Here is a 56,028-nt window from a genome sequence, read left to right as displayed (position 1 = left end):
AACCCGCCATGGAGGAGGTCAAGCAAGAGCTCGTGATCGTCCGCCGGCGCAGTGCCTTCGCCGAGGAGGCCCATCACGGTGGCGTATGGAAGATCGCCTATGCGGACTTCATGACCGCGATGATGGCGTTCTTCCTGGTCATGTGGCTGCTCAACGCGCTCAACCAGGACCAGAAGCAGGTGGTCGCGAGCTATTTCAACCCGATCAAGCTCGCGGAGAACGCACCCGCCCCGAAGGGCCTCAAGGATCTCTCCAAGAAGGAGCCGACGACGTTCGAGGGCCAGGACGGCAGGCGTCAGCCGGCTGGGCCGAGCGAGGAGCGGCGCGGTGACTCCCCGACGGCCGAGAAACCGCCCTTCTACGAAGAGAAGGTTCTGTTCCGCGATCCCTATGCGACGCTTGCCGAGATCGCCAATAGCGCGAACCAGGCTTCGGGCCAGCGCCGCGCCGGCGCCCTGACGTCCGCGGAAGAGGACGGCCTCAAGGGCGGCGACGCCTACCGCGATCCCTTCGATCCCGGCTATTGGAAGCTGGCGCCGCAGGCGTCCAAGGATTCGGATCGCATCATCGAGAGCGAGCCCAAGCCGAATGCACCCGTGCGCGACAACGCGACCGGGACCGGCCAGGGCGAGCCGCAGGCGCGCCGTGCCAAGACGGACGACGCCGGCGGAAGCGTGGCGCCGAACGCCGATGCCTCGTCCGCAAGCCTGTCGCCGCTGCTGCCGCCGGGGCCGGCGCCGTCGCAGTCTTCGCGCGAAGGCAGCGCGCAGGCGAACGCGCAATCGGGTGCTCAGGCCAGTGCCGCTGCGCAAGGGCGTCCCGGCGATACGCCGAAGGATTCCGAACCGCGCGACGCCGCGCAAACGCAGCAGCCGACCGTCAAGCAGCTCCAGTCCGCGATCGCGGAAGCGCTGTCGGACATCAAGGCGGGCGCCGGACCGGCGGCCGAGGTGCGTCAGGTCGAGGAAGGTCTGCTGGTCAGCCTGACCGACGATGCGAGCTTCGGCATGTTCGCGGTCGGCTCGGCCGAGCCGAGGCCCGAGCTCATCCGCGTGATCGACAAGATCGGGCCGCTGCTGATGAAACGACAGGGCACGATCATCGTCCGCGGCCATACCGACAATCGGCCGTACAAGTCGGAGACCTACGACAATTGGCGGCTGTCGACCGCCCGTGCGCAGATGGCCTATTACATGCTGGTCCGCTCCGGCGTCGACGCGCAGCGGATCGAGCATGTCGAGGGCTACGCCGACCGGCGGCCGAAACTTCAGAACGACCCGGCGGCCGCGCAAAATCGCCGGATCGAGATCTTGATCCGGGAGAAGCGCCCTTGATCAGGCCGCTCCTCCGTGCCGCCCTGCTGGTGCTGCTGCCGTTCGCGGCGGCACGCGCGTTGGCCGATCCGGCGCCGGCTCCGGCGTCGACATCGGGCGAGCCCTATGAGCTCGTGCGCGCATTGCAGGCCGTGCAGGACGGTATCGCCAACGGCGACACCGCGGCGCATGGCAGCCACATCGCGCTGATCCGGCAGATCGGCGAGAAATTTCTCGCCGCCGATGCGAGCGTGTGGAGCAACGCGCAGAACGGCCAGGCCGTCGTCATCTACCTGCTCAGCGGCGGCGCCCCGCAACTGGTCCGCAAGCTGCCGCGCGACAAGATGAATGTCGACGGACGGCTGTTCGATGGCGCGGTCGCCTATGTCGAGGGCCGACAGGACGAAGCGCGCGAGCTGCTCAAGGACGTCAAGCCCAGGACGATTCCGTCGGGCCTGGGCGGACAGGTCGCGCTGGTCCAGGGCGCGCTGTTCGCTCGCACCGAGGCCTCGCTCGCGATCGAGCGTCTGGACGATGCGCGCCTGCTCCTGCCCGGCACGCTGGTGGAGGAGGCGGCGCTGCGGCGCGAGATCCTGCTGGTCGGGCAGGCCGAGGATTTCGACAAGTTCGAGTTCCTGACGCTGGCCTATATCCGCCATTACCGCAACTCGATCTATGCCGGCGATTTCTGGCAGCGCTTCTCCACCGGCCTGACGCAATCGAGCCTCGCTCTCGACGAGCGCCGCTTTGCGCGGATCGTCACCATGCTGGAGCAGATCGATCGCGGAAGCCGCCTCAAGCTCTATCTCGTGATCGCGCGCTCCGCGATGGTGCGTGGACGGATGGCCGTGACCCGGCTTGCCGGCGAGCGGGCGCTGACGCTCAGCGCCGATGCCTCGGCAGAGCGCGAGCGTGCGCATTTTTTCCGTGGCGCCTCGCGGGTACTCACCGACGAATATGACGGCGGCCTCGCCGAGCTGAAGGCGCTCGACCGGTCGAAGCTGCCCGAGCGCGATCTTCCTCTCTTGAATGCAACGGTCCAGCTTGCGCTTGATGTGCGCAAACCGTTCGCGAGCGGATCTGCCGCCACCGCCGACAAGCCTCCGGCCACGCCGGCGCGTCTCGATCTCGCATCGTCGACCGCGACCCTCGCGCGTGCGCGGAAGGAGCTCGGCGAACTCGAACTTCTCACCAGGGATCGCCGCCCATGACCAAGCTCAACGGAACCGCCGGACAGGCTTTTTCGGGGCTCGCCGAGAGTCTCAATATGCGCGGGACGTCGCGCTCGGCGAAGAGCGCCGGGACGAAATCGCAGGCTGATTCGTCGTTCAACGATCTGCTCCACACCGTCTCGAACCTGGCCAAACGGGCGCTCAAAGACGAGGGCAGCGATACGGCCGTGAAGGCGGGAACGCTGCGCACGCGCCTTTCGCATCCGGCCGAGAAGGACGAGACGGTGCATGATCGCACCGAGGCGGCCGACGAGACCAAGTCCAGTCACAAATCGTCCGACGAGTCGGAGACGCAAGATCCGCTCGACCAGGCCGCGAAGGCTGACGTTTCGAGCCGGCCGGGCATTGCCGCGATCGTCGGACAGGAGCTCGCCGCCGTGCCGGCCGTGAAGCTGCAATCGCCCGCGGGGGACAGGAAGGATGCGTCGGCGCGCGACGGGCGTTCCTCCACGAAGGGCGAGGTTCAGGCGACGGGCATGGCGAAGGCCGCCGCCGCCGATTCCGCGCCGCTCTCGGCAGGTCCGACAGGCGCGCGCTCACAGGCCGCGGCCTCGCAGGCGGCAGCCGCGCAGCAGGGCAACGAGAGTTCGTCAAAGGCAATGCCCGCGACATCGGGCTTCGAGGCCGTCACGGCCAATGTCGAACGCGCCGTCAAGGCCTCGGCCCGGGACGCATTGCCGGAGGCGACCAAGGTCACCGTGGTCCAGCAGGAGACCCATCTGCCCCCGGCGCAGTTCAACGCTCCGCAACAGGTCGCCAATGCGGTGGTCGCCGAGCTGAAGGAATCCTCGGCGCCGACGGCGTCCGCAGCCCCCGATCTCGCCGGGTCCCAGACCAATGCGCCGGACCAGCCGCTCAAGATCCTGACCGTCAACCTCGAGCCGCCGTCGCTCGGCAATGTCACCGTGCGCCTCCGCCTCGTCGGCTCGGAGGTCTCCGTCCACCTCGCGGCCGAGCGCAAGGACACGAGCCAGATGCTGGACCAGCAGCGCGACTCGATCCGCGAGCTGATGCAGTCGGCCGGCTACGTCGCCGACGTCGCCCCCGTCCAGCACGGCTCGCTGGACGGATTCCAGAGCGGGTCCGGCCAGTCGCAGCCGCAGCCCTCGGGCCAGCAACAGCCCTCGTCACAGTCGCAAGGCACGTTCGACGGCGCCGGCACGTCGTCGGGACAATCGGACGGCGATGCGAGACAGGCCCGGCAGGAGCGCCAGTCCAACCAGGAGACGCGTCATGACCAGGACGTGGCGCCGCAGATTCGTCGCGGCCCTGTTTATCTGTAACGCCGGCGCCGCCGAGGCGGCCGCCGACAGCGCGCGCCCCTGCGAGCGCGAGATGGCGCATGCGGCCCAGCAGCACGGCATCCCGCTCGGCATTCTCTACGCCGTCGGCCTCACCGAGACCGGACGGCGCGGGGCGCTCTATCCTTATGCGCTCGGCGCCGACGGTCAGACCGTGTTCGCCAAGGACATGGAGGACGCGATCGCGAATTTCGAGGCGATGCGAGCCAAGGGCATCAAGCTAATCGACCTCGGCTGCATGCAGATCAACCACTACTACCACGGCGACAAGTTCACCTCGGTGCGGGCGATGTTCGATCCCGCCCGGAATGTCGACTACGCCGCGCGCTTCCTGAAAGAGCTGAAACAGCGCGAGGGAAGCTGGACCATGGCGGTCGCCCGCTACAATGCGGGCCCCAACAACCAGCCGGCGCAGAAGCGCTATGTCTGTCACATCGTCGCTCATCTCGTCTCGAGCGGTTTCGGCGCGTGGACAGACAAGGCGCGCTCGTTCTGTCAGCCGAAAACGACCTGACAACATGAAGTTGTGCACGGTTCCCAATCATCAGCCCCGCGCAAGCAAGAACCCTCATTGTAGCTGCAACCTACCAAAGGAGCCCAATCCATGAGCCTGTATGGTGTTATGCGCACCGGCGTTTCCGGCATGTCCGCGCAATCCAACAAGCTGTCGACGGTCTCGGACAACATCGCGAACGTCAACACCACCGGTTACAAGCGGGCTTCGACGGAATTCTCGTCACTGATCCTGAAGAGCGGTTCGGGCAATTACGATTCCGGCGCCGTCGAGACGACTGTCCGCTACGCCATCAGCGACGCAGGACACACGCAGTTCACCACGTCGACCACGGACCTCGCGGTCCAGGGCAACGGCTTCTTCGTAGTGTCGAACGCCAACAACACGCAGCAATATCTGACGCGTGCCGGCTCGTTCGTGCCTGACGCCCAGGGTAATCTGGTCAACGCGGCTGGCTATTACCTTCTGGGGCAGCCCGGTAAAGTGACCAATTTCTCGCAGAACAGCCTGTCCGGCATGCAGATCGTCAACATTGCCCAGGTTTCGCAAGTGCCCGTGCCGTCGACGGCGGGGACGCTCACGACCGGCAATCTGGATCCGAAAGCGGCTGTGATCGCCGGTCCGCCCGGCCCGGCGTCGTACTCATCGAAGAGCTCGATCGTGGCCTACAACAATATCGGCCAGGCCGTTACGCTCGACGTCTACATGTCCCACACTGCGACGGCCGCCGGCTCGGACACCTGGCAGATCCAGGCTTATAACTCCGCGACGGGTACGTCGGTCGGCGCCGCCACCACCTTCACCTTCGATACCACGGCAACCGGCAAAGGCGCGCTGGCCGCGGCGAGCCCGACGACTCTTTCCTTCACCGTTCCCGGCGGTGCGGCGGTAACCATGGACCTGTCGAACATGACGCAGACCGGAACCGACTTCAGCTTCAAGGCAACCGTCAACGGCAGCGCCCCCGCCGCGATCGACAAGGTCGACGTCGACGACGCCGGCCACGTGACGGCCATCCTCAAGAACGGGCAGCAGCTGACGCTCTACACGATCATGCTCGCCGACGTCCCGAGCCCCGACAATCTGACGCCGGAGCCTGGCAACGTCTATTCGACCAATATGAACTCCGGCAACGCGCAGGCCGGGAATGCCGGCACCGGCGGACTCGGGACGATCCAGTCCGGCGCCCTGGAAGACTCCAACGTCGATCTCGCGGATGAGCTCACCGGGATGATCGAGGCCCAGCGCGGCTTCACCGCGAACTCGAAGTCGTTCCAGACCGGCGCGGATCTGCTCGACGTCGTCGTCAACCTGAAGCGCTGAATTCCTCAGCGCCCATTTCGGGCAAGCGCAAATCATGTCCCTTACCGCTGCTCTCGACTCCGCTCGCGCTTCGCTCATGGCGTCGGGCATCCAGTCCTCGACGATCTCGCGCAATATCGCCGGTGCCAGCGCCGCCGGCTATTCGCGCAAGATCGCCGTGCTGGACAATCTGCCCGGGGCCGGCGTCTATGTGGCGTCGATCCAGCGCGCCGCCAGCTCAGGTCTCTACAACAACGTCCTGACCGCGACCTCGTCGTCGGCCAAGCAGGGCGCGATCTATGACGGTCTCCAGAAGATCGCATCTGCCACGGTGGACGATACGGAGCTCGACCAGTCGCCGACGGCGCAGCTCAATGCGCTGAAGAAGGCGCTGCAGCAATATGCCAACGCCCCCGACAACACCACGCTGGCGCAGGCGGCGATCACGTCCGCCAAGGACATGGCGACGGCGCTCAACCAGGCGACCAATACCGTGCAATCGGTCCGTGAGGGCGCGGACGCCGACATGGCGACCTCGGTCGCCAACATCAACCAGCTCCTTACGCAGTTCGACCAGGTCAACAACGCGGTCGTGAGGGGGACGATTGCCGGTGACGACGTCACCGACTACCTCGACCAGCGGGACAGCATCGTTTCGAAACTGTCGCAGGAGGTCGGCGTCTCGATGTCGATCCGCGCTAACGGCGACGCTGCGCTTTACACCGATAGCGGTGTCGTGCTGTTCGACAAGACGGCGCGAACGGTCAGCTTCACGGCGACCAACATCTATACGGCGGGCACCACCGGCAATGCGGTCTATATCGACGGTGTGCCGGTAACCGGCGCCAATTCGGTGATGCCGCTGAAGTCGGGTAAGCTCGCCGGCCTCGCTCAGCTGCGTGACCAGGACTCCGTCACCTATCAGAGTCAGCTCGACGAAATCGCGCGCGGCCTGATCAACACATTCAGGGAGAGCGATCAGACCGCGGCGGCGCTGCCCGACGTTCCCGGTCTCTTCACCTATCCCGGCGCGCCGGCGATACCGGCGAGCGCCACCGTCTCGGTCGGCCTTGCCGGCCTGATCAGTGTCGCGGCGTCGGTCGATCCGGCGCAGGGCGGCAATCCAAATCTGCTGCGCGACGGTGCGATCAGCGGTAACGTTGCCTACCGATACAACACCGCCGGCAACGCCGGCTACTCGGCCCGGCTACAGCAGCTCATCGGGGGCATGGATGCGTCGCAGCCGTTCGATGTGACCACGCAAGGCAAGCCGAGTGGCAGCTTGATCGACTTCGCGTCGTCGTCGACGAGCTGGATCGAAAACCAGCGCAAGACCGCGGACTCCAACGTCACCTACCAGAAGACTCTGCTCGACCGCAGCACCGCGGCGCTGTCCAACGTCAGCGGCGTCAACATGGACGACGAGATGTCCTTGATGCTTCAGGTCGAACGCACCTATTCGGCCTCGTCGAAGATCATCTCGACCGTCGACCAAATGTTGCAGAGCCTGCTGGCCGCCGTGGGGAATTAAGCCATGATGAGCGCGAACTACATCTCGACCTTGATGCTGTCTTCGTCGTTGAGGACCTCGATCACGAACAACCAGGCTGCGCTGAGCAAGGCGTCGAAGGAGGCGACCACCGGCCGTTTCGCCGATGTTGGCCTCGAGCTTGGTGCCACGACGGGAAGCGACGTCACCCTGCGGGCGGACTGGAGCTTCGCCGATCAGCTCGTCGATACCAACGAGCTCGTCTCGGGACGCCTCGACGTGACGCAAACCCGGATCACCCAGCTCGGCACGACCGCAACGGACTTCCTCAAGGACTTGATCGCGGCCCGCAGTACCGACAACGGCGGGCGGATCGTCCTGCCGCCTGCGTCCGCCAACCTCCAGGATCTGATCGGCGCGCTGAACGTCTCGTATAATGGCTCGTATCTCTTCTCGGGCATCAACACGCAGAACACGCCGATCACCGCCTACGCCACGGGCTCCGCCAGCAAGAACCAGGTCGACGCCGATTTCCTTGCGGCCTTCGGCTTCTCGCAATCTTCAGCGGGCGTCAGCGGCATTACCCCGGCCCAAATGCAGACCTTTCTCAACACCACCTTCGATGCCGAGTTCGCGAGCCCGGCCTGGAATACCAACTGGTCATCGGCCACTGACCAGGTCATGCAAAGCCGTATCTCCACGACCGAGGTCGCCGATACGTCCGTCAGCGCCAACCAGACCGGCTTCCGCAAGCTCGCCGAGGCCTACACCATGATGGCGGATCTCGGGAATGCAAAACTCAGCCAGGAGACGTTCCAGGTCGTCGTGGACAAGGCCATCGGCCTCATTGGCGGTGCGATCACGGACCTCGCCACGCTCGGCGGCGGCGTCGGCACGGTCCAGCAGCGGATCACCTCAGCAACGAACAAGCTCAAGACGCAGCAGGACATTCTGAACAATCAGATCGTCGGTATGGAGAAGGTCGATCCAACCGAGGCATCGGTCCGGGTCAACACCTTGCAGACCCAGATCCAGACGGCGCTGGCGCTGACCTCGCAGCTCCAGAAGATCAGCCTCATCAACTATCTCTGAGCCAAGGCTCATTGCAAGGTTCGCTCCTTTTGTCTTGCTATTCGGTTTCCCCGCAGAGTGGTCCTGATGACGTTTGAAGCCTATGAAGCTGTCGTTGAAGAGAGCGGCTATCAGGAGAGAGGCCGCGAGCGACAGGCGCTCAGCCTCGGCATCGACCGGCTCGAGCGGATCGAGAAGGGGCCCTTTAGTTTCGAGGATCTGGTCCAGAGCCTGCTCTATGTGCGCCGGCTGTGGACGATCTTCATCGAGGATCTCTCGCACCCGGAGAACGGCCTCCCGGACAAGCTGCGCGCCGACATCATCTCGATCGGCTTGTGGGTCATCAAGGAGGCGGATCGCCTTCGCGAAGAGAAGTCGGGCGACGTGATGCAGCTCATCGAAATCAACCGCCTGATCCGAGACGCACTTTAATGAAGATCTCCTTGCGGGCGGGCGAACGGATCTACATCAACGGTGCGGTGCTGCGCGTGGACCGCAAGGTCTCCGTCGAGCTCGTCAACGACGTGATGTTTCTGCTCGAGGGGCAGATCATGCAGGCCTCCGACGCCACCACGGCGATGCGGCAGCTGTATTTCATCGTCCAGCTCATGCTGATGAACCCCACCGATGTCCGCGATGCCTCGGCGCTCTACGGCCAGCATCACGCGGCCCTGGTTGCGGTGTGCGAAAGCCGCGAGATGCTGGACGGGCTTGTCGCGATCGACGAGCTGGTCGGGGCAACCCGTTACTTCGAGGCGCTGAAGCGGATCCGGGCGCTGTTCCCGGTGGAGCAGGCTATCCTGGCCGGCGTCGCCACCGACATCCCATTCGAGGCTGCCTGACAGCGGAGAGGCTACATGAACGTCACCAGCGCGACCGACAGCACCAGCAAGTCGTCCAGTTCGACCAGCTCCACGACGTCCACGTCGAGCAATAGCGTCGACTACAATACCTTTCTTCAACTTCTCGTCGCCGAGATGAAGAACCAGGATCCGACCAATCCGATGGATACCTCGCAATATATGAGCCAGTTCGCCCAACTCTCGACGGTCGAGCAGGCCATGCAGACCAACACCAAGCTGGATGCGCTGCTGTCTTCGCAGTCGTTGTCGCAGGCCGACGGGCTGATCGGAAAGACCGTCAGCTTCACCGACGCGACCGGAGCGACCTTCTCAGGCAAGGTCAAGTCGATCTCCATCAACAGCGACGGCTCCGTCGCGACCCTCGAGAACGGCACGAAAGTCGCGGTCGGGCCTGGCCTCACGATCAGCCAGTCATGAACGAGAGAGACGCCCTCGACATCGTCCAGGCGGCGATCTGGACCATTATCGTCGCCTCGGGGCCTGCCGTCGGCGCGGCGATGCTGGTCGGCACCATCATTGCACTGATCCAGGCCCTGACCCAGATCCAGGAGGTCACGCTGACCTTCGTTCCGAAGATCATCGTCATCCTGGTGGTCGTCGCGATCTCCGGCTCCTTCATCGGCGCGCATCTCTCCACCTTTACCGAGATGGTCTATTCGCATATCGAGCGCGGCTTCTGATCCCGCGGGCCGACCGGCCACCACCCTCGCGTAAGCTTTGCACGGCAGATTACCGGGCGGACCCTCTGCCGGTGACCCATGGCCGATACGTTAGCTGCTAGCCTGCCAAACCCGCGACGACTCGGGGCGGATGCCTTTTTTGCGGGCGGCATCGTGGCCATGCTCACGATCCTGTTCCTGCCGATACCGCCGATCCTGATCGATCTCGGCCTGGCGTTCTCGATCGCGCTGTCGGCGCTGATCCTGATGGTCGCGCTGTGGATCCAGCGGCCGCTCGACTTCTCCGCATTCCCGACCGTGCTGCTGATCGCAACGATCCTGCGGCTGGCGCTCAACGTCGCGACCACCCGCCTGATCCTGTCGCGCGGCGGGGAGGGCGAACAGGCCGCGGGCCATGTCGTCGCCGGCTTCTCGAAATTCGTCATGGGCGGCGACTTCGTCATCGGCCTGATCATCTTCGCGATCCTGGTCACGGTGAATTTCGTCGTGATCACCAAGGGTGCTACGCGTATCGCGGAAGTCGGCGCCCGTTTCACCCTGGACGCCATCCCCGGCAAGCAGATGGCGATCGACGCGGACCTGTCCGCGGGCCTGATCGACGACAAGGAGGCCCAGCGCCGGCGCCGCGAGCTCGAAGAGGAGAGCGCGTTCTTCGGCGCCATGGACGGTGCTTCGAAATTCGTCCGCGGCGATGCCATCGCCGGCCTGATCATCACCGCGATCAACATCTTCGGCGGCATCATCATCGGCGTCACCCATCACGGCCTGACGCTGTCGCGCGCCGCCGACGTCTATACGAAGCTCTCTGTCGGCGATGGCCTGGTGTCGCAGATGCCGGCGCTGATCGTGTCGCTGTCGGCGGGCCTGCTTGTTTCCAAGGGCGGCACCAGGGGCTCGGCGGAGCAGGCCGTGCTGCGGCAGCTCAGCGGCTATCCGCGCGCGGTGTCGGCCGCCGCATTGATGATGTTCGTGCTCGCCATCATGCCGGGGCTGCCGATGGCGCCGTTCGTGCTGCTCGGCGGCGTCATGGCCTTCGTCGGCTACACGCTGCCCAGGCGTCAGGCGGCGCGGGATCGGAAAGAGGATGCGCGCAAGGCCGACGAGCGCGCCCAGACCGCGGCCAAGGAATCGGTCAAGGAATCGCTCAAGACCGCCGAGATCGAGCTGGCGCTCGGCGGTCATCTTTCGGTCCATCTGCTGGGATCGCGCACCGAGCTCGGCCATCGCGTGGCCAAGATCCGCAAGAAGTTCGCCAAGCAGTACGGCTTCGTCATTCCCGAGATCAAGCTCACCGACAATCTGTCGATCGATCCCAAGGGATACCAGATCCGGATCCACGACACCCGCGTCGCGCATGGCGAGCTCAGGCTCGGCGAGGTGCTGGTGCTGGTCGACAAGGACGGCAAGCCCGACGTGCCCGGCGAGGAGGTGATCGAACCCGCCTTCGGCATGAAGGCGCTGTGGGTGACGGAGGCTTTCACCGACGAAGTCAAGCGACAGGGCTGCAAACCGGTCGACAATCTGTCGGTTCTGCTCACGCATCTGAGCGAGGTGATCAGGGCGAATCTCGCCCAGCTCCTGTCCTACAAGGACATGCGCGGGCTGCTCGACCGGCTCGATCCCGAATACAAGCGCCTGATCGAGGATCTCTGCCCGTCACAGATCTCCTATTCGGGCCTGCTGGCGATCCTGAAGATCCTGCTGGCCGAGCGCGTGTCGATCCGCAATCTCCATCTGATCCTCGAGGCGATCGCGGAGATCGCGCCCCATGTGCGGCGCTCCGAACAGGTGGCGGAGCATGTCCGCACGCGGCTTGCCCAGCAGATCTGCGGCGACCTCTCCGACAACGGCGTGCTCAACGTGGTCCGCCTCGGCAATCGCTGGGATCTCGCCTTCCACCAGAGCCTGAAGCGCGACCCCAAGGGGGACGTCGTCGAATTCGACGCCGATCCGCGCCTGATCGAGCAGTTCGCGACGGAAGCCAGCGCGGCGATCCGCAAGTTCACCGAGAACGGCACCAGCGTGGTGCTGGCGGTGACCCCGGAGGCCCGTCCCTATGTCCGGATGATCCTGGAACGGGTGTTCCCGACACTGCCGGTCCTGTCGCATGTGGAGGTCGCGCGCAGCGCCGAGATCAGAGCGCTCGGAGCCATATCGTGATCAGCAGCCTCGCCGACAGCGTGCTGGTGACCTTCATCGTGTTCTGCAGGATCGGCGCCTGCCTGATGTTCGTGCCCGGCTATTCCAGCGTCAACGTTCCGGCCCAGGTCCGCCTGTTCATCGCGCTCGTCACGACGTTTGCACTGACGCCAATCCTGATCGCGGTCCTGAAACCTCTGACGGACCAAGCGGCGCCGCTGACGCTGGCACTCCTGATCGGCTCCGAGGTCCTGGTCGGAAGCGTCATCGGCCTCGGCGGGCGCGTGTTCTTCCTGGCGCTTCAGACCATGGCGACCGTGATGGCAAGCGCGATCGGGCTCAGCAATATCCCGGGCACGCCGATCGGCGACACCGATCCGGCGCCGGCCCTGGTGCCGCTGATCATGGCGTCCGTCACCACGCTGTTCTTCATGACCGACCAGCACTGGCAGGTGCTGCGCGGGCTGATGAACTCCTACGACGTCTGGCATCCCGGTGCGAGGCTCGGCGGCAGCATGGCGCTCGACCAGCTGGTCAGCCGCCTGTCGGAGGCGTTCGTGCTGACGCTGCGGATCGCCAGCCCGTTCATCGTCTATTCGGTCATCGTCAACCTCGCGGTCGGCCTGATCAACAAGCTGACGCCGGCGATTCCCGTCTACTTCATCTCCGTGCCGTTCGTGCTGTTCGGCGGCTTCCTGCTGCTCTATCTCACCAGCGACGAGCTCCTGACGCAATTCATGCTCGGCGTCTCGTCCTGGTTGGCGGAATGACCGTCATGAAGTCGCGCGCAGACAAGCTCGGTCGGATGGTCTCGCTCGTGAAGCTCCAGCTCCGGCTGTCCGAATGGCAGCTCGCGCACTTGCGGCAGCAGGAGCGCAGCCTGCAGGACGAACAGGAATGGCTGGTCGGGGCGCTGAACGAGGGCAAGCCGCCGGCGGGGTCGTCGAGCGCGTCGATCGCGCGGCGCCTCAACAGGACGAGCGTCGGCGCGCGCGCCGTGAATGAGCAGGCTTCGCGGCAGCTCGACCAGGTTCGTGCGGAGAGCCGGCGCGTGAAACAGCTCGAGGAAGTCGCCAAGGCGGCGCTCGCGGACAAGCTTCGCGAGGCGGAGAAGCGCTCGCTCGAGGAGATGACGGGAACAAGCCTCACCGTGCGCGAGTGGACGCCACGGCCAGCCAGCCGGAACAAGACATGATCGTGACAGCGACACCCGACCTTGTTCTCGACGTTATCGAGGCCGCCGATCCCGTGACGCAACGCGCGGCGACCGCGAAGCTCGATGCGCTGAAATCATCCGCCGCCGATTTCGCCGCGACGATGGACGCGGAGGCCGGCAAGGCCGCGGCGGCTGGTGCCGATCAATCCGCGGCGAAGGTTTCCGAAGCGCAGTCGGGTGCGGTGAACGGGGCGCCGGTGCAGGTGATCAAGGCGCCAGCGTCCGGCGAGGTCTATCGGAAGTTCGAGGCGTTCATCCTCCAGACCTTCGTCGAGACGATGCTGCCGAAGGAATCCGAGGAACTCTTCGGCAAGGGGACCGCCGGCAGCGTCTGGAAGTCGATGCTGGCGGAGCAACTCGGCAACCAGCTCGCGAAGGGCAAGGGCATCGGCATTGCGAGGCAGCTTGCCGGCGCGCATCCGGCGGGGCCGGACGTGACGGGGAAGGCCGGATGATGATCCGAGGAATGGGTGACAGAAGTTGAGGGGTGAATTTCCAATGCAGGCACAAGAAGGCGCGGCGGTCCTGGTGATGGAGCAGCCGGTCGTGGACGCCGAGGCGATGACGGTTGAAGCGGCATCGAGCAATGCGCTGTTGCCCGTGCTGCTGCCGAATGTCGGCGGCGAGGCGGTGGTCGACAGGGCCGAGGCGGCGAGAGCGGACGAAGTGCGCGGCCTGCTGGCGGCGATCCGCAGGCTCGAGAGTATCGTCGAGGAGGAGACGGTTGCGCTCGCGACGGGCAAGAAGATCGATTTCGACGATTTCAGCGCCCGCAAGAGCCGGAGCATGCTCGAGTTCGTCCGCCTGATGCGGGCGCGGATGCATCTCGGCAGCGAGGTCGAGATCACCGAGGAGGTCCAGCGGCTGCGCGAGAAGCTGGAGCGGAATCGTTCCATCCTCGAAATGCATTACGACGCGGTGCGCGAGGTCGCGACCATCATCGTCAAGGCAATCAAGGATGCCGATTCGGACGGCACCTATACCGGTCGCGCAACGCAGGACGGAAAATGATCAGACTCGTGCTTGCCGGGCTCTGGGTCTGCATCCTCACGGCAGGCACGAGCTACGCCGTGGCCTATTGGAAGGAAAACGGCAGCCTGCTGCCGGCAAAGGACGCATATCTCGACGGGCTCCAATACCAGAAGACGCGGGCGCTGAGCGTGCCCATGGTCGAGAACGGCAATGTGCAGGGTTACATCGTCGCGCGCTTCGTCTACACCGTGGAGGCGCGGACCATGCATCAGCTCAACGTTCCGCCGGAGCCGTTCGTCGTCGACGAGGCCTTCCGCAGGATCTATGCCGACGACCGCCTCGATTTCAGGAAGCTCGCGCGCTACGACCTCTCCATCCTCACGACGGGCATCAAGCAGCGCGTCAACGAGCGGATGCAGGCCGACGTGGTCCAGGACGTCCTGGTCGAGGACTTCAACTACGTCTCGAAGGAAGAATTCCAGCAGAAACCCTAGCGCACGGTCCGGACAGGCGCGAAGCGGCTTTCCGGAAGGATGCTCGACCAGGAAACCAAAGCGCGCCCCCGATCTCGCAGCGCTTTGGTATGGCGGCGCCTCGCGCCTCGGGGCCTTGCGTTCTGCCGTCTCAGCCGCCGAAAGTACAACGGCCTCTGCGAAGGTGCTCCGCAGAGGCCGTTGTCGTTTTTCGCGGCAGCGCTCAGCCGCGTCAGTTACCGGCCGGATAGGCCGCCGGGGCGATGTGCGCCCGGTTGAGGAGGATGCCGACCTCGTCGAGCTCCTGCATCGGCACGTCGACGGTCTCGCCGGCGGGAATGTTGAGGCGGTATCCGACATAACGCCGGGCCACGATCGCGTCGAAGCCGAGGCGGTCGCGGAGCTTCTTGCGCAGTTTGCTGACGTGGCTCTCGATCACACTCTCGTCGAAGGTCGACTCGAAGATGCCGTAGACCGCGTTGAAGATCTGCGTCTTGGTGATCCACTTGCCGTGGTTGCTGACCATATATTCGAGAATACGCAATTCACGGCGGGGCAGGGTGAGGGCGTGGCCCGCGATCTCGGGGTCGCGCCCGTTGAAGAAGACCTGGATCCTGGTCTCGCAGGGTCTCGGCAACTCGCCCACCCGGCGGCGCGCGATCGCGGCCGTTCGGGCGAGGATCTCGCGCAGGTGAATCGGCACGTACACGACGTCGTCAACGCCCGATTCGAACAGCTCCAGCGTGTTCTTGAGCATCTTCTGGCCGCTCATGGCGATGATGGGAGCCGAGGAGCGCTTGCGCATCGCCCGCGGCAGGCTTCCGCGGGCGTCGCAATCCCCGAGGAGGAAGGCGTCGACCGCTGCCAGGTCCGATTCACTCGCAGATTGCAGCCAGTCCCAGAATTCTCCGGAGGAGAAGCCGATCGACGATACGCCTTCGCGAACGAGCCCTCCAACGTAGCTGTTCGTGACGCTCTCACGATCATCAACGATAATATACATCAGTCTTTCGCCCCTGTTTCGCACTTATCGCGGCCGGTTGGTTGTTGTGATGCCCGGCTCGGCGACCATGCTGTTTGACGATATTTCCATCCCGCGAACCGTTGTTATGGTTTCGATATTCGCGGGCAGCCCTACGCATTCAGTGCCTGCGTTTTCCGCGGGCCTGTTACTTCGACTCGATACTGAACGCTTACTGCGTGAGGCTCGGCGGGTGTCTTACGGATCACCTCGCGGAGCGGATTGAGACAGCGACCTAGAACAGTTGCGCCAAGTTGCTTATCGCGTCCGAACGCTACTGAACCTTGCCGATCTCCTCGCCAACTGGCGAGAATCACTTGGATAGGACCGTAACAATTGCCGATTTCCGATCAAGCGCGCGCATCAAAGCGATTGCTATGTGTGTTTGATGCTGTTGGTTTGTTTCGAGTTGTTTCTTGATATATTCAATCGCATCAGTTGATTTGGATTTTGAACTAGTTTTGCACCGTGACGGATCTATAGTTCCGCATCCCTGTATAATCACAGCTATTTCGGGTGGTGCTGCGGGGTAGGCGTATGGAGGGGTTTTCAACCCCGGATTGACTCTCTCCACCGGTTTTCCACATGCGACAATTCGACTCATGTGTGGCGAGGCGACTCCAGCTTGGCGAAATCTTGGCGAGGGTGTGTCTTTCGAGTCGCACTCTCGCCACGTGCGTGACGCGTTTGACTCATGCGACGTCGCATCGTGCGTCATGAAAAGTTTTCGATGCGCACGTTTCGGGCAAGCTTCGACAAATAAATTCGTCGTTCGATAGATCTAACCGAACGGAGCATTCTCGCATGTTGTCCGATGGAAAAGCTCGTCCCAACGAGACCGCTGACGTTTCCTCGGCGGCGAAGCCGGCTCCGGAGCCACGCAATACAAGGGACAGCGCGACGCAAACAGCCAAGCCTGCCGCGAGCGCAAAGCGTGCGTCGGCTGCGGCGAGCGACGAAGCGCTGGCGAAAGAGGCGCTCGAGGGGCTGAAGCGCATTCGCGCCAAGGCGCGCCTCGACAAGATGGCGATACCCAAGCCCGCGCCGGTCGTGATGAAGCCGGCCGTGATCGTGGCCAAGCCGCCGCCGCCCCGTCCGACCTGGGTCGCGCCGCTCGCAACGTTGGCGGTCGCCGCCATCCTGGTGGTCTGCGCCTGCACCGGTGTGATCGCCTATCTCACCACGCAGCCCGCCCAGAACAATGTCGCAGCCAATACGGAGATCAGGAATCTGCGCGAGACGGTCGCCCAGCTGCGCAAGCAGGTGTCGGGCGTGTCCGAAAATCTCGACGGCCTGCGCACCGCGGTCGATCAATCGAGCAAGGCGACCAACGATCGCTTCGGCAGGTTTGCCGAGAATCTGGACCGCATCGAGCGGGTGAGCTCGTCCTCGACGGTCAAGCTCGACAAGCTCGCCCAGGCGCAAGCCCAGGCTCCGGCGCCGACAGTGGCGCAATCGCAGCCGTCGTCGCAGGCCGCGCCGATGATGGCTTCGCTCGCAGCGCCCGATGTCACGGGCTCGGTGTCTCCCTCCGAGCGCGCATCAATGCCGCGGAAGGTGGTCAAGGGCTGGTCGGTGCGCCAGGCCTATGAGGGGATTGCGATCCTGCAAAGCCCGAACGGCGTCATCGAGGCCGTGCTGGGGCAGCAGGTGCCCGGCCTTGGCCGCATCGAGGAGATCCGGAACGAGAACGGGCGCCTTGTGGTCGAATCCAGCGGGGGCGTGATCTACTCGTCGCGCAAGGCAACGCCGTGATCGAGCGCCGCCTCTATTGGCGGTGATGCTCGAAGCTGGTGCATAGCAGATCGACCTCCGGCTCCGCGATTGGCGCGCGAAACAGGCGGCAGCTGAACTCGACCGTCGTCTTGCCGTCCGCCGCGGTGCGATCTTCCCGGAGGAAGATGCAGCGCTTGCAGACGTCGGTATGGTGCCGCTGCTCGGCCGCGTCCGACTGGTCCAGCACGTGGCGGAGCGCGTCGCGGAAGCGGATCTTGGCCTCGTCGTCGAGCACGGCAATCGCCTCGACGAGAACGTTAACGGGATCGCGCGCCAGGAACTTCTTGCCCGGCTGCGTAACGCTCAGCATCACCGACCGCTTGTCCTTGGCCGAGCGCTTTCGCTCGAGATAGCCGAGCCGTTCCAGCTCACCGATGATGAACGAGGCGGTGCCGCGCGTGGTGCCGACGTAACTCGCGAGCGCCGAGGGCGTGCGGGAAAACCGGTTGGCGCGGGAGAGGAAGCGCAGCGCCATCCACTCGCGATCGCGCAAGCCGTGCTTGGTGCCTTCGAACCAGAGGATTCGTGCGACCTGCTCCAACAGTTCAATCGATTCGCGAGCCAAATTCATTTCACTTCCAAGTCGGATAAAGCCTTATTCAACTGAGCCTTCGGGGGAGCGCAATCGGGGTGGACGAGAATGAAACCCGCGGGCGATCCTTGGTCGGACGGCGCGCCCACTGGGAAGACGTCCTCCGTTTCCGGAGATGGAACTTCCGGCCGTGGAACTAGAGCGTCACAAAGAAAGTTCGAGTAAACCGCGCGGCTCAACTCTTCTGAAAATTTCAGTCAAATGACGGCGGCTCGCGTGCGGGATTCCGACAGCGCGCAACATCCCGGCAACATGATGTGTCGTTGCGGCCACCATGCAGCCCATTTGTTGCGGCGATTCGTTTCGAATTGCGCGAGGGGGCGGAGTGTCTGCAGCTTCTGACCGCGTGAGGCGCGGCGGAAGAACCCCTATTTTCGGTTAATGGATGTTGCGCCGCAGCGCAGCCACGCGGTTAAATCGGGCACACGATCAAATCCGGAAAGCTTGCGCGTGGCCTTGCGCGGACGATCGCCGGCCAGTCTCGATTCAGCTCAGGCAGGACATGGGGGAGCGGCGTCAGGGACACGCCTGAAGACCGCATGCTCGCAGGCTGGTGATTTGCGTTTCCTCGGCAACTATTGGCGAATGCGTCGCCCCCGGGGGTACCAGGCAGCAGGAAGGAATAGACTGATGAGTTTCGAAACGATCATGACATCCGACGTCGTCGGGCTGACGAAAGTTGCCCCAGTCTCGCGCCGCGGATTCATGAGCGCGACCGCGGCCGTCGCCGCTGGCTACACGCTTGCGGCAGGTCCCGTCCGTGCCGAGGTGATCGCGACGGATACCAAGGGCCTCCAGGCCGGCGACGCCAGGATCAAGGTCGGCTCCGAGGAGATGCCTGCCTATTTCGCCCGCCCCGCCGGCAACACCAAGGCGCCGGTGATCATCGTGGCGATGGAGATTTTCGGCCTGCACGAATACATCAAGGACGTGACGCGGCGCCTGGCCAAGCTCGGCGCATTCGCAATCGCGCCCGACTATTACTTCCGCAAGGGCGTCGACCTGACCAAGGTGACCGACATCAAGGATCTGTTGGCGGTCGTGAATGCCAAGCCGGACGCCGAGCTACTGTCCGATCTCGACGCGACGGTGGCGTGGGCGGGATCGCAGGGCGGCGATACCGCCAAGCTCGGTATCATCGGCTTCTGCCGCGGCGGGCGCACCGTCTGGGAATATGCCGCTCACGGCGGTACTCTCAAGGCTGGTGTCGCCTTCTATGGGACGGTGGTCGACCCCGCCAATCCACTGTGGCCGAAGAGCCCGCTCCAGCTCGCACCCGAGATGAAGACGCCGGTGCTCGGCCTCTATGGCGGCGCCGATACCGGCATTCCCGTTGCGCAGGTCGAGCAGCTCAAGGCGGCGCTCGAGCAGAACAAGAAGACGGCCGAATTCAAGATCTACCCCGAAGCGCCGCACGGCTTCCATGCCGACTACCGCGGCAGCTACCGCAAGGACGCCGCGGAAGATGCCTGGAAGCAGGCCGAGGCCTGGTTCAAGAAATATGGCGTCCTGAGCTGACGCCGGAGCATGATCCGGAAAAGTGTGCAGCGGTTTTCCGACAAGATCATGCTCAAGCAATTCAAGAGGGCGGCCCGCACGGCCGCCCTTTCTGTTTCAGCGTGCCGATCTCACTTCACCATCGCGCCATAGACGATGTCCTGGACCTGCTCGCGATAGTATTTCCTGAGCTCACCGGGCGCCGCCGTTCCCACCACGACGACGAGACGCTCCCTGGGATCGCAGAAGAACTGCGTTCCGAACGCGCCGTTCCAGGTGAACTCGCCGGGGTTGCCGGGGACCGACGACACCCCTTCGCCGGTGCGGACCGCAACCGCGAGGCCAAAGCCGAAACCGGCGCGATGCGGCTCGATGACCGCCACGTTGTTCTTGATCTCGGGGCCGAGATGGTTGGTCGTCATGTGATGCACGGTCTTCGGGCCGAGGATGCGCTGGCCGTCGAGCTCGCCGCCGTTGAGCAGCATCTGCCCGAAGCGGATGTAGTCGCCGACCGTCGCGAACGAACAGGCGCCGCCGCAGTCGAACCTGGTCGGCGTGTCCAGCAGCTTGATGGCTTGCGGCTTCCCCGTCAGCGGATCGTTGGCGAACGGGCGGGCGAGGCGAGGGCGCTGCGCGTCGGTCGGGTGGAAGGTCGCGTCCTTCATGCCGAGCGGCAGCCACACATTGGCGGCGAGATAGTCGCCGAGCCGCTGTTCGCTCACCTTCTCGACGACGGCGCCGAGCACATCGATCGAAAAGCCGTATTCGAACTCGGTCGAGGGCTGATGCGCCAGCGGCAGCTTTGTGATGCGGTCGACGAAGGCCTGCGTGTCGCCTTCGATCGCCGGCGCGACGCCATCAGGGTATTGCCGCGCCACCGGGCTCGAACTGTCCGGGCGACCGCCATACATCAATCCGGACGTATGCCGGTAGAGATCGTGGATGAAGATCGGCGAGGCCTGCGGCTCGAGCTTGAGCGAGCCGTCGGCCTGCTGAACGCCGACCTTCATGTCGGCAAAGCCGGGATAGTAGTCGGACAGCCTGGCCTGGAGCGGCAACTGGCCCTTCTCCATCAGCGTCAGGCCTGCGACTGCGGCCATCGGCTTGGTCATCGAGGCCAGCGCGAAGATCGCGTCGACCGGCATCGGCGTGCCCTTGTCCGGATCGAGCAGGCCATAGGCCTTGTAGTGCACGAGCTTGCCGTCACGCGCCACTGCGACGACGGCGCCGGGCACGCGCTTTGCGGCGATTTCGCGGGCGAAGAAACTGTCGAGCCGTGCAAGACCCTGCTTCGAGAAACCGGCGTCGTCAGGATTGGCTTCGGGCAGCGGTGCGGCGCGCGCTGCACCGAATGCGATGACGGCAGCCGCCGCCGCGATCATGGCGATCGTCTTCTTCATTGTATCCTCCCAAGGCGAGCTCGTTTCGTTGTGGCTCGCGCGGCACCTAGATCACGATCGCACTGGGGCGAAGTCAAGCGCAGGCAGGGCATGTCTGGGAGGCGTCGGAGGTGGATCCTATCGTCCTTCGCCCGCGCGCCACAGTGCATCCAGGGCGTGGCGGTAGGTCGGATAGGCCAGCGTGACGCCGAGCTCGCGCTTCAATTTCGCGTTGGAGACGCGGGCGCTGCTGGCATAGAAGCTGCGCGCCATCGCCGACATCTCGGCGGTCTCGAACGCCTCTTCGGGCGGCGGCGCGACGCCCATGAGCTGGGCGGCATAGGCGATCACGTCCTGCGGCGGCGCGGGCTCGTCGTCGCAGACGTTCCAGGTGCCGCTGCCCTGGTGACGAATCGCGGCCATGATCGCGCTTGCGATGTCGTCGGCGTGGATGCGGTTGAAGACCTGTCCGGGCTTGATGATGCGCCGGGCCGTTCCGGCGCGCAGCGTCACCAGCGCATTGCGGCCGGGACCGTAGATGCCTGCAAGCCGCAGGATCGCGACATCGCCGCGCCCGATATCCGTCCAGGCCTGCTCCGCTGCGAGCCGCATGCGTGTGCGGTCGAGCGCGGCCTGCGGCGGCGTGCTTTCGTCCACCCAGCTTCCTGCGTGATCGCCATAGACGCCGATCGTGGACAGGTAGATGATCTTGCGCTGACGGCCCGCCGCCAGCACGTCCGCGCAGGCCGCGATTGCGGGATCGCCGGCGCTGCCGGGCGGGATCGAGATGAGAAGGACATCGGCGTCGTTGATACGTTCAGCCGTCTCGCGGGCCGGAAGGCTGCCGGAAAACGGATGCACCTCGATGCCTGCAAGGTCATCCCGTTTCGCGGGATCGCGCACCGTGCCGGCGATGTGCGAGAACGTGCCGCCGAATCTGCGGACGAAATGCCTGGCGCTGTAGCCGAAGCCTAGAATGAAGAGCCGCATGCCTCTCCCGTGCAGGTCGGAGTTCCCGTCGCGCCAGCTGCGCGCCTCCGCTCATAAGGGATTTTTGGGTCCGGCAAAAGATATTGCAATTTTACGCGCCCGCCAGTGCAAGCGATGATCGCTCGTCACTGAGACGTCATGAGGAAGCGTCGATCATGCAGGCAGAAGCGACCGCCATAGCGCCATTGGACGCCGCGGAGCTGATCCGGCGCGCGGCCGCGCTGATCTTCGATGTCGACGGCACCCTGGCCGAGACGGAGGAACTGCATCGGCAGGCCTTCAACCATGCCTTTGTCCGCCACGGTCTCGACTGGCATTGGGACCGCGCCGTCTACAAGGACCTGCTGCGGGTGACAGGCGGCAAGGAGCGAATTCGCGCTCACCACGCTCGGCTGCGGATTGCCCGGCCATTGTCAGACGAAGACATCGCCGAGCTCCACCGCGTCAAGACCGCGCATTACGCCGAGCTGATCGAGACCGGCTGTTGCCCGCTGCGGCCGGGCGTGACGGACCTTCTGACCGCGGCGAAGGCGCGTGGCCAGCGGCTTGCGATCGCGACCACCACCTCGCACGGCAACATCGATGCGCTGCTGTCGCGGGCGCTGGGGATGCGCTGGGCCGCGGACTTCGATGCGATCGTTGCCGGCGACGACGTCCGCTACAAGAAGCCTGCGCCGGATGTCTATCTCGAAGTCCTGGCGCGGCTGACGCTGGAGGCCTCCGACTGCGTCGCAATCGAGGATTCCGCCAACGGCCTGATTGCGGCATCGCGGGCGAACATCCCGGTTCTGATCACCCGCAGCATGTTCTTCCGGGACGATGATTTCGGCGCGGCGCGGTTCGTGCTGGACGATCTGTCGGGGCTTCGATGAGGTCGCCAACTAAAAAACTGAAAAACAACCCCATGCACAGTAGAACGGGCCGGCGGGCCTGCCGCCTTCAGTGGACGCGGTGACTCGCTCTATCGTCTTCAGCCTGCTCGACAATCTGCGCAATCGGGCTCGACTGATGGTGAACCAGGCGCCAGTCGTCGCCGACGCGGCGAAAATGGTTGGCCGCGGCCAAGGCGGTGCCGTCGACGATCTCGATGCAGAGCACGCGCGCGCAGTCGCCGTCGACGATGGCCTGCGGCTCGGCGCAGACGATCTGCGGCCGCTCCGGATTTTGCAGGATGTCGCGCCAGCTCCCGATCACGGTCGCCCGCCCGATGATCGCAGGCCAGCCGGGATGGATGCAGGAGATGGCGTCGTCATCCGCCCACATCTGTTCCATTCCGGCGAAGTCGCCCGTTGAAAAGGCGGCGTAGAAGGCCGCGTTCGCGGCGATGACCTTGCTGTCCTTTGCCATGGCTCTCGGGTGAGGCAATGACAGGCAAAAATCAAGCGCGACTTCCGTCGACTTTGCGTTCGATTTGGACCGCAGTGCAGCATTACTGCCCAGTTTGTGGTCACGCAGAAACGTGCGTCTCCACTGCCCGCCGCGCGCCGTCCGTATAGAGACGGCCGAGCGCCGCGATCACGGCCTCGCGCAGGCGCGGCTCGGCACCCAGCGGCCCGAACACTTGTCCGACCCCGAGCAGTGCGGGCGCGAGCCGTTCGGCGACAGGGCCCGCCTCGCGCGCCAAGCCTGCGAACTCGCCGGCGAGGGGATCGCGCACGTCGATGGCGCGGCCGTGCTCGTCGCGCGCGGTGACGTAGCGCATCCAGCCGGCCACCGCGAGCGCATGCGTCGCGATCGGCAGGTTCTTGGCGAGGCGATCCCGCATCGCGCCGAGCAGGCGTTGCGGCAGCTTTTGCGAGCCGTCCATCGCGATCTGCCAGGTGCGGTGATGCAGCGCCGGATTGGCGAAGCGCTTGAGCAGCGAGGCGCGATAGGCGGCAAGGTCGGTGCTCGCCGGCATCGTCAGCGTCACCGCGGCCTCTTCCATCACCTGCGCGGCGAGACGCGCGAAGTGCGGATCCTGCATGGTGTCGGCGATGGTCTCGTAGCCGGCGAGATAGCCGAGATAGGCGAGCGCGGAATGGCTGGCGTTGAGCAGCCGAAGCTTCATCAGCTCGAACGGCTTGACGTCGGTGACGAGCTCGACGCCCGCGACGGCAAGATCGGGCCGGCCCGCCGCGAAGCAGTCCTCGACCACCCATTGCGTGAAGGGCTCGGTCATCACGGGCCAGGCGTCGCGGAAGCCCAGCGCGGATGACACCGCATCGCGGTCGGCATCCGTCGTCTCCGGCACGATGCGGTCGACCATGGTCGAGGGAAAGGCTGCGGTATCCGCGATCCACTTGCCGAGATCCTTCGAGCGCAGCGCCGCGAACTGCGTCACGATCCGTTGCACGGTGTGGCCGTTGGCGGCGAGGTTGTCGCAGCACAGCACGGTGAAGGGCGCAAGCCCCTGCGCCCGGCGGCGCGCCAGCGCGGCCACGATGAAGCCGGGGGCCGAGCGCGGCGCGTCAAAATTGTTGAGATCGTGCACGACGTCCGGGTGCCGCTCGTCGAGATCGCCGGTCTGCGGCGTATGGCAATAGCCTTTCTCGGTGACGGTGAGCGAGACGATGCGAATGGCGGGATCGGCCATCCGCTCGATCAGCAGCGCCGGGTTCTCGCGTGCGACGACGCTGTCGAGCAGCGCGCCGATGACGCGATGCTCGGTGCCCTCAGTGGCACGAACGGCAACGGTGTAGAGATGATCCTGCGGGGCGAGGGCATCGCGCGTGTCCGGCCTGCGCAGGCTCGCGCCGACGATGCCCCAGGATGCGGCCCCGGTGGCAAGGCAATCGTCGATGACGACGGCCTGATGCGCGCGATGAAAGGCCCCGAGCCCGAGATGCACGATGCCGGGCGTGACGCGCGATCGGTCATAGGCCGGGCGGCGGATGGCCGGCGGCAGCCGGTCAAGATTGGCGCGGCCAAGACGCGTTGAATTATGGCGCATGGTCGTCTCTCCCTGTCTTTGGCGGCTGCTTGACATGGCGCCCGTCCTCGGTCAATGCTCCGGTCAATTGGTAAGGCCAATTATCCAAAATTGGCGGGCGGCGGGTTTGGACGACCCCGCGCGACCCTTTCGGGGAGGACCAGCGTGCCGCTGGAAGCTGTGGAGGCGAGACGGCTCTATCGCCAGGTCGCCGATCAATTGCGAAGCCTGATCGACAGCGGCGAGTACGCGGTCGGCAGCCGCTTGCCGACCGAGCGCGAGCTCGCCGAGCAGCTCAAGGTGTCGCGGCCGACGGTGCGCGAAGCCCTGATCGCGCTCGAGGTCGAAGGCCGCCTGCGCATCCGCGTCGGGTCCGGCATCTATGTGATCGAGCCCGCGGCCGTTGCGGCGCCTGCGACCGCTTCCGTCATCGAGGGGCCGTTCGAGCTGTTGCGCGCCCGAGAATTCCTGGAAAGCGCCATCGCCGAGCAGGCCGCGCGCGTCGCGACCAAGGACGACGTCGCGCGCATCGACGCGTCGCTTCTCGCGATGGAGAATGTCGAGCACCCCGGCGAAGCCTCGATGGTCCACGACCGCGCGTTCCATGTCGCGATCGCCGGAAGTCTCGGCAATGCCGTCCTGGTGCGCGTGGTCGGCGAGCTGTTCGACCAGCGCCTCAATCCCTATTTCGCGCAGCTTGCGCATTATTTCGAGAACCCGGGCACCTGGCGCACCGCGCTCGACGAGCATCGCGCCGTGCGCGACGCGATCGCCGCGCATGATCCGGACGCCGCGCGCGAGGCGATGCGCAATCACCTGGCGCGCTCGCAGGAGCGCTTTGCGCAGAATTTCGGCGCCGTGGCCGCGGCAGGATCGTCCCCGGCACGATCTCCGGAAACGCCGGCAAAACCAGAACGGGCGCCGAAGAAGCAGGCCGAAAAACAGGCCAAGAAGCAAGCCAAGAGCGGCAGCGCGCGGCGGCGATGAGATTGGGCGGCCCGCATTCCTTGCAGGCGGGCGAACAAGAAGCAGACTTGAACGATGGAGGAAAAGTCAGTGTTGAAGAAGATGACGATGATGCTCGCGGTCTCGGCCGCGGCGATGTTCGCGACGACCCAGGCCGGCATGGCGCAGACCAAGCTGAAATGGGCCCATGTCTACGAGACCTCTGAGCCGTTCCATACCGCTTCGGTCTGGGCCGCGCAGGAGATCGGCAAGCGCACCAACGGGCGCTATACGGTCGATGTCTATCCGGCGTCCCAGCTCGGCAAGGAAGCCGACATCAACCAGGGCCTTTCGCTCGGCTCGGTCGACATCATCATCTCCGGCTCGAGCTTCGCGGCCAAGAGCTTCCCGCCGATCGGCGTGACCTACTATCCCTACACCTTCCGCGACGCCGATCATCTCCTGGCCTACACCAAGAGCGACATCTTCAAGGAGCTCGCCAAGGGCTATGAGGACAAGAGCGGCCACCACATCGTCGCCGTGACCTATTACGGCGTGCGCCAGACCTCGTCGAACAAGCCGATCAAGAGCTGCGCCGACCTCAAGGGCCTGAAGATGCGCGTGCCCGACGTTCCGGCCTATCTCGCGATGCCGCGCGCCTGCGGTGCCAACACCGCGCCGATCGCGTTCGCCGAAGTCTATCTCGCGCTGCAGAACGGCACCGTCGAGGCGCAGGAGAATCCGCTGACCACGATCGAGGCCAAGAAGTTCTACGAGGTGCAGAAGCACATCGTGCTGACCGGCCACATCGTCGACCACCTCAACACGGTGGTGGCGGGCGCGCTCTGGAAGAAGCTCTCCGACGAGGACAAGAAGATATTCACCGACGTCGCGCAGGAGGCCGCCGCCAAGGCGACCGCGGAGATCAAGCAGAACGAAGCCAAGCTGGTCGCCTTCTTCAAGGAGAAGGGCTTGACCGTGACCGAGGTCGACAAGAACGAGTTCCGCGACACCGTGCTGAAGAACGTCGCGTTCGAGACTTTCGGTTACCGCAAGGCGGATTGGGAACGGATTCAGGAAGTCAAATAGCAGTGGCTGTCATTCCGGGGCTCGCGAAGCGAGAACCCGGAATCTCGAGGTTCCGGGTTCGACGCTGACGCGTCGCCCCGGAACGACGATTTGGAGAGAGGTAACCCCATGTCGACCGCCGAAATACACCGGCAGATCACCGCGGACGAGATCGCCCACACCTTCGAGGAGGAGGCGACGCCGAAGGTCGATCTCGGCATCTACGCTTTCGAGGACTGGGTGGCGCTGGCGATCTTCTGGGTGATGGCGCTCGCCGTCTTCCTCCAGTTTTTCACCCGCTACGTCCTCAACGACAGCTATGCCTGGACCGAGGAGATCGCGACCTACTGCTTGATCGGCGTGGTCTTCATCGGCGCATCGATGTGCGTGCGGCTGTCGCGGCACATCCAGGTCGATCTGATCTACCGTTATCTGCCGCATCTCGTCGCGCGCACGCTGTCGACGGTCATCGACCTGATCCGGATCGCCTTCTTCGGCTACGCCATCAAGCTGGTCTGGGTCTACATCCAGATCATCGGCGACGAGTCGATGACCACGATCAATCTTCCCAAGGACTACGTCTATTACGCCGTGCTGGCCGGCTTCGTGCTGATGTTCGCGCGCTCGGTGCAGGTGGCGTTGCAACATCTGCGACAGGGCTACTCGATCCTCGAACGTCCCGGCGCCTACGACGGTTTTGAAGGGTAAGGTCATGCTGCTGTTGCTTGGTGGTTTTCTCCTCCTGATGCTGCTCGGCGTTCCCGTGGCGATCGCCATGGCCGCGTCGTCGCTGCTCTACATCCTGGTCAGCGGCGTGACGCCCGACGTCACGCTGGCGCAGCGCATGATCGCCGGTGTCGAGAGCTTCCCGCTGCTCGCCGTGCCCTTCTTCATCCTGGCCGGCAATCTCATGAACATCGCCGGCGTCACCGGCCGCATCTACAAATTCGCCGTCGCGCTGGTCGGCTGGATGCGCGGCGGCCTCGGCCACGTCAACATCATCGGCTCGGTGATCTTCTCCGGCATGTCCGGCACCGCGATCGCGGATGCCGCCGGTCTCGGCACCATCGAGATCAAGGCGATGAAGGACCACGGCTATTCGACCGAGTTCTCGGTCGGCGTCACTGCGGCGTCCGCGACGCTCGGCCCGATCATCCCGCCGTCGCTGCCCTTCGTGATCTACGGCATGATGGCGAACGTCTCGATCGGCGCACTGTTCCTGGGCGGCGTCATTCCCGGCATCGTCATGACGCTTCTGATGATGGCCACCGTCACCTACTTCGCGCACAAGAACAAATGGGGCAGCGACACGCCGTTCTCCTGGCCGCAGCTCGGCTCGGCCGGCCTCGAGATCGCCATCGTGCTCGCTTTCCCGCTCGCGATCTGGCTGATGGTGGTCGCCGGCATGTCGACCAACATGGCGGTCGTCATCGGGCTCGGCGTGCTGCTCGCGATCGACTGGTATTTCGACTTCTCCGCGGTGATGGCGCTGATGGCGCCGGTGATCCTGATCGGCGGCATGACGCTGGGCTGGTTCACGCCGACGGAAGCCGCGGTCGCCGCCGTGATCTGGTCGCTGTTCCTCGGGCTCGTGCGCTACCGCACCATGACCTTGAAGACGGTGGCGAAGGCGACCTTCGACACCATCGAGACCACGGCCTCGGTGCTGTTCATCGTGACAGCTGCGTCGATCTTCGCCTGGCTGCTGACGGTGTCGCAGGCCGCCCAGATGCTCTCGGACTGGATGCTCAGCATTACCCACAACAAATGGGTGTTCCTGGCGCTTGCCAACGTGCTGATCCTGTTCGTCGGCTGCTTCATCGACACCACGGCGGCGATCACCATTCTGGTGCCGATCCTGCTGCCAATCGTGCTCAAGCTCGGCATCGATCCGATCCATTTCGGCCTGATCATGACGCTGAACCTGATGATCGGCCTGCTGCATCCACCGCTCGGCATGGTGCTGTTCGTGCTCGCCCGCGTGGCAAAGCTCTCGGTCGAGCGCACGACGGTGGCGATCCTGCCCTGGCTGGTGCCGCTGATGCTCGCGCTGATCGCGATCACCTACATCCCCGAACTGACCCTCTGGCTGCCTAAATACATGGGACTCTCCAAATGACCTCGACTGCTCTCGCCGCAACCCTGTTCGGCCCCGAAGATCTGCGCATGATCGAGCATCCGCTCGACAAGCTCGCATCAGGCATGGTGCGCATCCGCTTCGGCGCCGGCGGCATCTGCGGCTCGGACATGCATTACTTCCGCCATGCCCGCACCGGCGACTTCGTGGTGAAGTCGCCGCTGGTGCTGGGACACGAGATCTCGGGCGAAGTCGTGGAGATCTCCGGCGCCGCCGCCAACCTGAAGGTCGGCGACCGCGTCGCCGTCAACCCGTCGCGCTGGTGCGGCCATTGCGTCGCCTGCCGCGAGGGCCGGCCGAACCTGTGCGAAAACATCTATTTCATGGGCTCGGCCTCGAAGACGCCGCACATGCAGGGCGGCTTCGCCAATTACTTCGACGCGATCCCCGCGCAGTGCGTGAAGATCCCGGACCACGTGTCCTACCAGGCCGCCGCGCTCGCCGAGCCGCTCTCGGTATGCCTGCACGCGGTCGCGCGCGCCGGCAACATCGAAGGCAAGCGCGGCATCATCTTCGGTGCCGGCCCGATCGGGCTTCTGACCATGCTCGCCGCGCACCGCGCCGGCATGGCCGACGTCACGGTGGCTGACATCGCGCCGGCGCCGCTCGCCTTTGCGAGCCGGCTTGGCGCCTCTCATGTCGAGAATGTATCGGGTGGCGAAGAGGGCTTGAAGGCGCAGGCTGCTTCACGACCCTACGACGTCGCGTTCGAGGTCTCGGGCACGGCCGCGGGCCTTGCCAGTGCGATCGGCATCGTCCGGCGTGGCGGCGTCGTGGTGCAGATCGGCAATCTGCCCGGTGGCCAGATCCCGACGCCGTCGAACGCTGTGATGGCGAAGGAGATCGACCTGCGCGGCTCGTTCCGCTTCGGCTTCGAGTTCATGACGGCGGTGGAACTGATCAGCGCCGGCAGCGTCGACGTGCTGTCGCTGGTCACGGCGGAACGGCCGCTCTCGACCGCGCCCGATGCACTGCGGCTGGCGCTCGACCGCTCGCAGAGCGTCAAGGTCGTGCTGACGGCGAACTGATCGGAGGGACCCATGATGCTAGAGGGATGGCGCTGGTACGGGCCGGATGATCCGGTCTCGCTCGACGATGTCAGGCAGGCCGGGGCGAGCGATATCGTCTCGGCGCTGCATCAGGTGCCGATCGGGGAAGCCTGGACGCGCAAGGCGGTCGAGGAGCGCAAGAACTTCATCGAGCGCGGCCAGCCCGGCCGCTCGCAACTGACGTGGTCAGTGGTGGAGTCGATTCCGATCCCTGACGACGTCAAGCGGCTCGGCGGTAAGGCGACGAAGTCGATCGAGGCGTGGATCGCGAGCCTTGAGGCCGTGGCCGCTTCCGGCATCAATATCATCTGCTACAATTTCATGCCCGTGGTCGACTGGTGCCGTACCGATCTGGAATGGGAGCTGCCGAACGGCGCTCGTGCCATGCGGTTCGACCAGGATCGCTTTGCCGCGTTCGAGCTGCACATCCTTAAGCGTCCGGCCGCCGCGCAGGAGTATTCACCGGAGCAGCAAGCGCGCGCGAAAACGCTGTTCGACCAGATGAGCCAGGCCGACATCGACTATCTCGTCATGGTCATCGCCAGCGCGCTGCCCGGCTCGACAACCGAGCCGATGACGATCCCGCAATTCCGCGACCGGCTCGAAACGTACCGCGATATCACGCCAAAAATCCTGCGACAGCATCTCGCCGAGTTTTTGGAGCGCGTCACCCCCGTTGCGGAACAGCTCGGCGTCTCGCTGACCCTGCATCCCGACGATCCGCCGCGTCCGCTGTTTGGACTGCCGCGCATTGCCTCCTCGGCCGACGACTATCAGGCGCTGTTCGACGCCGTGCCGTCGAAGGCCAACGGCATCTGCCTGTGCACGGGCTCGCTCGGCGTGCGGCCCGAGAACAACCTGCCTGAAATGGCCGAGCGCTTCGGCCCGCGCATTGCGTTTGCGCATCTGCGCGCGACCAAGCGCGAGGCGGACGGCCTGTCATTCTACGAATCCGATCATCTCGACGGCGACGTCGACATGGTCGCCGTGCTCAAGGCGCTGCTGAAGGAGAACGCGCGGCGCTCGCCCGACAAAAGAATCGTGTTCCGCCCCGATCACGGCCACCGCATGCTCGACGATCTCGCCGCCACCAAGCGCACCAATCCCGGCTACACCGCGATCGGCCGCCTGCGCGGCCTCGCCGAGCTCCGCGGCGCCATCAGGGCGATCGAGCATCGGTGACGGCGTGGTGCGCTTCGCCTCTCCCCGCTTGCGGGGAGAGGGGGCAACTAATAGCACGCGGCCATCGCGCCGAGTTTCGGATAGAGCTTGTCGATCGCGGTGATCTCGCTTTTCATCTGCGCGATGATCCAGTCGCGGATCTCGGTGGCGATGGGGCGCATCGGCCGGTTGCGCGGCGGCAGGAACTCGCAGATGCGGCGCGTGGTGGTGAGCGTGTCGGACGCCGGCACCAGCGCGCCGGTCAGGAGCCAGTGCGAAGCGACCGTCAGCCAGCCGAGCGCAATGCCTTGGCCGAGCAGGGCAGCCTGCATCACAACGGCATAGTCGGTGAAGCTCAGCGCCTTGGCCGCACCGCGGCGCCCGGTGAGAAGCGAGGCGTAATCCGCGGCCCAGTCGCCCGGCGTCTCGGCGAGGCGGATGATGGTGTTGCCCTCGGCAGAATCGGTCTCGTCGAGATAGCCGGGGCTGCACATCGGCAGCATCACTTCCTTCATCACGAGCGTGCCGCCGGACGACGGCTCGTCGCGGTCGCGAAAGCGCATGCCGAGATCGACATTCTCCACCGGCCCGCGCAGCGCGCCGGAGATCAGCTGGAAGCGCAAATCGACCTCGGGAAACTGCCGCTGCAACTTGTCGATGCGCGGCATCAGCCAATGCGTGGTGAAGGCGGAGGAGACCGACAGCGTCACCGTCTCGGTGCCCTTGCGCCGCCGTTCGATCTCGACGAGGCCGCTCTCGATGCTGCGAAAGCCTTCGAGCACACGGCGATAGAGCAACTCGCCTTCCTCGGTGAGCACCGCGCGGCCGGCCTTGCGGTCGAACAGGCGGACGCCGAGATGCTGCTCGAACTGGCCGAGCATCCGGCTCACCGCGGGCTGCGTGACGTTCAATTCGGCGGCCGCCGCGGTGAAACTGCCATTGCGCGCTGCTGCGTCGAAGACGAACAGGGCGTTACTGGACGGCAGCATCCGGCGGAGCTCGGGCATAAGGTCATGTTATGAGCCGGGTGAGAATTTGGCAATTGCCGAGTTTTGCCAAGTCTGGTGTCATTCGCATGACAGCCTAAAGACAGGGGCTTCGAGCAAAGGATTGGTTGCAGTGCACGCTGCAACCAGGAGTGCTCCAAATCCCTGTCTATAAAGCAGGCTTATGGCGCGCAGTGAGGCACGCCGGCTCAGGACATGGCGAGGTCGATCGTTGGACAAACGAGCGGAAAGCGTCGAGATCAGGTCCGCAAGCAAGGCTTACGGCGCGGTTCGCGCCCTCGACGACGTGTCCCTCAATGTCGGCGCCGGTGAGTTCGTCTCCCTGCTCGGCCCCTCCGGTTCCGGCAAGACCACGCTGCTCGGCATCCTGGGCGGCTTCATCCTGCCATCCAGCGGCACCATCCTGTTCGGCGGCCGCGACGTCACTTACATGCCGCCGCACAAGCGCGACATCGGCGTCGTATTCCAGAACTACGCGCTGTTCCCGCATATGAGCGTCGGCGAGAACGTCGCCTTCCCCTTGCGCGCGCGCCACCTGCCGAAAGCGAGCTGGCCGGAGAAGGTGCGCGCCGCGCTCGCGATGGTCGGCCTCGCCGGCTACGAGGAACGCGGCATCGCGCAGCTCTCCGGCGGCCAGCGCCAGCGCGTGGCGCTGGCACGCGCCATGATCTTCGAGCCGCGTCTGATCCTGATGGACGAGCCGCTATCCGCGCTCGACAAGCAGCTGCGCGAATCCATGCAGATCGAGCTGCGCGCGCTGCACCGGCGCATCGGCGCCACCATCATCTACGTCACCCATGACCAGCGCGAGGCGCTGACCATGAGCGACCGCGTTGCCGTGATGAAGGACGGCCGGCTGATCCAGATCGACGAGCCGGCGCGCCTGCACGACCATCCCGCCGATTCCTTCGTCGCAAGCTTCATCGGCGAGGCGACGATGTTGCCCGTCCGCCGCGTCGATGCCTCCAGCGTGGCGCTCGGCAGCGCCTTGTTGCGCAGTGCCCGCGCCATTCCCGACGGCGACGCCCTGATGCTGGCCGTGCACAGCGAGAAGCTGCTGATCGACGACGGCGCGCAGGATGCCGCCTGCAACCGGCTCAGCGGCACCGTCACCGACATCGTCTACCAGGGCGAGAGCCTGCGCATCTTCCTGGCGCTCGAAGGCGGCGTCGCGCTCAGCCTGCGCCAGCCGAGCTACCACCAGGCCTACAGCCGCATCCCGCCGCTCGGCGGCAGCCTCACCGTCACCCTCCACCCCGAGGACACCATCGTCGTGCCCAGGGTAGGGGACTGAATCCAGCCTAGTCCAACCCGAGAGAAGAGACCAACATGTCGTCCCAAGCCGCGTTCAGCAATTTCAAGGTCCTCACCTTCGACGTCGTCGGCACCTTGATCGATTTCGAGGCCGGCGTGCTCTCCGCCGTGCGCAAGATCTCGGGCAAGTCGCCGGCCGAGCTCAGCGACGAGCAGATCTTCGAACCCTACAAGCGCGGCCGCGACAGGCACTATGAGCGCTCCAGCGAGGCGATGTTCCACGTCTATCGCCATCTGGCCAAGGAGCTCGGATTGCCTTCCGACGATGCGTCCTGCGACGTCTTCCAGCTGTCGGTGCTGCGCTGGGGGCCGTTCGCGGACTCGGTCGAGGCCCTGAAGCGCCTGCGCACGAAATTCCGCCTTGTGGCGATGACCAATGCGGATCGCGTCGCGCTGTCCTGTTACGCACACGCGCTCGGCAATCCCTTCGACGACACCGTCTGCGCCGACGACACCGGCGTCGCCAAGCCGAACCCGGAGTTCTTCGCCTACAACAAGGGTCGCCAATCGGCCTTCGGCTACAAGCAGTCCGACATCCTCCACGTCGCGCAGAGCCAGTACCACGACATCGGGATCGCTCGGAAGCTCGGCTACAAGGTGTGCTGGATCGAGCGCCGCCAGGGCATCGCGGGCTTCGGCGGCACGCCGGCGGTGGAGACGCTGACGAAGCCGGACTTCCATTTCCCGACGTTGAAGGCACTTGCCGACGCGGCGATCGGGCCGGCGGCCTAGATCGGTGAGCGCGGGCATGACACGGGACTGGAGCGCGCTGCCATCGGCCAATTCGCTGTGGGAAGCCACGGCGGAACCGGCGCGCGCGTTTCCGGTGCTGTCGGGCGAGAGCCAGGCGGACGTGGTGGTCATCGGTGCGGGCTATACCGGCCTCTCCGCCGCGCACCACATCGCCAAGAGCGGCCTATCGCCGATCGTGCTCGAGGCCAACCGCCCCGGCTGGGGCGCAAGCGGGCGCAATGGCGGGGTGATCACCGCAAAGTTCCGCCTCTCGTTTCGCGAGATCGACGCCGTGCACGGCCGCGCCATGGCGCGGCGCATGTACGAGATCGCGCATGAATCCACCGACATCGTCGAGGAGCTGGTGTCCGAGTTCGGCATCAGCAGCGCCGCGTTGACGCGCGCCGGCCAGGTCAAGGCCGCGCACAACGAGACGACCTTGCGGGCCGCGATCGACGAAGCCAACTGGATGACGCGCGAGATGGGCGATGTGGAGGTCCGCATCCTCGACAAGCGCGGGGTGCGCGAGGAGACCGGTTCCGACATCTTCGTCGGCGGCGTGCTCAACCCCGGCTCCGGCGGCATTCATCCACTGAACTATCTGCGCGGTCTCGCCGACGGCGTGGCGCGCCGCGGTGTCCCGATTTTCCAGGAATCGCCGGTTTTCAGGCTGAGGCGAGAGCAGGGCGGCATCGTCGCGGAGACGCCGCGGGGCGCGGTGCGGGCGAAGCAGGCCATCATCGCCACCAACAGCTACTCGGACCTCACCACCGCCACCGCGCAGATGCAGCGCACGCTGATCCCGTTCCGCAGCGCCATCATTGCGACCGACAAGCTGCCGCGCAATCTCGCCGGAAAATTGATGCCGACGGGGCGCACCTACACCGAGACCAAGCGCATGATGCGCTGGTTCCGCATGGTCGACAATCGCGTGATCTTTGGTGGCCGCGGCGCTTTCGGCAAGCAGGACTCCGAAGCCGCGTTCGACGCCTTGCGCAGGCGATGGTCGGCATCTTCCCCGATCTCACTGAGGTGCCGCTCGCCTACAAATGGTCGGGCCTCGTCGCCATGACGCTGGACTCGGTGCCGCATATCGGCCGGCTCGACGACCGCACGCTGTTCTCGATGGGCTACAACGGCGCGGGCGTTGCGATGTCGAGCCTGATGGGGCGCTATCTCGCCGCCTTCGTGCGCGGTGAGACGCCGGATGTCGGCCTGCTCGACGCGCGGCGCATGAAGGCGATTCCGTTCTATCCGCTGCGCGAGCCGGCCGTGCGCATGGTCGCCGGCTGGTACCAGTTTCTCGATGCGATCGGTCAGTGAAATCACTTTGGCGATGGAGGAGGCGAGGATGACGACGAAACAGAATTCCGCATTGGGCTACGCCCTGTTGGGCGCGATCGCGTTTGGCGGCACGGCGGCGAGCGCGGCCGAGCAGATCACCTTCGTCTCGCAGGGCGGCGCCTATCAGGCGGCGCAAACGGTGGCGATCCTCGATCCCTCCGCCAAGAAGCTCGGCATCACCATCAACCAGGACTCCATTCCCGACGCCTGGCCCGCGATCAAGACGCAAGTAGGCAGCGGCAAGCCGATCTGGGACGTCGTGGACACGCCCACCGGCTATTGCCTGCGCGGCGGCGAGCAGGGGCTGATCGAAAAGCTCGACTTCTCGAAGATCCCGAACGCCGCGGCGATGCCGGAGGCCTATCGCAGTCCCTATTCGGTGTCCTACGAGTTCTATTCCAGCGTGCTGGCCTTCAGCCAGAAGACCTTCCCGAAGGACGCGCCGAACAGCTGGGTCGATTTCTGGGACGTCAAGAAATTCCCCGGCCGCCGCGCGCTGCGCAACCATCCGATCGCCACGCTCGAAGCGGCGCTGATGGCCGACGGTGTCGCGCCCGACAAGCTCTACCCGCTCGACGTCGATCGCGCCTTCAAGAAGCTGGAGGAGATCAAGCCGCACATCACGGTGTGGTGGACGTCAGGCGCGCAGTCGGCGCAGCTCCTCAACGACGGCGAGGTCGACATGGAGATGGCCTGGAACGGCCGCGTCAGCGCGGTGGCCAAGGAGGGCGCCAAGGTGTCCTTCACCTACAACCAGGGCATCCTTCAGAGCACCTCGCTCTGCATCCTCAAGGGCGCGCCGAATCTCGAGACCGCGGTGAAATTCCTCAACGAGGCCGTCGATCCCGTGCACCAGGCCAATCTGCCGCTGCATATCGACTACGGTCCGGGCAATCCCAAGGCGTTCGAGACCAATGTGATCAAGCCCGAGCGCGCGGCGCAGTTGCCGAGCGAGCCGGCCAACGCGGCCAAGCAGGCGCTGATGTCCTACGCCTGGTGGTCCTCGCCGGCCGGCGAGGCGGCCGAGAAGCGCTGGGCCTCGTTCATGCAGAAGTAGACGAAGAGCCAGGCGAAGCGAGGCAGCGTTGACGATATCAGTGCCAGATCCCTCCCAAAAGCATCAGCGCCGCGAGCACGGCCTGATGCTGGCATTGGTGTCGCCGGCGCTGCTGGTGATCCTGGCTCTGATCGTGCTGCCGGTCGGCTGGCTCGTCTTGCAGTCGGTCTACCATGACGGCTTCACGCTGGAGAACTATCGCCGCGTCTTCACCGAGGACATCTACTGGCGCAGCTTCGCGCTGACCTTCGAGATCAGCCTTGCGGTCACGGGAATCGCGCTGCTACTCGGCTATCCCGTGGCCTATCTTGCCAACTCTGTCCCGAAAGGGTGGAGCATCCTCATCCTCTCGCTGGTCGTGCTGCCGTTCTGGACCAGCGTGCTGGTGCGTGCCTATGCGTGGCTCGCGCTGCTCCAGCGCACCGGCGTGATCAACCAGTTCCTGCGCTATCTCGACGTGATCTCCGAGCCGCTCGCGCTGGTGCACAACACCTTCGGCACGGTGGTTGCGACCGTGCACATCCTGCTGCCGTTCATGGTGCTGCCGCTCTATGCCACCATGCAGAAGATCCCCGGCGACCTGATGCAGGCCGGCGCCAGCCTGGGGGCGAGCCCGTCGCTCACTTTCGTCCGCGTCTTCCTGCCGCTGTCGCTGCCGGGCGTGCTCGCCGGCTGCACCATGGTGTTCGTGCTCTGCCTCGGCTTCTACATCACGCCGGAGCTGCTCGGCGGCGGCCGCACCGTGATGGTGTCGATGCTGGTGAGCCGCAATGTCGAGCTCTACAACCAGTTCGGGGCTGCGAGCGCCGTCGCGGTGGTGCTGCTCGTCAGCGTGCTCCTGATCTTCCTCATCGTCAGCCGCTTCATTTCGCTCGATCGCATATTGGGGCAGAAATGACGCGATTGTCCCCCGCACGGATGGCCCTCTACGTGATCAGCGCGCTGGTGCTGGTCTATCTGATCCTGCCCGTGCTCATCATCGCGCCGATCTCCTTCTCCAGCGCGCGCTTTCTGACCTTCCCGCCGCCGTCGTTCTCGCTGCGCTGGTACCAGCAATATTTCGCCAATCCCGCCTGGATGCAGGCGACGCGGGTGACGCTGACGGTCGCGCTGCTGACCGTTCTGATCGCGACGCCGCTCGGGGTTGCCGCCGCCTATGCCATCAGCCAGTCCAAGCTGCGCCTCATGCGCCTCATCCACATGATGCTGCTGCTGCCGCTGGTGGTGCCGATCATCATCACCGCGGTCGGCATCTTCTTCGTCTATGCCAAGGTCGGCCTGGTCGCGACCCTGCCGGGCCTCGTGCTCGCCAATGTGATGCTGGGCCTGCCATACGTCATCATTTCGGTGCTCGCGGGCTTGCAGAGCTTCGATCCGGCGCAGGAGATGGTGGCGCGCAGCCTCGGCATGAACCGCCTGCGCAGCTTCTTCGCGGTGACGCTGCCGCAGATCAAGTCCAGCGTGGTGGCCGGCGGCATCTTCGCCTTCATCTCGGCGATGGACGAGACCATCGTTGCGCTGTTCATTTCCGGCGGGCAGTACCAGCCGCTGACCAAGCGCATGTTCACCGCGCTCCGCGACGAGATCGACCCGACCATCGCCGCGATCTCGACGTTGATGACGGCGGCCTCCTTCATGCTGGTGCTGCTGGCGAGCACGCGAGGGAAGAGGAGCGGGTGATTCTTGTTCGTCGTCCTGGCGAAAGCCAGGACCCATTATCCCAGGGAGATGTTGCCGCACGAGCTGGTAACCCCGAGTTTTCGCCAAACTGCGTTCGGTGGTTATGGGTCCTGGCCTTCGCCAGGACGACACCGAATGTTTGGCGCTATTCTCGCCGCTTTATCCCTTCGCCCCCAGCCACGCCAAAATCATCTCCACGATCTGCGTCCGGCTCCTCGCCAGCATCCTGGGTTCGCTCAGGTCGCGGTCGAACAGGGCGCCGAAGGTGTGGCGGTTGGCGACGCGGAAGAAGCAGTAGGAGCTGATGGCCAGGTGCAGGTCGATGGCGTCGACGTCGTCGCGGAAGACGCCCTCAGTGCGGCCGCGCTCGAGGATGCCGTCGAGCGTCGCGATCACGCTGGCGTTGAGCTGGCGCAGTTGCAGGTTCTGCTTCAGGTGCTTGCCGTGGTGGATGTTCTCGATTGAGACGAGGCGGATGAAGTTCGGATTGCGCTCGTCGTGGTCGAAGGTCGCCTCGATCAGCCGGCGCAATCCCTCGCGCGCGTCGCAGCTTTCGATGTCGAGCTGATCCTCCAGCGCGCGGATGCTGCGATAGGCCTCCTCCAGCACCGCGAGGTAGAGCTGCTCCTTGCCGCCGAAATAATAGTAGATCATCCGCTTCGACGTGCGCGTGCGGGCCGCGATCGCATCGACGCGGGCGCCGGAATAGCCCTCCGAGGCGAATTCGGCCATCGCCACTTCGAGGATGTCGCGCTTGGTGCGCTCGGGGTCGTTGGTGCGCTTCGATGGGGGCGGCATGCGCTCGAGCATCACTGTTTCTCCCGCCAGTTTCCACGGATCACCTTGAAGGTGAAGGCAAATTTCACCCGTCCGTGCCTTGATCCAACGCGTATTGCATAAACGTACTAGTTCGTACATTATCCCTCCAAACCACGGTTGCGGCAACCAGAACCACAAAACGCGCGCGCGGCGGACCGCCTGACGCGAGCCGCACCGGACACATGGGGAGGACTTGCAATGACGTTGACGTCAACCGCATCGCTGCACGCGTCATCCGCAGCGGAGGCAACACCGGGCAAGCTGCCGAAGCGCGCCGCGCTGGTCAGCTTCGTCGGCAGCATGCTCGAATACTACGACTTCTTCATCTACGGCACCGCGGCCGCGCTGATCTTTCCAAAAGTGTTCTTCGCCAATGTCGATCCCTCGACCGGGACACTGCTCGCGCTCCTCAGCTTCGGCATCGGCTACATCGCGCGGCCGGTCGGCGCCGTCATCCTTGGCCATTTCGGCGACCGCATTGGTCGCAAGACGGTGCTGCTGTTCACACTGGTACTGATGGGTGGCTCGACGCTTGCGATCGGCCTGTTGCCGGATGCCAACGCGATCGGCAATGCCGCGCCCGTCATCCTGACGCTGCTTCGCCTGTTACAGGGCCTCTCGGCCGCCGGCGAGCAGAGCGGGGCGAACTCGCTGACGCTGGAGCATTCGGCCAACTCCAACCGCGCCTTCTTCACGAGCTGGACCCTGAGCGGCACCCAGGCCGGTGCGATCCTGGCGACGCTGGTATTCATTCCGGTATCGAGCCTGCCGGAGGACCAGCTTCTGAACTGGGGCTGGCGCGTTCCGTTCCTGCTTTCCGCTCTGGTGCTGCTGGTCGCCTACCTGGTGCGGCGGACCATGCCGGAAACGCCCGTGTTCGAAGACATCAAGGACAAGGCGCAGGTTGCGCGCTTCCCCGTCGTCGCCCTACTGCGCGACTACTGGCCCGACGTGCTGCGCGTCATCGTCTGCGCGCTGATCGCGACCGTGAGCACGATGACCGCCGTGTTCGCGCTCGGCTATGCCACCAGCAAGTTCGGCGTGGCGCGCCCGACCATGCTGTGGGCCGGCGTGCTCGGCAACGTCACGGCGCTGCTCACCCAGCCGCTCTGGGCCCTGCTCGCCGACAAGATCGGCCGCAAGCCGGTGTTCATCGGCGGCGTGCTCGGCTGCGCGGTGCTGCTGTTCCCGTACTTCATGCTGGTGACGTCAGGCAACACGATCGCGATCTTCGCCGCCGCGATGATCCTGTCCGGCATCGTCTACGCCGCGCCGAACGCGATCTGGCCGTCGTTCTACGCCGAGATGTTCGAGGCGCGCGTGCGCTATTCCGGCACCGCGATCGGCACGCAGCTCGGCTTTCTCGTCGCCGGCTTCACGCCGCTGGTGAGCGCGAGCCTGGTCGGGGAGGGGCCGAACGGCTGGGTCCCCGTCGCGATCTTCGTCGCCTGCTGCTGCGTGATCTCGGCAGCCGCTGCGGCGACGGCGCGCGAAACCCACACCGTCGACATCGCCGATCTCGGCAAGCGGCGCGCTTGAGTGAAGACGAGGCACGCATGCTGACCAGCGCAGTTCAGACCACGAGTGGCCCCGTCGTCGGCACCACGCAGGCCGGTATGCGTGCCTTCAAGGGCGTGCCGTTCGCAACCGCGCCGCGCTTTGCCAAGGCAATGCCGCCGAAAGCGTGGACGGAGCCGCTCCGCTGCACGGGCTACGGCGCTTACGCGCCGCAGCCGGGCCATCTCGATCATGCGGACGAGGCTGCCTGTCTCAGCCTGAACATCTGGACGCCGGCAGAGGCCGATCGGCCGCTGCCGGTGCTGGTCTTCATCCATGGCGGCGCCTTCGTCACCGGCGGCGGCGCCGACTATGACGGCGCATTCCTCGCCGCGCACGGTCCGGCGGTGATCGTCACCATCAACTACCGGCTCGGCCCGCTCGGATTCCTGCAATTGCATCGCCTTGGGCTCGGCGAGGCCAACAACCTCGCGATCTCGGATTCGCTCGCCGCCCTCGACTGGGTGCGCGCCAATATCGCGGATTTCGGCGGCGATCCTGACGCGATCACGCTGTCCGGCCAGTCGGCCGGCGCCTCGATGGTGATCGCGCTCGCAACCCTGCCGCAGGCCAGAGGCAAGTTCATTCGCGCCCTCGCGCTCAGCGCGCCCGGGCGGAACATCATGAGCGCCGATCATGCCGACGACGTTGCACGCCGCGTGCTTGCCGAGCTCGAATTAGCGTACGACCCAACCGCGATTGCCTCTTTGCCACTGCCAAAGCTCTTCGCGGCGGTGGAGCGCGTCAGTCGCGGGCTTGCGGACGAGACCGAACAAGGCACCGTGTTCGGCCCGGTGCTCGACGGAATCGTGATTCCGCGCGAGCCGCGGGACGTCTTCGCCGAAGGAACCTTGCGCGACATTCCGCTCTGGCTCGGCTCCTGCCGCGACGAGATGGTGATGTTCCTGAAGAGCACGCCGCCGGCCGCGATGATCCGCACCACCGAACGACAAGTGCGCGCCGCAGTCGGCGATGCCGGCTGGCAACGTCTGCTGGCGTATTACCGCGCCACAGCGCGCGTCGACGAGGATCCGTACGAGGCGCTGCTGTCCGACGCGTTCTGGCATCGCCCCATGGCAGATCTTGCGCGGCTTCATGCCGCGGCTGGCGGCGCGGTGTGGCTGAGCCGGTTCGACCATCGCCCGGCGCTGGAGCCGTTCCTGTCGCAGGGGCCGACCCACGGTGCCGACAATGCCTGCCTCTGGGCGCACCCGCCGGATTTCATCGACCGCCCGATCCTGAAGCGCAAGGGCGGGCCGATGACGCCCGAGGATATCGAGGTCGCCGCGCGGTTTCAGGCAAGCGTGCTGCGCTTCGTCACATCCGGCGCGCCCGACATCGCGGAAGCCTGGCCGCGGTTCGAGCCGGCCAAGGAGCCGCTCGCAATCTTCGGCCAGCCGTTCCACATTGTGCCTCTCAATGAAGGCGTGCGCTCCCGCCTGTGGGCGGAGCTGTCGGCCCAACGCGGCGCGCCGCAGGCTCCGGCCGCGCGAGCGAAGATCGGTTGATCGCAGCACCTTGGTCATGTAAGCGTTCGTCCAGCGCCGATTTGATCCTCAGCTTGCGGGCGCTTCTAAAAATGCAGCTAAAGAGACCCGCTATCCCTGCATCGTCCCGCATTGGGTGAATCGTCGGCCATCTCGAATGGAGAGGCCAAGTGAAATTTGCTGCCATCGCGGATGTGCACGGAAATCGTCCGGCGCTCGAAGCCGTCCTTGCGGACATTGCTGCGCTCGGCATCAACGAGGTCGTGAACCTGGGCGACCATGTTAGCGGTCCGCTCGAAGCGGCCCGAACGGCTGACCTGCTGATGGAGCGAGGCTTTCCGTCCATCAAGGGCGATCAGGACCGCATTCTCGTGGAGCTGTGGCAGGCCGGCACATCGGCGCGCAGCGATTTCCGAGAGCTCGAACGCAAGCATTTCGAGTGGATGGCAAGCATGCCGTCCACGCTCATGTATAGGGGGCGGGCGTTCCTGTGCCATGGATCGCCAGGGAATGATGCTGCGTTCTGGCTCGACCACATCGCGGGCGACGGCTGCCCGCGTCCGAGCCGGATTGATTCTATTGAGGCCGGCGCCGAGGGGATCGACGCCGAGATCATCCTGTGCGCACACACGCACATTCCGCGCGTGGTGCGTCTGAAGGATGGCCGGCTGGTCGTCAATCCCGGCAGCGTTGGATTGCCCGGTTACGACGGGAAGATGCCCGTTCCCTACGTGGTCGAGGTCGGCACCCCTCATGCGTGTTACGCAATTCTGGAGCATGCCAACAGAGGCTGGTCCGCGACGCTCCGCTACGTGGCCTACGACACCACGGCCATGGCAGCATTGGCGCGGGCCAGGGGAATGCTCACCTGGGCGAGCGCGATTGCAACGGGCTGGGTGCAGCGGGATCACCTGTAATCTGCTTCACACGCGAATGCGCCGAGTAACGCTAGATGAAGTGAGGCCTCGCTTCCGCGCGGCCCGCTTCGGAGCTGGCGATGATTGCTGCACTGGCAAGAGCAATATCCCGCGCGACGGGAACCAATGTCGATGTCGAGACTCTGAAAGTCGTCGTCATCTTCTCGGGAGCGGGCCTGCTGCTCTCACTCGTTGCTGCAATGATCTACGGACAGGCTGTCAACGCCGCCTTATTTTAGGCTCGTGCGCGTTCATCGCGCGCCTCGCCGCCTGTCCCGGCTGGTTCAGCGCAGGAACGGCACAGGATGGGCCGCGCGATGGAAGAAGTTGATCAGGGTGTTGATGTCGAACACCGGCAGACCCGACACCTCGGCGACGTCCCGCGAGAATGGGCACATGTTGGTGCACTCGAACAGGATCGCGCCGGGATTTTTGCAGGACGCCATGAAGGCTTCCGTCATCTCGATCATCTCGGCGCGCAGCACGTCAGTGTCCAGCTCTTCGCGGCCGAGAATGTAGGTTGCGGGAAACTGCGCATCGGGCTTCATGCCCTGGATTTGAACGAGAATGTCGTCCGGCGACCAGCCGACGCCGCGGAAGTGCCCTTCGTTCATGTGGTGGCCGCGTTCGGTGAAGATGCCGATGACCTTGCCGGGCGGCAGCATGGCGTGGATCAGCGGCGCCTGGATCAGGCTCGAGGTGAAGACCGGGATGTTCACGGCAGCCGCGAGCTGCTTCTGGAACGGCGCGAGGAAGCCGCAACTCGTCGTTATCGCTTTGACGCCGTCGGCTTCCAATTCGCGGGCCGCGGCGATGAACGGCTCGAGCAGGGTCGGATCGGGCTGGTCGCCCATGATCCTTGTGGCGTGCGCGCCGCGCACGATCTTGTAGCGCACCGGGAAGTCGTAGGAGAGCGCGTTGCCGATGTCGCCGCGCGGGCGCGGGAAGCGGGTATCGAGCATCAGAATGCCGATCGTCTCGCCGTAATTCGTGAAGCCGCCGCGGAGTTTCATGGTTCGTCCCACCGATTCGGGATGGTCGTGGCCGGCAGTCTAATGCGTTTCGTGAAACCGGCTGAGGAGGGACTTCCGCCGTTCGCTGCGCGGCTGGCGGATCATCTCCTCTGGCGTACCGATCCCGGCCATGACGCCATCATTCATGAAGCCGACGCGGGCTCCGGTACGGCTTGAGCACCGCGAATCCCCAGACATACATCGCGGATTGGCGCTCAGAACTGCACTTCGCCGGGAATGTCGTCCGCGCCGAGACCTACGGCTTCAAAACCCTTCAACATCCATTCGCGGGTCTGGCCCAGCGAGCGGTTGTAGTCGGCCCAGGCGCTGAGGAAGTCCTTGTAGCGCCGGTCGCTTTCGGCGCGGATGCCCATGTTGGTCGGCAGCGTGAGCAGCGGACGTGGCACCGCGAGCTCACCGAGCGTCGGGTTCTTCTTCAAGGTCGCGACCGAAAGCACCGCCAGCGAAATGTTGCAGTCCGCGCGTCCGGTTGCGACGGCGAGGATCGCCTCGTTGCGCTCCTTGAAGCCGAGGATCGTCGCCTTCGGGCAATAGCGGCGCGCGATCGTCTCGTGGGTCGAGCCGATGTCGACGGCGATCTTGACCTCGGGCTTGTTCAGCTCGGCCCAGGTTTGCGGCTTGGCAAAACCCTTCTTGGTGATGACGGTGAAGGAGTGCACCAGGATGGGCGTGGAAAAGTCGATGACCAGCGAGCGCTCCGGTGTCGGGTTCACGGCGAAGGCAAGGTCGATCTTCTCGGCCTGGAGATCCAGGATCTGGTTGCCCCAGGTCGATTCCAGCGTCTCGACCTTGGCACCGAGCTTGCCGGCGATGTCGTTCGCCATGTCGATGCAGGCGCCCGACCATTGATTGGTGGTGAGGTCCTTGTGGAAGTAAGGATCCTGGCCGGCGATGACGGCGATCCGCAGCACGCCGCTCTTCTTGATCCGTTCGAGCGTCGAGCCCGGCGCGGTGTCGGCCTTGGCCGAACCGGTTGCGGCGATCGCGGCTCCGGCGAGGGCGACAGTGGTGAGTGCATCCCTGCGATTCATGGCAGTCTCCTGGGCAGTCGCTTCTGGACATTCGAACCCGGCGTCTGGACTATTTCTGTATTCAGATTAAAATGCAATACGGTATTTTAAACTGGACAGGAAAGACAGGCCCGTGCGCGCTCTCTTCGTCGATGCCAATGACACCCTTGCCGCGGTGACCGAGAAACTGCTGCGCGGGGACAGCCTTCCGGTCGGCATCAACCGCAACCCCGCGATCACTCCCGACGACCTGCCACGCCTTCTTGACGGTGTTGAGATCATGATCGTCGACCATACCGCGGTGCCGACGGCGATTGCCGCGAAATGTCCTGCCCTGAAGCACGTCGTCTTCCTCGGCACCGGCGCGCGCAGCTACATGAATCCGGAGGAGCTGGGCCAGCGCGGCATCTCGGTTCACACCATCAAGGGCTATGGCGACACCGCCGTCGCCGAATGCGCGATCGCCCTGATGTGGGCCTCTGCAAAGAGCTTCGGAGAGATGGATCGCGGCATGCGCGAGGGCAATTGGCTGCGTCGCGATGCGCTGCAGCTCACCGGCAAGACGCTCGGCCTGATCGGCTTCGGCGGCATCGCGGCGGAAGCCGCGCGCATGGCGCTTGGCTGCGGCATGAAGGTGATCGCCTGGAACAGATCGCCGAAGACGCATCCGGGCGTCGAATTCGTCCCGCTGGACAAGCTCCTCGCGGACAGCCACGTCGTCTCGCTGCATCTGCTCCTCAACGACGAGACCAAGGGTTTCCTGTCGCGCGAGCGCATCGGGATGATGCGCCCAGGCAGCATCCTGATCAACACCGCGCGCGGCGCCGTGGTCGACGAGGAGGCGATGTGCGATGCGCTGCGCTCGGGCCACATCGCCCATGCCGGCCTCGACGTCTTCACCGTCGAGCCGCTGCCTCCAGGCCATCCGCTGACCAAACTGCCGAACGTGACGCTATCGGCGCATTCGGCGTTCCGCACGCCGGAGGCGAGCGACAACCTGATCGGCGCGGCGCTCGATCATTGCCGCCGCATCATCGCGAATGGGCGGTAGTGCAAACAGCAGGGGCGGGCATGACGCCTGCGCAGGGAGCGGGAAGCCTTTCGATCTTGCGCCTCCTGTTGGCCTGTCCTACGCCACCCGCGAACGACATTTTCGCGAGGCGCCCGAGCGCGTCGCCAAAGCCTGCAGGGAGCTGTCATGACCATTCGTAACACCCGCACCGGGGGCCAGATCCTGATCGATCAGCTCGTCGCCCAAGGCGTCGAGCGCGTCACCTGCGTGCCGGGCGAGAGCTATCTTGCGGCGCTGGACGCGCTGCACGACAGCCCGATCGACGTCATGATCTGCCGCGCCGAAGGCGGCGCCGCGATGATGGCGGAGGCCTATGGCAAGCTCACGGGGCGTCCGGGGGTCTGCTTCGTCACCCGCGGCCCCGGCGCGACCAATGCCAGCCACGGCGTCCACATCGCGATGCAGGATTCGACACCGATGATCCTGTTCGTCGGCCAAGTCGATACCGGCATGCGCGAACGCGAGGCGTTCCAGGAGCTCGACTACAAGGCCGTGTTCGGCACCATGGCGAAATGGGCGGTCGAGATCGATCGCCCCGACCGCATTCCGGAACTGGTCGCGCGCGCCTTCCGCGTCGCGATGCAGGGCCGTCCGGGCCCCGTGGTGATCTCGCTGCCGGAGAACATGCTGACCGAGACCGCCGCCGTCGCCGATGCCATGCGCATCGAGCCGGCGGTGAGCTGGCCCGCGCCCGCGGACCTTGAGCGTGTCAGCGCCATGCTCGCGAGCGCCAAGGCGCCGCTTGTCATTCTCGGCGGCTCGCGCTGGACCGATGAGGCGACCAGGAGCATCGCGCGCTTTGCCGAGCGGTTCGACCTGCCGGTGGCGACCTCGTTCCGCCGGGCCTCGCTGATCGACGCCGACCATTCGCATTATGCCGGCGATCTCGGCATCGGGCCGAGCCCGGGCCTGAAGGCGCGCATCGACGGCGCCGATGTCGTTCTGCTCATCGGCGGCCGCATGTCGGAGATGCCGTCCTCGTCCTACACGCTGCTCGACATTCCGACCCCGCAGCAGAAGCTGATCCACGTTCATCCGGGCTCCGAGGAGCTTGGCCGCGTCTATCAGCCGGCGCTCGCGATCCAGGCGACGCCCGCTGCGTTCGCCGCGGCGGTCGAGACGTTGAAGCCCTCCGGGGCGGTTGGCTGGAAGGGCGAGGCCGCCAAGGCACATGCCGATTACCTCGCCTGGACCGAGAAGGCGCGCGAGCTGCCGGGCACGTTCCAGTACGGCCAGGTCATGACCTGGCTGCGCGACCGGCTGCCGAAGGACGCGATCGTCTGCAACGGCGCCGGCAATTATGCCGGCTGGATCCATCGCCATCACCGCTTCCACAGTTTTGCCTCCCAGCTCGCCCCGACCTCGGGCTCGATGGGGTACGGCGTGCCGGCGGCGGTGCTGGCAAAGCGCCAATATCCGGATCGCACCGTCGTTGCCTTTGCCGGCGACGGCTGCTTCCTGATGAACGGCCAGGAGTTTGCGACCGCCGTACAGTACGACGCGCCGCTCGTTGTCATCGTCGTCGACAATTCGCAATACGGCACCATCCGCATGCACCAGGAGCGCGACTATCCCGGCCGCGTCGTCGGCACTCAGCTCAAGAACCCGGACTTTGCGATGTACGCCAAGGCGTTCGGCGGTCACGGCGAGCGCGTCGAGCGCACCGAGGAGTTCGCGCCGGCGTTCGAGCGCGCGCTGGCTTCGGGCAAGCCGTCGATCCTCCACTGCATCATCGATCCGCGCGCGATCTCGGTCGGCAAGGATTTTGTGCCGTCGGTGAAGGCGTAAACGATGCCCGAAGGCCGCCATGTCGCCATCATCGGAGCCGGCGCGGTCGGCGTGATCAGCGCCATCGAGGCGCTGCGCGAGGGCCATCGCGTCACGCTGATCGACCCCGGCGAGCCCGGTGGCGAACAGGCGGCGAGCTACGGCAACGCCGGCTGGCTCTCCTCGCATTCGGTGATTCCGCCGGCCGAACCTGGCATCTGGAAGAAGGTGCCGTTCTATCTGATGGACCCGCTCGGCCCGCTCGCGATCCGCTGGTCGTATTTGCCGAAGGCACTGCCCTGGCTGATCAAGTACCTGCTCTCGGGCTGGACCGAGGCGCGCGTGGAAAAGACCGCCTTCGCGCTCCGCGATCTCCTGAAGGACGCGCCGCTGCTGCACCGGAAGCTCGCGGAAGAAGCCGGTGTCCCCGAATTGGTCGAGCGCAACGGCGTGATGCATGTCTTCCCGTCGCGCGGCAACTTTGACCACGATCTCGGCTGGCGGCTGCGCAAGCGTGTCGGGGTCGAGTGGCTGGAGCTCAATGCCGACGAGATGCGTCAGCGCGAGCCGGACCTGCATCCGCGCTACAGCTTTGGCGTGGTGGTGGAAGAAGCCGGCCGCTGCCGCGATCCCGGCGCTTACGTTGCAGCACTGGCCAATCACGCGCTGGCCAGCGGCGCCAAGCTCGTGCGCGCCAAGGCGACGGGGCTGAAGCTTTCCGGCAACAAGCTCGTCGCTGTCGTCACCGAGACTGGTGAGATTGCTTGCGATGCTGCGGTGGTCGCCGCCGGCGCCAGATCGAAGCAGCTCACCGCGTCCGTGGGCGATTCATTGCCGCTCGAGACCGAGCGCGGCTATCACGTCATGATCGAGAACCCGGAATCCGGTCCGCGCAGCTCGATGATGGCGTCCGACGCGAAAATGGTCGTGAACTGGACCAACAAGGGCCTGCGCGCCGCCGGCACCGTCGAGATCGCCGGCCTCGAGGCCGCGCCGAACTGGAAGCGCGCCGAGATCTTGCGCGACCATCTCTTCAGCATGTTCCCGAAACTTCCGAGGGACATTCCGGCCTCGCGCATCAAGACCTGGTTCGGTCATCGTCCGAGCATGCCGGACGGACTGCCCTGCATCGGCCACGCGCGCGCCTCGCGCGACATCGTCTATGCCTTCGGCCATGGCCATGTCGGCCTGGTCGGCTCGGCCCGCACCGGGCGTCTCGTCGCCCAGCTTCTGAGCGGCAAGCAGCCCGAGATTCCGCTCGCGCCGTTTTCGCCCACTCGCTTCCTCTGAGGTCGCACCATGACCACTCCTGCCAACTCATCCTCCCGCATCGCCCGTGGCGGCAAGGCCATCTATGGCGCGCCGCTCGGTATCCTGATGCTGGAAGCGCGCTTTCCGCGCATTCCCGGCGACATGGGCAACGGCACGACCTGGCCGTTCCCCGTGCTCTATCGCGTGGTGAGCGGCGCCTCGCCGGAGAAGGTGGTGCTGAAGGGCGCGGCCGGCCTGCTGCCTGACTTCATCGACGCGGCCAAGGACCTGGTGCGGCTTGGTGCGGAGGCCATCACCACCAATTGCGGCTTCCTCTCGCTGTTCCAGAGGGAGATCGCGGCGGCCGTCGGCGTGCCGGTTGCGACCTCGTCGCTGATGCAGGTGCCGTGGGTGCAGGCGACCTTGCCGCCCGGCAAGCGCGTCGGCCTCGTCACGGTGTCGGGCTCGACGTTGACGCCGGCGCATCTCGAAGGTGCCGGCGTGCCGCTCGACACGCCGCTGGTCGGCACTGAGAACGGCAAGGAATTTTTCCGCGTCCTGATCAAGGCCGAGAAGGACGACATGGACGTCGGCTTGGCCGAGCGCGACGTGGTCGAGGCGGGCAAGCTGCTGGTCGCAAAGAACCCCGACGTCGGCGCAATCGTGCTCGAATGCACCAACATGCCGCCTTATGCGGCGGCGTTGCAGGCCGAGGTCGGGCTGCCGGTCTATGATATCTATTCCATGATCACCTGGTTTCATGCTGGACTGCGCCCGCGCGTCTTCGCCTGATTCCGGGTGTCGTAAAGCTCTGAACAAACGCTGCTACGCTGTCCTTTGCATTGCAATCGTCTTCACAGCCCCGGTATATTGGGCTGTGTTCGGGCATGAATGCAGCTTATGAAAAGCAACGTGGAACTGGCTTCCGATAGCATCGTCGATCGCGTCTATGAGCAGCTCAAGGCGATGGCCGTGAGCTACGAGTTCAAGCCGGGCGAACGGCTCAACGAAGGCGAGCTGGCAAAACGCCTCGGCGTCAGCCGCACGCCGCTGCGCGAGGCGCTCAACCGTCTCAACACCGAAGGTTTCCTGCGCTTCACGCCGGGCAAGGGCTTCTTCTGCCGCGAGCTCGACGCACACGAGATCTTCGATCTCTACGAGCTGCGCAAGTCGATCGAGGTCGCTTCGGTGCGTCTCGCCATCAAGCGCGCCAAGGACGAGGATATCGACGCGCTCCTGAAATTCCTCGAGGCGACCGGTCCCGATCCCGGCGAGCGCTCCTCGGTGGAGCTGGTCGAGCTGGATGAGACCTTTCACGAACGGCTGATGGCGATGTCGAACAACGCCGAGATGCTGCGCGTGCTGCGCAACGTCAACGCCCGCATCCGCTTCGTGCGCTGGATCGACATGGACCGCGTCAACCGCTCCAACACGCAAGCCGAGCACCGCGCCGTCGTCGAAGGGTTGAAGGCGCGCAATGAGGAGGCCTGCGTCTCCGTGCTGGAGAAGCACATCGACCGCCGCCTCGACCGCATCACGTCTGCGATCAAGGAAGGCTACGCGCAAATTTACATGCCGGCCGCGAGGTCGGCGGCGAATTGAGCAGCAAGCCTCGATGATGGTGCCCTCCCTTCTCCCCTTGTGGGAGAAGGTGGCGCGAAGCGCCGGATGAGGGGTATCTCTCCGGGAATTACAAACGCGCATGAGTGCGCGGAGACAAACCCCTCACCCAAGTGAGCTCGCGTCAACCTGCGGTGATGCCCTCTCCCACAGGGGGAGAGGGCGCAGCAATGCGCATCGCGCTCGTATTAGATTCATCCGAAAGAGCGTCAGCTATACAATCCGTCGATACCAGATCGTGCCAGACGGTCAGAGCTTTCGCGCGCGAACATCGCTAGCGTTCATCCGAGACTCACGGAGACAAGCGGTGCACAGCCCTCAACCGAATCCTGAAACGCGCAGCAGCGATGATTGGCCGTCCGAGCTCTATCGCGTCCTGAAGGCCGCCGACGTCAGGCAGATGTCATACGTCCCGGATGCCGGCCACAGCCAGCTCATCCGCATGTTCTCGGCCGACCGCGACGTCACCACCAACGTGCTGACGACGGAAGAGGAGGGCGTCGCGATTGCCGCCGGCGCCTGGCTCGGCGGCCAGCGCAGCGTGCTGCTGATGCAGTCGAGCGGGGTCGGCAATTGCATCAACATGCTGTCGCTCTCGGCGATCGGCCGCTTTCCGCTGCTGATGCTGGTGACGATGCGCGGCGAATGGGCCGAGTTCAATCCCTGGCAGGTGCCGATGAGCCGGGCCACGCAGCCCTCGCTGGAGGCGATCGGGCTGAAGGTGATGCGCGCGGAGACGCCGGAGGATCTGGTCGAGACGGTCGAATCGGCGGCATCGCTCGCCTACGATGCCGATCAGCAAATCGCAGTGCTGATCGGACAGCGCCTGATCGGCAAGAAGAAGTGGTGATGTCAATGCAAGCTCAACTCGATCGCCGTGCCGCCGTCGCTGCGCTTCTCAGGAACCGCAAGGACTCGCTGGTCGTCGCCGGTCTCGGCTCCCCGACCTATGATCTTCATTCCGTCGGCGACCACGATGGCAATTTTTATCTCTGGGGCGCGATGGGCGGCGCCGCGCTGATCGGGCTTGGACTGGCGCAGGCACAGCCCGGAAAGCGCGTTCTCGCTTTGACCGGCGACGGCGAGCAATTGATGGGCCTCGGCGGCCTCGCCACCATTGGCGTCGCGCGCCCGCGCAATCTCGACATCGTTGTGATCGACAACCAGCATTTCGGCGAGACCGGGATGCAGGCGAGCCACACCGGGCGCGGCGTCGATCTCACCGCGATTGCCATGGCCTGCGGCTTTGCCGCGACCGGAACCGCGCGGACAATCGCCGAGGTGGAACGTCTCGTGGCGCAGATCGCCTCCCCGGGCGAGGGGCCGCGACTCTTCGTCATCAAGGTTCTGGCAGAAAATCCGCCGCGCTCGCTGCCTTCACGCGATGCCGTCTTTATCAAGAACCGGTTCCGTGCTCATCTCGGATTTGCGGCGGCCTGAGCCGGGTATCTCACCCGGCGATAGCCTGCTGCCTAAGCAGCTACTCTGGAGTGAGACCATGAAACTATCCGGCAAGGTCGCCGCCATCACCGGCGCGGCACGCGGCATCGGCAAGGCCTGCGCGAAGAGGTTCCTCGACGACGGCGTCAAGGTCGTCATCTCGGACGTCGATGCCGAGGGACTTGCCGCGACGGCGGTTGAATTGGGACGGCCGGACGCCTTGCGCACCGTCGTCGGCAACGTCGCCAAGCGCGCCGACGTGGATCAGCTCGTGGCCACCGCCGTGAAGGAGTTCGGCCGGCTCGACATCATGGTCAACAACGCCGGCGTCGCCCGCAACCGGGACATCCTCGAGATCTCCGAAGAGGAATTCGACGAGATCATCGGCATCAATCTGAAAGGCGCGTTCTTCGGCGTGCAGGCGGCGGCGAAGCAGATGATCGCGCAGGGCGGCGGCGGGGTCATCATCAACATGTCCTCGGTGAACGCGCTGCTGGCGATCCCTGCGCTTGCGACCTACGCGATGTCGAAGGGCGGCATGAAGCAGCTGACCTCGGTCGCGGCTGTCGCGCTCGCCCCGCACAACATCCGTGTCGTCGCGGTCGGGCCGGGCACGATCCTGACCGACATGGTGGCCTCCGCGATCTACACGTCCGAGGATGCGCGCAAGACCGTGCTGTCGCGTACACCGATCGGCCGCGGCGGCGAGCCGAGCGAAGTGGCCTCTGTTGTTGCGTTCCTGGCGAGCGACGATGCGTCCTACATCACGGGGCAGACGATCTATCCCGATGGCGGCCGGTTGATCCTGAACTACACGGTGCCGGTGAAGGAGAAGTAGGGGGCGCGCGGCATCGCGAGCGGAGGACGAAGCAGTCGGCGAAGTCTTCGATGTCGTCCTGGCGAAAGCCAGAACCCATTACCCCGGAAAGATATTTGGCGAAAACTCGACGTTCGGTACGACGACCGACCGCGCTCGATAGATCACGCGGTATGGGTCCTGGCTTTCGCCAGGACGACTCGGAGAACTATCGCTCACTCCGCCGCGATCGTCATCCCGTAGCCAAGCCGCTTCGAAATCCCGCCGGCGCAGTCGCGCAAGGCATGCGCGATCGGGCTGTCCCAGCGGGCATCGAACGTGCCTTCCGGCCCCATCGCGGTGATGACCAGCGCGACATGGCCGGCGTGATCGAACACTGGTACCGAGAACGCATTGACGCCGGGCAGGGGATCGCCCAGCGCGCGGGCGAGGCCGTGCTTGCGGACCTCGGTGAGCATGTCGGCGACCTTCGCGCCTTTCACCGCCCGCTTCGGATTGTAACCGACGCCGTGACGGTCGAGGCCGCTTTCGAGCGCGGCATTGACGGTCTTCTCCGGCAGGAAGGCCGCAAAGGCGCGGCCGGTTGCGGTCTCCAGCAGCGCCATCACCGAGCCGGCCCGCATCACGATGTGCACGGGCTGACCCGGCTCTTCGAGCTGCACCACGGTCGGACCATGCGTGCCCCAGACGGCCAGCGAGACCGCATGGCCGATCTGGCTCGCAAGCGCCGCGATCTTTGGTCCGGCGATCCGCACGCCGGAGAGGCGGCGCAGGCTGATGAGGCCGAGCTCCAGCGCCAGCGCGCCGATCTCGTAGCGGCCGGTGGTCTCGTCCTGCTCGATCAGCCCGATGCGCGAGAAACTGGCGAGATAGGGATGCGCCTTGGCCGGCGTCATGCCGGCCTCGCGTGCGAGATCGCGCAGCATCATCGGCTCGCCGCTGCGGGCGAGGGCGCGGAGCAGTTCTCCGCCGACCTCGATCGACTGGATGCCGCGGCTTTCTCTCTTCATGCGCCTCCTGGCGTTCCGCTTACGCCGCGTTGCGCTTGGCGGCGCTGTCGGCAAGATGACGACCGGCAATGTAGCCGAAGGTCAGCGCCGGCCCAAGCGTGATGCCGGCGCCGGGATAATTGCCCCCCATGATGCTCGCCATGTCGTTGCCGGCGGCATAGAGGCCGGGGATGACCCGGCCTTCGGCGTCCAGCGCCCGCGCGTTCTCATCGGTGACGATGCCGGCATAGGTGCCGAGGTCGCCGATCACCATCTTGATGGCGTAGAACGGACCGTTCTCGATCGGCGCGACGCACGGATTGGGGCCGTGCAGCGCATCGCCCTGGTAGCGGTTGTAGGCCTTCGAGCCCTTGCCGAAGGCGGCGTCATGTCCCAGCGGCGCGGTCGTATTGAACTGCCTGACCGTCTCGGCGAAGGCCGTGGCGTCGATGCCGGCTTTCGCCGCAAGCGCCTCCAGCGTGTCGCCACGCATGAGATAGCCGGTACTGAGGTGATGACCCAGCGGCATCGGGAAGGGCGGCACGCAGCCGAGTCCGTACTTCCGCAGCGTCTTGTGATCGCAGACGAGGTACGCCGCGATCTCCTCGCCGGGCTTGGCCGCCTTGACCATGGCCTGGACGAAGTCGTGGTAGGAATTGCCTTCATTGGCAAACCGCCTGCCGTCGCGCATCACCGCGATCACGCCGGGCTTGGCGCGGTCGATGAAATGCGGCATCACGCCCTTCGAGCCGTCCTTGCGCGTGGTGAGCGACACCGGCACCCAGGCCGCGGCATTCGGCAGACGGTCCTCGACATGTCCGCCGGCGCTTTCCGCAAGGCGCAAGCCGTCGCCGGTGTTGCCGGTGGGACCCGGCGAAAAATGCTCGTTGCCGGTCGGCGCATGCGGAAACATCTTCTTGCGCCGCTCGACATCGTGCGGGAAGCCGCCGCAGGCGAGCACGACGCCCTGCCTTGCGCGAACACGCACCTCGCGTCCCTCGCGCGACACGATCGCGCCGGTGACAGCTCCGTTCTCGACCGTCAGCTCGCGCACCGGAGAAGACAGCCACATCGGAATCTTGAGATCGAGCGCGGATTTCGCCAGCCGTCCCGCCAGCGCATTGCCGTTGGTCAGCGTCATGCCGCGGCCGTAGCGCAGCACGTCCATCAGATGCCGCGACAGTCGCTTTGCGACATACACCGCCGAGGTCAGCGATTTCGTCACCCGCATGAAATGGATGATCTCCTTGCCGGAGCCCAGCATCATGCCGAATACGGTCAGCTCCGGCAGCGGCATGCCGAGCGTCCTGATCTGCTCGCCGAGCTCGCGGCCGTCGAACGGGCGCGTCACCATGGAGCGGCCGCCCTGCGCGCCGCCCGGTGCTTCGGCGTGATAGTCCGGGAACACCAGCGGCATGTCGAAGCGCAGGGCTGTCCTGGTGGTGAAGAAATCCACCGCCTCGGGGCCGGCGCTCAGGAATGCATCGATGCGCGCGCCATCGAAATTGTTGCCGGCCTCGTGTCGCAGGTATGTGCGGGCCTGCTCCGGCGTCTCCTCGATGCCATAGGCCTTCGCCAGCGAGGTGCCGGGGATCCAGAGCCAGCCTCCGGAGCGGGCAGTGGTGCCACCGAAACGCGGCTCCTTCTCGACGATCAGCACGTCGAGGCCGCGATAGCGCGCGGTGATCGCGGCCGACATGCCGGAGGCGCCCGATCCGGCCACGAGCACATCGCACTCGTAAGTCTCAGTTGCGCTATGCTCGTTGCCGGTCATGCGTGCCTCATTTCTTCAGCAGCGGACATTTGGACTCGGAGACCGGACGGAAGGCGTCCTCGCCCTTCACCGTCTTGATGATCTCCAGGTAATCCCAGGGTTCCCTAGATTGTTCGGGCGACTTCACCTTGGCCAGATACATGTCGCGGATGACGCGGCCGTCCTCGCGCAACTTGCCGCCATGGACGAAGATATCCTCGATCGGCAGCTCGCGCATCTTGGCCATCACCTTGGCGGGATCGTCGGTGC

General features: G+C 65.2%; 57 protein-coding genes, 1 pseudogene and 1 riboswitch (2 of these 59 only partly in view). Of the genes and pseudogenes, 45 read left to right on the top strand and 13 right to left on the bottom strand.

Going from position 1 to position 56,028, the window contains the following annotated elements; all coding sequences use genetic code 11:
• From WN73_RS03720 to WN73_RS03635, 18 genes are all read left to right on the top strand, one after another.
• Positions 1–2, top strand: partial view of a hypothetical protein gene (locus WN73_RS03720; protein WP_011089601.1) — a 2-nt sliver only. It extends 694 nt beyond the left edge of the window; only 2 of the gene's 696 nt are visible here; its start codon lies beyond the left edge, outside the window; the stop codon is cut by the window's left edge — 2 of its three bases fall inside, at positions 1–2.
• Between the two features lie 6 nt (positions 3–8).
• Complete coding sequence (locus WN73_RS03715; RefSeq protein WP_028175226.1) at positions 9–1,334, top strand: MotB family protein; 1,326 nt, start codon at positions 9–11, stop codon at positions 1,332–1,334.
• Positions 1,331–2,524: a chemotaxis protein gene (locus WN73_RS03710; RefSeq protein WP_271551497.1), complete on the top strand. Its 1,194-nt coding sequence runs from the start codon at positions 1,331–1,333 to the stop codon at positions 2,522–2,524. The genes WN73_RS03715 and WN73_RS03710 overlap by 4 nt, the downstream gene beginning before the upstream one ends.
• Positions 2,521–3,828: a flagellar hook-length control protein FliK gene (gene fliK, locus WN73_RS03705; RefSeq protein WP_271551495.1), complete on the top strand. Its 1,308-nt coding sequence runs from the start codon at positions 2,521–2,523 to the stop codon at positions 3,826–3,828. Before WN73_RS03710 ends, fliK begins: the two co-directional genes overlap by 4 nt.
• Positions 3,779–4,360: a lytic transglycosylase domain-containing protein gene (locus WN73_RS03700; protein ID WP_271551493.1), complete on the top strand. Its 582-nt coding sequence runs from the start codon at positions 3,779–3,781 to the stop codon at positions 4,358–4,360. The genes fliK and WN73_RS03700 overlap by 50 nt, the downstream gene beginning before the upstream one ends.
• Positions 4,361–4,450: 90 nt before the next feature.
• Positions 4,451–5,683: a flagellar hook protein FlgE gene (locus WN73_RS03695; RefSeq protein ID WP_028175229.1), complete on the top strand. Its 1,233-nt coding sequence runs from the start codon at positions 4,451–4,453 to the stop codon at positions 5,681–5,683.
• Between the two features lie 34 nt (positions 5,684–5,717).
• A complete protein-coding gene (gene flgK / locus WN73_RS03690) occupies positions 5,718–7,193 on the top strand; it encodes a flagellar hook-associated protein FlgK (protein WP_271551490.1) in 1,476 nt (491 codons plus the stop codon).
• 3 nt (positions 7,194–7,196) lie between these two features.
• Entirely contained in the window at positions 7,197–8,243 is a 1,047-nt protein-coding gene (locus WN73_RS03685) for a flagellar hook-associated family protein (protein WP_028175230.1), read from the top strand.
• Between the two features lie 66 nt (positions 8,244–8,309).
• Positions 8,310–8,654, top strand: a complete 345-nt coding sequence (flaF, locus tag WN73_RS03680; protein ID WP_028175231.1) for a flagellar biosynthesis regulator FlaF — start codon at positions 8,310–8,312, stop codon at positions 8,652–8,654.
• A complete protein-coding gene (flbT, locus tag WN73_RS03675) occupies positions 8,654–9,064 on the top strand; it encodes a flagellar biosynthesis repressor FlbT (RefSeq protein WP_011089592.1) in 411 nt (136 codons plus the stop codon). Before flaF ends, flbT begins: the two co-directional genes overlap by 1 nt.
• A gap of 15 nt (positions 9,065–9,079) precedes the next feature.
• Positions 9,080–9,502, top strand: a complete 423-nt coding sequence (flgD, locus tag WN73_RS03670) for a flagellar hook assembly protein FlgD (protein ID WP_011089591.1) — start codon at positions 9,080–9,082, stop codon at positions 9,500–9,502.
• Positions 9,499–9,765, top strand: coding sequence for a flagellar biosynthesis protein FliQ (gene fliQ, locus WN73_RS03665; protein ID WP_008130649.1), 267 nt, complete (start codon positions 9,499–9,501; stop codon positions 9,763–9,765). The genes flgD and fliQ overlap by 4 nt, the downstream gene beginning before the upstream one ends.
• A gap of 78 nt (positions 9,766–9,843) precedes the next feature.
• Entirely contained in the window at positions 9,844–11,925 is a 2,082-nt protein-coding gene (flhA, locus tag WN73_RS03660) for a flagellar biosynthesis protein FlhA (protein ID WP_011089590.1), read from the top strand.
• Positions 11,922–12,674 (top strand): flagellar biosynthesis protein FliR, encoded by a 753-nt coding sequence (gene fliR, locus WN73_RS03655; protein WP_271551478.1) that lies wholly within the window; start codon positions 11,922–11,924, stop codon positions 12,672–12,674. Before flhA ends, fliR begins: the two co-directional genes overlap by 4 nt.
• 5 nt (positions 12,675–12,679) lie before the next feature.
• Positions 12,680–13,099: a hypothetical protein gene (locus WN73_RS03650; RefSeq protein ID WP_271551476.1), complete on the top strand. Its 420-nt coding sequence runs from the start codon at positions 12,680–12,682 to the stop codon at positions 13,097–13,099.
• Positions 13,096–13,575 (top strand): rod-binding protein, encoded by a 480-nt coding sequence (locus tag WN73_RS03645; protein ID WP_028175235.1) that lies wholly within the window; start codon positions 13,096–13,098, stop codon positions 13,573–13,575. Before WN73_RS03650 ends, WN73_RS03645 begins: the two co-directional genes overlap by 4 nt.
• A 43-nt stretch (positions 13,576–13,618) precedes the next feature.
• Entirely contained in the window at positions 13,619–14,131 is a 513-nt protein-coding gene (locus WN73_RS03640; RefSeq protein ID WP_011089587.1) for a hypothetical protein, read from the top strand.
• Positions 14,128–14,586, top strand: a complete 459-nt coding sequence (locus tag WN73_RS03635; RefSeq protein WP_011089586.1) for a hypothetical protein — start codon at positions 14,128–14,130, stop codon at positions 14,584–14,586. The genes WN73_RS03640 and WN73_RS03635 overlap by 4 nt, the downstream gene beginning before the upstream one ends.
• Positions 14,587–14,797: 211 nt before the next feature.
• Here the strand turns inward: WN73_RS03635 and WN73_RS03630 are convergent, their stop codons facing one another.
• Positions 14,798–15,568, bottom strand: coding sequence for a response regulator transcription factor (locus WN73_RS03630; protein ID WP_028175236.1), 771 nt, complete (start codon positions 15,566–15,568; stop codon positions 14,798–14,800).
• An 822-nt stretch (positions 15,569–16,390) separates the two neighbouring features.
• Here WN73_RS03630 and WN73_RS03625 point away from each other — a divergent pair.
• Positions 16,391–17,341 carry a hypothetical protein gene (locus WN73_RS03625; protein WP_271551470.1) on the top strand — a complete coding sequence of 317 codons (951 nt, stop codon included), beginning with the start codon at positions 16,391–16,393 and terminating at the stop codon, positions 17,339–17,341.
• A 13-nt stretch (positions 17,342–17,354) separates the two neighbouring features.
• Here the strand turns inward: WN73_RS03625 and WN73_RS03620 are convergent, their stop codons facing one another.
• Positions 17,355–17,933, bottom strand: a complete 579-nt coding sequence (locus WN73_RS03620; protein ID WP_011089582.1) for a MarR family winged helix-turn-helix transcriptional regulator — start codon at positions 17,931–17,933, stop codon at positions 17,355–17,357.
• A gap of 651 nt (positions 17,934–18,584) precedes the next feature.
• Here WN73_RS03620 and WN73_RS03615 point away from each other — a divergent pair.
• Complete coding sequence (locus tag WN73_RS03615) at positions 18,585–19,472, top strand: dienelactone hydrolase family protein (RefSeq protein ID WP_161533565.1); 888 nt, start codon at positions 18,585–18,587, stop codon at positions 19,470–19,472.
• A 110-nt stretch (positions 19,473–19,582) separates the two neighbouring features.
• Here the strand turns inward: WN73_RS03615 and WN73_RS03610 are convergent, their stop codons facing one another.
• Together WN73_RS03610 and WN73_RS03605 are read right to left on the bottom strand one after the other, a co-directional pair.
• Positions 19,583–20,851: a serine hydrolase domain-containing protein gene (locus WN73_RS03610; protein WP_271551466.1), complete on the bottom strand. Its 1,269-nt coding sequence runs from the start codon at positions 20,849–20,851 to the stop codon at positions 19,583–19,585.
• 117 nt (positions 20,852–20,968) lie between these two features.
• Positions 20,969–21,820, bottom strand: coding sequence for an SDR family oxidoreductase (locus WN73_RS03605; RefSeq protein WP_271551464.1), 852 nt, complete (start codon positions 21,818–21,820; stop codon positions 20,969–20,971).
• 155 nt (positions 21,821–21,975) lie between these two features.
• Between WN73_RS03605 and WN73_RS03600 the strand changes: the two genes are divergently transcribed.
• The gene (locus WN73_RS03600; RefSeq protein WP_271551463.1) at positions 21,976–22,692 is read left to right on the top strand and encodes an HAD family hydrolase; all 717 of its coding nucleotides are present in this window, start codon (positions 21,976–21,978) and stop codon (positions 22,690–22,692) included.
• A 67-nt stretch (positions 22,693–22,759) separates the two neighbouring features.
• On the opposite strand, the gene WN73_RS03595 is transcribed toward WN73_RS03600, so the two are convergent.
• Positions 22,760–23,167: a nuclear transport factor 2 family protein gene (locus WN73_RS03595; RefSeq protein ID WP_271551461.1), complete on the bottom strand. Its 408-nt coding sequence runs from the start codon at positions 23,165–23,167 to the stop codon at positions 22,760–22,762.
• A gap of 100 nt (positions 23,168–23,267) precedes the next feature.
• Complete coding sequence (locus tag WN73_RS03590) at positions 23,268–24,752, bottom strand: mannitol dehydrogenase family protein (protein ID WP_271551459.1); 1,485 nt, start codon at positions 24,750–24,752, stop codon at positions 23,268–23,270.
• A 144-nt stretch (positions 24,753–24,896) separates the two neighbouring features.
• Here WN73_RS03590 and WN73_RS03585 point away from each other — a divergent pair, with 144 nt between their 5' ends.
• The 6 genes from WN73_RS03585 (at position 24,897) to uxuA (ending at position 31,112) form a co-directional block, all read left to right on the top strand.
• Positions 24,897–25,718 carry a FadR/GntR family transcriptional regulator gene (locus WN73_RS03585; protein ID WP_028174487.1) on the top strand — a complete coding sequence of 274 codons (822 nt, stop codon included), beginning with the start codon at positions 24,897–24,899 and terminating at the stop codon, positions 25,716–25,718.
• 87 nt (positions 25,719–25,805) lie between these two features.
• The gene (locus WN73_RS03580) at positions 25,806–26,765 is read left to right on the top strand and encodes a sialic acid TRAP transporter substrate-binding protein SiaP (RefSeq protein ID WP_162603843.1); all 960 of its coding nucleotides are present in this window, start codon (positions 25,806–25,808) and stop codon (positions 26,763–26,765) included.
• A gap of 108 nt (positions 26,766–26,873) precedes the next feature.
• Positions 26,874–27,452 carry a TRAP transporter small permease gene (locus WN73_RS03575; protein ID WP_011089572.1) on the top strand — a complete coding sequence of 193 codons (579 nt, stop codon included), beginning with the start codon at positions 26,874–26,876 and terminating at the stop codon, positions 27,450–27,452.
• Positions 27,453–27,456: 4 nt separating this feature from the next.
• Complete coding sequence (locus tag WN73_RS03570) at positions 27,457–28,863, top strand: TRAP transporter large permease (protein ID WP_011089571.1); 1,407 nt, start codon at positions 27,457–27,459, stop codon at positions 28,861–28,863.
• A complete protein-coding gene (locus tag WN73_RS03565; protein WP_110117224.1) occupies positions 28,860–29,909 on the top strand; it encodes an L-idonate 5-dehydrogenase in 1,050 nt (349 codons plus the stop codon). Before WN73_RS03570 ends, WN73_RS03565 begins: the two co-directional genes overlap by 4 nt.
• 12 nt (positions 29,910–29,921) lie before the next feature.
• A complete protein-coding gene (gene uxuA, locus WN73_RS03560; RefSeq protein ID WP_271551453.1) occupies positions 29,922–31,112 on the top strand; it encodes a mannonate dehydratase in 1,191 nt (396 codons plus the stop codon).
• Positions 31,113–31,159: 47 nt separating this feature from the next.
• Here uxuA and WN73_RS03555 read toward each other — a convergent pair whose 3' ends face one another.
• Positions 31,160–32,098, bottom strand: coding sequence for a LysR family transcriptional regulator (locus tag WN73_RS03555; protein ID WP_271551451.1), 939 nt, complete (start codon positions 32,096–32,098; stop codon positions 31,160–31,162).
• Positions 32,099–32,309: 211 nt separating this feature from the next.
• On the opposite strand from WN73_RS03555, the gene WN73_RS03550 reads away from it, so the two are divergent.
• The 6 genes and pseudogenes from WN73_RS03550 (at position 32,310) to WN73_RS03525 (ending at position 38,225) form a co-directional block, all read left to right on the top strand.
• Positions 32,310–33,392, top strand: a complete 1,083-nt coding sequence (locus WN73_RS03550; protein ID WP_161533573.1) for an ABC transporter ATP-binding protein — start codon at positions 32,310–32,312, stop codon at positions 33,390–33,392.
• Between the two features lie 35 nt (positions 33,393–33,427).
• Positions 33,428–34,144 (top strand): HAD family hydrolase, encoded by a 717-nt coding sequence (locus WN73_RS03545; RefSeq protein WP_110117220.1) that lies wholly within the window; start codon positions 33,428–33,430, stop codon positions 34,142–34,144.
• A gap of 16 nt (positions 34,145–34,160) precedes the next feature.
• A pseudogene (locus WN73_RS03540) lies at positions 34,161–35,467 on the top strand (NAD(P)/FAD-dependent oxidoreductase).
• Positions 35,468–35,495: 28 nt separating this feature from the next.
• Positions 35,496–36,545, top strand: coding sequence for an ABC transporter substrate-binding protein (locus WN73_RS03535; RefSeq protein WP_271551447.1), 1,050 nt, complete (start codon positions 35,496–35,498; stop codon positions 36,543–36,545).
• 85 nt (positions 36,546–36,630) lie between these two features.
• Complete coding sequence (locus tag WN73_RS03530; protein WP_271551626.1) at positions 36,631–37,443, top strand: ABC transporter permease; 813 nt, start codon at positions 36,631–36,633, stop codon at positions 37,441–37,443.
• Complete coding sequence (locus WN73_RS03525; protein ID WP_271551445.1) at positions 37,440–38,225, top strand: ABC transporter permease; 786 nt, start codon at positions 37,440–37,442, stop codon at positions 38,223–38,225. Before WN73_RS03530 ends, WN73_RS03525 begins: the two co-directional genes overlap by 4 nt.
• Before the next feature lie 159 nt (positions 38,226–38,384).
• Here WN73_RS03525 and WN73_RS03520 read toward each other — a convergent pair whose 3' ends face one another.
• Positions 38,385–39,035, bottom strand: a complete 651-nt coding sequence (locus WN73_RS03520; RefSeq protein WP_028174499.1) for a TetR/AcrR family transcriptional regulator — start codon at positions 39,033–39,035, stop codon at positions 38,385–38,387.
• Between the two features lie 207 nt (positions 39,036–39,242).
• On the opposite strand from WN73_RS03520, the gene WN73_RS03515 reads away from it, so the two are divergent.
• The 4 genes from WN73_RS03515 to WN73_RS03500 all read left to right on the top strand — a co-directional run bounded on the left by WN73_RS03515 (position 39,243) and on the right by WN73_RS03500 (position 43,244).
• A complete protein-coding gene (locus WN73_RS03515; protein WP_060908735.1) occupies positions 39,243–40,583 on the top strand; it encodes an MFS transporter in 1,341 nt (446 codons plus the stop codon).
• Between the two features lie 17 nt (positions 40,584–40,600).
• Entirely contained in the window at positions 40,601–42,109 is a 1,509-nt protein-coding gene (locus WN73_RS03510) for a carboxylesterase/lipase family protein (protein ID WP_060908734.1), read from the top strand.
• Positions 42,110–42,132: 23 nt separating this feature from the next.
• Positions 42,133–42,211, top strand: a riboswitch (SAM riboswitch).
• A gap of 47 nt (positions 42,212–42,258) precedes the next feature.
• On the top strand, positions 42,259–43,005 hold the full coding sequence (locus tag WN73_RS03505; protein ID WP_011089558.1) for a metallophosphoesterase family protein: 747 nt from the start codon (positions 42,259–42,261) through the stop codon (positions 43,003–43,005).
• An 80-nt stretch (positions 43,006–43,085) separates the two neighbouring features.
• Positions 43,086–43,244 (top strand): hypothetical protein, encoded by a 159-nt coding sequence (locus WN73_RS03500; protein WP_165448172.1) that lies wholly within the window; start codon positions 43,086–43,088, stop codon positions 43,242–43,244.
• A 45-nt stretch (positions 43,245–43,289) separates the two neighbouring features.
• On the opposite strand, the gene WN73_RS03495 is transcribed toward WN73_RS03500, so the two are convergent.
• Both WN73_RS03495 and WN73_RS03490 read right to left on the bottom strand, forming a co-directional pair.
• On the bottom strand, positions 43,290–44,018 hold the full coding sequence (locus tag WN73_RS03495; RefSeq protein ID WP_038965675.1) for an aspartate/glutamate racemase family protein: 729 nt from the start codon (positions 44,016–44,018) through the stop codon (positions 43,290–43,292).
• Positions 44,019–44,233: 215 nt separating this feature from the next.
• Entirely contained in the window at positions 44,234–45,070 is an 837-nt protein-coding gene (locus WN73_RS03490) for a transporter substrate-binding domain-containing protein (protein WP_011089555.1), read from the bottom strand.
• Between the two features lie 112 nt (positions 45,071–45,182).
• Here WN73_RS03490 and WN73_RS03485 point away from each other — a divergent pair, with 112 nt between their 5' ends.
• From WN73_RS03485 to WN73_RS03450, 8 genes are all read left to right on the top strand, one after another.
• Positions 45,183–46,100, top strand: coding sequence for an NAD(P)-dependent oxidoreductase (locus WN73_RS03485; RefSeq protein WP_271551437.1), 918 nt, complete (start codon positions 45,183–45,185; stop codon positions 46,098–46,100).
• A 147-nt stretch (positions 46,101–46,247) separates the two neighbouring features.
• Entirely contained in the window at positions 46,248–47,909 is a 1,662-nt protein-coding gene (locus tag WN73_RS03480; protein WP_271551435.1) for a thiamine pyrophosphate-binding protein, read from the top strand.
• 3 nt (positions 47,910–47,912) lie between these two features.
• Entirely contained in the window at positions 47,913–49,178 is a 1,266-nt protein-coding gene (locus tag WN73_RS03475; protein WP_271551433.1) for an NAD(P)/FAD-dependent oxidoreductase, read from the top strand.
• A gap of 9 nt (positions 49,179–49,187) precedes the next feature.
• Positions 49,188–49,931, top strand: coding sequence for an aspartate/glutamate racemase family protein (locus WN73_RS03470; RefSeq protein WP_271551431.1), 744 nt, complete (start codon positions 49,188–49,190; stop codon positions 49,929–49,931).
• A gap of 120 nt (positions 49,932–50,051) precedes the next feature.
• Entirely contained in the window at positions 50,052–50,741 is a 690-nt protein-coding gene (locus WN73_RS03465) for a GntR family transcriptional regulator (protein ID WP_231166568.1), read from the top strand.
• 325 nt (positions 50,742–51,066) lie between these two features.
• A complete protein-coding gene (locus WN73_RS03460; protein WP_271551428.1) occupies positions 51,067–51,609 on the top strand; it encodes a thiamine pyrophosphate-binding protein in 543 nt (180 codons plus the stop codon).
• Complete coding sequence (locus tag WN73_RS03455; RefSeq protein ID WP_271551426.1) at positions 51,609–52,199, top strand: thiamine pyrophosphate-dependent enzyme; 591 nt, start codon at positions 51,609–51,611, stop codon at positions 52,197–52,199. Before WN73_RS03460 ends, WN73_RS03455 begins: the two co-directional genes overlap by 1 nt.
• Positions 52,200–52,257: 58 nt before the next feature.
• Positions 52,258–53,037 (top strand): SDR family NAD(P)-dependent oxidoreductase, encoded by a 780-nt coding sequence (locus WN73_RS03450; protein ID WP_110117206.1) that lies wholly within the window; start codon positions 52,258–52,260, stop codon positions 53,035–53,037.
• 194 nt (positions 53,038–53,231) lie between these two features.
• Here the strand turns inward: WN73_RS03450 and WN73_RS03445 are convergent, their stop codons facing one another.
• The 3 genes in view from WN73_RS03445 to WN73_RS03435 are tightly spaced (at most 19 nt apart) and all read right to left on the bottom strand, a layout consistent with a single transcriptional unit that may run on beyond the window.
• Positions 53,232–54,026: an IclR family transcriptional regulator gene (locus WN73_RS03445; RefSeq protein WP_110117205.1), complete on the bottom strand. Its 795-nt coding sequence runs from the start codon at positions 54,024–54,026 to the stop codon at positions 53,232–53,234.
• Positions 54,027–54,045: 19 nt separating this feature from the next.
• Positions 54,046–55,779, bottom strand: a complete 1,734-nt coding sequence (locus WN73_RS03440) for an FAD-dependent oxidoreductase (RefSeq protein WP_110117204.1) — start codon at positions 55,777–55,779, stop codon at positions 54,046–54,048.
• A gap of 7 nt (positions 55,780–55,786) precedes the next feature.
• A protein-coding gene (locus WN73_RS03435) for an ABC transporter substrate-binding protein (protein WP_110117203.1) crosses the window boundary here: on the bottom strand, positions 55,787–56,028 show its 3' end. Its footprint extends 973 nt past the window's final position; 242 of the gene's 1,215 nt are visible here — the last part of the coding sequence; the start codon falls outside the window, past its right edge; the stop codon is at positions 55,787–55,789.

The organism is Bradyrhizobium sp. CCBAU 45394, assembly GCF_028128655.1.
GTDB lineage: Bacteria > Pseudomonadota > Alphaproteobacteria > Rhizobiales > Xanthobacteraceae > Bradyrhizobium > Bradyrhizobium diazoefficiens.
Note: the sequence above shows the minus strand (reverse complement) of the source record. Positions and strands in the feature narration are given on the sequence as shown.

What these genes read in the sequence shown, in the direction of transcription:
- WN73_RS03615 (WP_161533565.1), top strand. Translation starts at nt 18,585, where the DNA reads ATGAGTTTCGAAACGATCATGACATCCGACGTCGTCGGGCTGACGAAA.
- flaF (WP_028175231.1), top strand. Translation starts at nt 8,310, where the DNA reads ATGACGTTTGAAGCCTATGAAGCTGTCGTTGAAGAGAGCGGCTATCAG.
- flhA (WP_011089590.1), top strand. Translation starts at nt 9,844, where the DNA reads ATGGCCGATACGTTAGCTGCTAGCCTGCCAAACCCGCGACGACTCGGG.
- fliQ (WP_008130649.1), top strand. Translation starts at nt 9,499, where the DNA reads ATGAACGAGAGAGACGCCCTCGACATCGTCCAGGCGGCGATCTGGACC.
- WN73_RS03545 (WP_110117220.1), top strand. Translation starts at nt 33,428, where the DNA reads ATGTCGTCCCAAGCCGCGTTCAGCAATTTCAAGGTCCTCACCTTCGAC.
- WN73_RS03495 (WP_038965675.1), bottom strand. Translation starts at nt 44,018, where the DNA reads ATGAAACTCCGCGGCGGCTTCACGAATTACGGCGAGACGATCGGCATT.
- WN73_RS03525 (WP_271551445.1), top strand. Translation starts at nt 37,440, where the DNA reads ATGACGCGATTGTCCCCCGCACGGATGGCCCTCTACGTGATCAGCGCG.
- WN73_RS03685 (WP_028175230.1), top strand. Translation starts at nt 7,197, where the DNA reads ATGATGAGCGCGAACTACATCTCGACCTTGATGCTGTCTTCGTCGTTG.
- WN73_RS03570 (WP_011089571.1), top strand. Translation starts at nt 27,457, where the DNA reads ATGCTGCTGTTGCTTGGTGGTTTTCTCCTCCTGATGCTGCTCGGCGTT.
- flgD (WP_011089591.1), top strand. Translation starts at nt 9,080, where the DNA reads ATGAACGTCACCAGCGCGACCGACAGCACCAGCAAGTCGTCCAGTTCG.
- WN73_RS03480 (WP_271551435.1), top strand. Translation starts at nt 46,248, where the DNA reads ATGACCATTCGTAACACCCGCACCGGGGGCCAGATCCTGATCGATCAG.
- flgK (WP_271551490.1), top strand. Translation starts at nt 5,718, where the DNA reads ATGTCCCTTACCGCTGCTCTCGACTCCGCTCGCGCTTCGCTCATGGCG.
- WN73_RS03700 (WP_271551493.1), top strand. Translation starts at nt 3,779, where the DNA reads ATGACCAGGACGTGGCGCCGCAGATTCGTCGCGGCCCTGTTTATCTGT.
- WN73_RS03620 (WP_011089582.1), bottom strand. Translation starts at nt 17,933, where the DNA reads ATGAATTTGGCTCGCGAATCGATTGAACTGTTGGAGCAGGTCGCACGA.
- WN73_RS03440 (WP_110117204.1), bottom strand. Translation starts at nt 55,779, where the DNA reads ATGACCGGCAACGAGCATAGCGCAACTGAGACTTACGAGTGCGATGTG.
- WN73_RS03600 (WP_271551463.1), top strand. Translation starts at nt 21,976, where the DNA reads ATGCAGGCAGAAGCGACCGCCATAGCGCCATTGGACGCCGCGGAGCTG.
- WN73_RS03640 (WP_011089587.1), top strand. Translation starts at nt 13,619, where the DNA reads ATGCAGGCACAAGAAGGCGCGGCGGTCCTGGTGATGGAGCAGCCGGTC.
- WN73_RS03530 (WP_271551626.1), top strand. Translation starts at nt 36,631, where the DNA reads ATGCTGGCATTGGTGTCGCCGGCGCTGCTGGTGATCCTGGCTCTGATC.
- WN73_RS03605 (WP_271551464.1), bottom strand. Translation starts at nt 21,820, where the DNA reads ATGCGGCTCTTCATTCTAGGCTTCGGCTACAGCGCCAGGCATTTCGTC.
- WN73_RS03565 (WP_110117224.1), top strand. Translation starts at nt 28,860, where the DNA reads ATGACCTCGACTGCTCTCGCCGCAACCCTGTTCGGCCCCGAAGATCTG.
- WN73_RS03715 (WP_028175226.1), top strand. Translation starts at nt 9, where the DNA reads ATGGAGGAGGTCAAGCAAGAGCTCGTGATCGTCCGCCGGCGCAGTGCC.
- WN73_RS03510 (WP_060908734.1), top strand. Translation starts at nt 40,601, where the DNA reads ATGCTGACCAGCGCAGTTCAGACCACGAGTGGCCCCGTCGTCGGCACC.
- WN73_RS03470 (WP_271551431.1), top strand. Translation starts at nt 49,188, where the DNA reads ATGACCACTCCTGCCAACTCATCCTCCCGCATCGCCCGTGGCGGCAAG.
- WN73_RS03590 (WP_271551459.1), bottom strand. Translation starts at nt 24,752, where the DNA reads ATGCGCCATAATTCAACGCGTCTTGGCCGCGCCAATCTTGACCGGCTG.
- fliK (WP_271551495.1), top strand. Translation starts at nt 2,521, where the DNA reads ATGACCAAGCTCAACGGAACCGCCGGACAGGCTTTTTCGGGGCTCGCC.
- WN73_RS03595 (WP_271551461.1), bottom strand. Translation starts at nt 23,167, where the DNA reads ATGGCAAAGGACAGCAAGGTCATCGCCGCGAACGCGGCCTTCTACGCC.
- WN73_RS03580 (WP_162603843.1), top strand. Translation starts at nt 25,806, where the DNA reads ATGATGCTCGCGGTCTCGGCCGCGGCGATGTTCGCGACGACCCAGGCC.
- WN73_RS03455 (WP_271551426.1), top strand. Translation starts at nt 51,609, where the DNA reads ATGTCAATGCAAGCTCAACTCGATCGCCGTGCCGCCGTCGCTGCGCTT.
- WN73_RS03515 (WP_060908735.1), top strand. Translation starts at nt 39,243, where the DNA reads ATGACGTTGACGTCAACCGCATCGCTGCACGCGTCATCCGCAGCGGAG.
- WN73_RS03535 (WP_271551447.1), top strand. Translation starts at nt 35,496, where the DNA reads ATGACGACGAAACAGAATTCCGCATTGGGCTACGCCCTGTTGGGCGCG.
- WN73_RS03450 (WP_110117206.1), top strand. Translation starts at nt 52,258, where the DNA reads ATGAAACTATCCGGCAAGGTCGCCGCCATCACCGGCGCGGCACGCGGC.
- WN73_RS03650 (WP_271551476.1), top strand. Translation starts at nt 12,680, where the DNA reads ATGAAGTCGCGCGCAGACAAGCTCGGTCGGATGGTCTCGCTCGTGAAG.
- WN73_RS03645 (WP_028175235.1), top strand. Translation starts at nt 13,096, where the DNA reads ATGATCGTGACAGCGACACCCGACCTTGTTCTCGACGTTATCGAGGCC.
- WN73_RS03695 (WP_028175229.1), top strand. Translation starts at nt 4,451, where the DNA reads ATGAGCCTGTATGGTGTTATGCGCACCGGCGTTTCCGGCATGTCCGCG.
- WN73_RS03555 (WP_271551451.1), bottom strand. Translation starts at nt 32,098, where the DNA reads ATGCCCGAGCTCCGCCGGATGCTGCCGTCCAGTAACGCCCTGTTCGTC.
- WN73_RS03500 (WP_165448172.1), top strand. Translation starts at nt 43,086, where the DNA reads ATGATTGCTGCACTGGCAAGAGCAATATCCCGCGCGACGGGAACCAAT.
- WN73_RS03575 (WP_011089572.1), top strand. Translation starts at nt 26,874, where the DNA reads ATGTCGACCGCCGAAATACACCGGCAGATCACCGCGGACGAGATCGCC.
- WN73_RS03475 (WP_271551433.1), top strand. Translation starts at nt 47,913, where the DNA reads ATGCCCGAAGGCCGCCATGTCGCCATCATCGGAGCCGGCGCGGTCGGC.
- WN73_RS03520 (WP_028174499.1), bottom strand. Translation starts at nt 39,035, where the DNA reads ATGCTCGAGCGCATGCCGCCCCCATCGAAGCGCACCAACGACCCCGAG.
- WN73_RS03630 (WP_028175236.1), bottom strand. Translation starts at nt 15,568, where the DNA reads ATGTATATTATCGTTGATGATCGTGAGAGCGTCACGAACAGCTACGTT.
- uxuA (WP_271551453.1), top strand. Translation starts at nt 29,922, where the DNA reads ATGATGCTAGAGGGATGGCGCTGGTACGGGCCGGATGATCCGGTCTCG.
- WN73_RS03490 (WP_011089555.1), bottom strand. Translation starts at nt 45,070, where the DNA reads ATGAATCGCAGGGATGCACTCACCACTGTCGCCCTCGCCGGAGCCGCG.
- WN73_RS03610 (WP_271551466.1), bottom strand. Translation starts at nt 20,851, where the DNA reads ATGAAGAAGACGATCGCCATGATCGCGGCGGCGGCTGCCGTCATCGCA.
- WN73_RS03625 (WP_271551470.1), top strand. Translation starts at nt 16,391, where the DNA reads ATGTTGTCCGATGGAAAAGCTCGTCCCAACGAGACCGCTGACGTTTCC.
- WN73_RS03635 (WP_011089586.1), top strand. Translation starts at nt 14,128, where the DNA reads ATGATCAGACTCGTGCTTGCCGGGCTCTGGGTCTGCATCCTCACGGCA.
- WN73_RS03445 (WP_110117205.1), bottom strand. Translation starts at nt 54,026, where the DNA reads ATGAAGAGAGAAAGCCGCGGCATCCAGTCGATCGAGGTCGGCGGAGAA.
- flbT (WP_011089592.1), top strand. Translation starts at nt 8,654, where the DNA reads ATGAAGATCTCCTTGCGGGCGGGCGAACGGATCTACATCAACGGTGCG.